This is a genomic window from Pseudomonas sp. UBA6753 (assembly GCF_002453565.1).
GTDB classification, from domain to species: domain Bacteria; phylum Pseudomonadota; class Gammaproteobacteria; order Pseudomonadales; family Pseudomonadaceae; genus Aquipseudomonas; species Aquipseudomonas putida_Z.
The window spans coordinates 57241-114911 of sequence record NZ_DKHD01000043.1 but is presented as its reverse complement, the minus strand read 5'-3'; the positions used below and the strand labels follow the sequence as shown (position 1 = coordinate 114911).

General features: G+C 65.5%; 42 protein-coding genes (2 of these 42 only partly in view). 28 read left to right on the top strand and 14 right to left on the bottom strand.

Features of this window, described 5'->3' with window-relative positions:
* Nucleotides 1-1063 carry the 3' portion of a MacB family efflux pump subunit gene (locus B2790_RS17225; RefSeq protein WP_274120804.1) on the top strand. It extends 902 nt beyond the left edge of the window, so only the last 1063 of its 1965 coding nucleotides appear in the window; the start codon falls outside the window, past its left edge; it ends in the stop codon at nt 1061-1063.
* A 3-nt stretch (nt 1064-1066) separates the two neighbouring features.
* A complete protein-coding gene (locus B2790_RS17220) occupies nt 1067-2470 on the top strand; it encodes an efflux transporter outer membrane subunit (RefSeq protein ID WP_286919302.1) in 1404 nt (467 codons plus the stop codon).
* Between the two features lie 122 nt (nt 2471-2592).
* On the opposite strand, the gene B2790_RS17215 is transcribed toward B2790_RS17220, so the two are convergent.
* Complete coding sequence (locus B2790_RS17215; RefSeq protein WP_286919301.1) at nt 2593-4203, bottom strand: PvdJ/PvdD/PvdP-like protein; 1611 nt, start codon at nt 4201-4203, stop codon at nt 2593-2595.
* 312 nt (nt 4204-4515) lie between these two features.
* On the opposite strand from B2790_RS17215, the gene pvdM reads away from it, so the two are divergent.
* Nucleotides 4516-5862 (top strand): pyoverdine-tailoring dipeptidase-like protein PvdM, encoded by a 1347-nt coding sequence (gene pvdM / locus B2790_RS17210; protein ID WP_075045856.1) that lies wholly within the window; start codon nt 4516-4518, stop codon nt 5860-5862.
* A gap of 17 nt (nt 5863-5879) precedes the next feature.
* On the top strand, nt 5880-7166 hold the full coding sequence (locus B2790_RS17205; protein WP_286919300.1) for an aminotransferase class V-fold PLP-dependent enzyme: 1287 nt from the start codon (nt 5880-5882) through the stop codon (nt 7164-7166).
* A 135-nt stretch (nt 7167-7301) separates the two neighbouring features.
* Here B2790_RS17205 and B2790_RS17200 read toward each other — a convergent pair whose 3' ends face one another.
* A complete protein-coding gene (locus B2790_RS17200) occupies nt 7302-8270 on the bottom strand; it encodes an alpha/beta hydrolase (protein WP_286919299.1) in 969 nt (322 codons plus the stop codon).
* 142 nt (nt 8271-8412) lie between these two features.
* Here B2790_RS17200 and B2790_RS17195 point away from each other — a divergent pair, with 142 nt between their 5' ends.
* On the top strand, nt 8413-9534 hold the full coding sequence (locus B2790_RS17195) for a cupin-like domain-containing protein (protein ID WP_085592795.1): 1122 nt from the start codon (nt 8413-8415) through the stop codon (nt 9532-9534).
* 201 nt (nt 9535-9735) lie between these two features.
* Here B2790_RS17195 and B2790_RS17190 read toward each other — a convergent pair whose 3' ends face one another.
* The 8 genes from B2790_RS17190 to B2790_RS17155 all read right to left on the bottom strand — a co-directional run bounded on the left by B2790_RS17190 (nt 9736) and on the right by B2790_RS17155 (nt 19578).
* Nucleotides 9736-11127: an aspartate aminotransferase family protein gene (locus tag B2790_RS17190; protein WP_286919298.1), complete on the bottom strand. Its 1392-nt coding sequence runs from the start codon at nt 11125-11127 to the stop codon at nt 9736-9738.
* 218 nt (nt 11128-11345) lie between these two features.
* Complete coding sequence (locus B2790_RS17185) at nt 11346-12668, bottom strand: ATP-binding protein (protein WP_286919297.1); 1323 nt, start codon at nt 12666-12668, stop codon at nt 11346-11348.
* Nucleotides 12665-13348 carry a response regulator gene (locus tag B2790_RS17180; protein ID WP_025339994.1) on the bottom strand — a complete coding sequence of 228 codons (684 nt, stop codon included), beginning with the start codon at nt 13346-13348 and terminating at the stop codon, nt 12665-12667. The genes B2790_RS17185 and B2790_RS17180 overlap by 4 nt, the downstream gene beginning before the upstream one ends.
* A gap of 120 nt (nt 13349-13468) precedes the next feature.
* Nucleotides 13469-14032 carry a nucleotidyltransferase family protein gene (locus B2790_RS17175; protein WP_286919296.1) on the bottom strand — a complete coding sequence of 188 codons (564 nt, stop codon included), beginning with the start codon at nt 14030-14032 and terminating at the stop codon, nt 13469-13471.
* A complete protein-coding gene (locus tag B2790_RS17170) occupies nt 14029-15000 on the bottom strand; it encodes an XdhC family protein (protein ID WP_274120800.1) in 972 nt (323 codons plus the stop codon). Before B2790_RS17170 ends, B2790_RS17175 begins: the two co-directional genes overlap by 4 nt.
* 3 nt (nt 15001-15003) lie before the next feature.
* A complete protein-coding gene (locus B2790_RS17165; RefSeq protein WP_286919295.1) occupies nt 15004-16215 on the bottom strand; it encodes a cytochrome c in 1212 nt (403 codons plus the stop codon).
* 2 nt (nt 16216-16217) lie between these two features.
* Nucleotides 16218-16754 (bottom strand): (2Fe-2S)-binding protein, encoded by a 537-nt coding sequence (locus B2790_RS17160; RefSeq protein ID WP_025339998.1) that lies wholly within the window; start codon nt 16752-16754, stop codon nt 16218-16220.
* Nucleotides 16747-19578, bottom strand: a complete 2832-nt coding sequence (locus B2790_RS17155; RefSeq protein ID WP_075045864.1) for a xanthine dehydrogenase family protein molybdopterin-binding subunit — start codon at nt 19576-19578, stop codon at nt 16747-16749. Before B2790_RS17155 ends, B2790_RS17160 begins: the two co-directional genes overlap by 8 nt.
* Nucleotides 19579-19902: 324 nt before the next feature.
* Between B2790_RS17155 and dsbD the strand changes: the two genes are divergently transcribed.
* The 5 genes from dsbD to B2790_RS17130 all read left to right on the top strand — a co-directional run bounded on the left by dsbD (nt 19903) and on the right by B2790_RS17130 (nt 25297).
* On the top strand, nt 19903-21618 hold the full coding sequence (dsbD, locus tag B2790_RS17150) for a protein-disulfide reductase DsbD (RefSeq protein ID WP_286919293.1): 1716 nt from the start codon (nt 19903-19905) through the stop codon (nt 21616-21618).
* Nucleotides 21618-22454, top strand: coding sequence for a TlpA disulfide reductase family protein (locus B2790_RS17145; RefSeq protein ID WP_025340001.1), 837 nt, complete (start codon nt 21618-21620; stop codon nt 22452-22454). The genes dsbD and B2790_RS17145 overlap by 1 nt, the downstream gene beginning before the upstream one ends.
* A gap of 1 nt (nt 22455) precedes the next feature.
* The gene (gene dsbG / locus B2790_RS17140; RefSeq protein ID WP_286919292.1) at nt 22456-23214 is read left to right on the top strand and encodes a thiol:disulfide interchange protein DsbG; all 759 of its coding nucleotides are present in this window, start codon (nt 22456-22458) and stop codon (nt 23212-23214) included.
* A 600-nt stretch (nt 23215-23814) separates the two neighbouring features.
* Nucleotides 23815-24567 carry a hypothetical protein gene (locus tag B2790_RS17135; RefSeq protein WP_286919291.1) on the top strand — a complete coding sequence of 251 codons (753 nt, stop codon included), beginning with the start codon at nt 23815-23817 and terminating at the stop codon, nt 24565-24567.
* A 1-nt stretch (nt 24568) separates the two neighbouring features.
* A complete protein-coding gene (locus B2790_RS17130; RefSeq protein WP_286919290.1) occupies nt 24569-25297 on the top strand; it encodes an ATP-binding cassette domain-containing protein in 729 nt (242 codons plus the stop codon).
* Between the two features lie 216 nt (nt 25298-25513).
* Here B2790_RS17130 and B2790_RS17125 read toward each other — a convergent pair whose 3' ends face one another.
* Nucleotides 25514-38467, bottom strand: a complete 12954-nt coding sequence (locus tag B2790_RS17125; RefSeq protein WP_286919289.1) for a non-ribosomal peptide synthetase — start codon at nt 38465-38467, stop codon at nt 25514-25516.
* Nucleotides 38468-38784: 317 nt separating this feature from the next.
* Between B2790_RS17125 and B2790_RS17120 the strand changes: the two genes are divergently transcribed.
* Complete coding sequence (locus B2790_RS17120) at nt 38785-39315, top strand: RNA polymerase factor sigma-70 (RefSeq protein WP_015271130.1); 531 nt, start codon at nt 38785-38787, stop codon at nt 39313-39315.
* A 115-nt stretch (nt 39316-39430) separates the two neighbouring features.
* Here B2790_RS17120 and B2790_RS17115 read toward each other — a convergent pair whose 3' ends face one another.
* Together B2790_RS17115 and B2790_RS17110 are read right to left on the bottom strand one after the other, a co-directional pair.
* Nucleotides 39431-40444 carry a GNAT family N-acetyltransferase gene (locus tag B2790_RS17115; RefSeq protein ID WP_286919288.1) on the bottom strand — a complete coding sequence of 338 codons (1014 nt, stop codon included), beginning with the start codon at nt 40442-40444 and terminating at the stop codon, nt 39431-39433.
* A gap of 63 nt (nt 40445-40507) precedes the next feature.
* Nucleotides 40508-41308 (bottom strand): substrate-binding periplasmic protein, encoded by an 801-nt coding sequence (locus B2790_RS17110; protein WP_137164482.1) that lies wholly within the window; start codon nt 41306-41308, stop codon nt 40508-40510.
* A 172-nt stretch (nt 41309-41480) separates the two neighbouring features.
* On the opposite strand from B2790_RS17110, the gene B2790_RS17105 reads away from it, so the two are divergent.
* Nucleotides 41481-42032, top strand: a complete 552-nt coding sequence (locus B2790_RS17105; protein WP_075045871.1) for an exonuclease domain-containing protein — start codon at nt 41481-41483, stop codon at nt 42030-42032.
* Between the two features lie 74 nt (nt 42033-42106).
* A complete protein-coding gene (locus B2790_RS17100) occupies nt 42107-42391 on the top strand; it encodes a pyrimidine/purine nucleoside phosphorylase (protein WP_012315400.1) in 285 nt (94 codons plus the stop codon).
* Between the two features lie 113 nt (nt 42392-42504).
* On the opposite strand, the gene B2790_RS17095 is transcribed toward B2790_RS17100, so the two are convergent.
* Nucleotides 42505-43197 (bottom strand): alpha/beta family hydrolase, encoded by a 693-nt coding sequence (locus tag B2790_RS17095; RefSeq protein WP_286919287.1) that lies wholly within the window; start codon nt 43195-43197, stop codon nt 42505-42507.
* Between the two features lie 50 nt (nt 43198-43247).
* Between B2790_RS17095 and ccoN (B2790_RS17090) the strand changes: the two genes are divergently transcribed.
* The 15 genes from ccoN (B2790_RS17090) to fnrA form a co-directional block, all read left to right on the top strand.
* A complete protein-coding gene (gene ccoN, locus B2790_RS17090; protein WP_013973491.1) occupies nt 43248-44672 on the top strand; it encodes a cytochrome-c oxidase, cbb3-type subunit I in 1425 nt (474 codons plus the stop codon).
* A 13-nt stretch (nt 44673-44685) separates the two neighbouring features.
* Entirely contained in the window at nt 44686-45294 is a 609-nt protein-coding gene (ccoO, locus tag B2790_RS17085; RefSeq protein ID WP_013973492.1) for a cytochrome-c oxidase, cbb3-type subunit II, read from the top strand.
* 5 nt (nt 45295-45299) lie between these two features.
* Nucleotides 45300-45494 carry a cbb3-type cytochrome oxidase subunit 3 gene (locus B2790_RS17080; protein WP_025340008.1) on the top strand — a complete coding sequence of 65 codons (195 nt, stop codon included), beginning with the start codon at nt 45300-45302 and terminating at the stop codon, nt 45492-45494.
* Nucleotides 45491-46432, top strand: coding sequence for a cytochrome-c oxidase, cbb3-type subunit III (ccoP, locus tag B2790_RS17075; protein WP_286919286.1), 942 nt, complete (start codon nt 45491-45493; stop codon nt 46430-46432). The genes B2790_RS17080 and ccoP (B2790_RS17075) overlap by 4 nt, the downstream gene beginning before the upstream one ends.
* Nucleotides 46433-46874: 442 nt before the next feature.
* Nucleotides 46875-48317 carry a cytochrome-c oxidase, cbb3-type subunit I gene (gene ccoN, locus B2790_RS17070; protein WP_015271137.1) on the top strand — a complete coding sequence of 481 codons (1443 nt, stop codon included), beginning with the start codon at nt 46875-46877 and terminating at the stop codon, nt 48315-48317.
* Complete coding sequence (ccoO, locus tag B2790_RS17065; protein ID WP_013973496.1) at nt 48317-48925, top strand: cytochrome-c oxidase, cbb3-type subunit II; 609 nt, start codon at nt 48317-48319, stop codon at nt 48923-48925. Before ccoN (B2790_RS17070) ends, ccoO (B2790_RS17065) begins: the two co-directional genes overlap by 1 nt.
* A 5-nt stretch (nt 48926-48930) precedes the next feature.
* Entirely contained in the window at nt 48931-49122 is a 192-nt protein-coding gene (locus B2790_RS17060) for a CcoQ/FixQ family Cbb3-type cytochrome c oxidase assembly chaperone (RefSeq protein ID WP_003259925.1), read from the top strand.
* The gene (gene ccoP, locus B2790_RS17055) at nt 49119-50096 is read left to right on the top strand and encodes a cytochrome-c oxidase, cbb3-type subunit III (RefSeq protein WP_046615057.1); all 978 of its coding nucleotides are present in this window, start codon (nt 49119-49121) and stop codon (nt 50094-50096) included. Before B2790_RS17060 ends, ccoP (B2790_RS17055) begins: the two co-directional genes overlap by 4 nt.
* Before the next feature lie 321 nt (nt 50097-50417).
* Complete coding sequence (gene ccoG, locus B2790_RS17050) at nt 50418-51833, top strand: cytochrome c oxidase accessory protein CcoG (RefSeq protein WP_286919285.1); 1416 nt, start codon at nt 50418-50420, stop codon at nt 51831-51833.
* 15 nt (nt 51834-51848) lie between these two features.
* On the top strand, nt 51849-52376 hold the full coding sequence (locus B2790_RS17045) for a FixH family protein (RefSeq protein WP_085592831.1): 528 nt from the start codon (nt 51849-51851) through the stop codon (nt 52374-52376).
* Nucleotides 52377-52514: 138 nt separating this feature from the next.
* Nucleotides 52515-54989, top strand: a complete 2475-nt coding sequence (locus B2790_RS17040) for a heavy metal translocating P-type ATPase (RefSeq protein WP_286919284.1) — start codon at nt 52515-52517, stop codon at nt 54987-54989.
* Nucleotides 54968-55183, top strand: coding sequence for a cbb3-type cytochrome oxidase assembly protein CcoS (gene ccoS / locus B2790_RS17035; protein WP_025340014.1), 216 nt, complete (start codon nt 54968-54970; stop codon nt 55181-55183). Before B2790_RS17040 ends, ccoS begins: the two co-directional genes overlap by 22 nt.
* Nucleotides 55176-55859, top strand: a complete 684-nt coding sequence (locus tag B2790_RS17030) for a sulfite exporter TauE/SafE family protein (protein WP_025340015.1) — start codon at nt 55176-55178, stop codon at nt 55857-55859. Before ccoS ends, B2790_RS17030 begins: the two co-directional genes overlap by 8 nt.
* A gap of 186 nt (nt 55860-56045) precedes the next feature.
* Nucleotides 56046-57428, top strand: a complete 1383-nt coding sequence (gene hemN, locus B2790_RS17025) for an oxygen-independent coproporphyrinogen III oxidase (protein ID WP_085691612.1) — start codon at nt 56046-56048, stop codon at nt 57426-57428.
* 184 nt (nt 57429-57612) lie between these two features.
* On the top strand, nt 57613-57671 hold the 5' end (the start) of the coding sequence (fnrA, locus tag B2790_RS17020; protein ID WP_015271145.1) for a Crp/Fnr family transcriptional regulator FnrA. The gene runs 676 nt beyond the window's last position; the window shows 59 of its 735 coding nt (coding positions 1-59); its start codon is at nt 57613-57615; the stop codon falls past the right edge of the window.

The window sequence follows — 57671 nt, the reverse complement described above, 5'->3', positions numbered from 1 at the left end:
GGGCGAAGGCAGCAAGCGCCAGGTCATGGCGCAGATGGCAGCCTTCGGCTCGAACATCCTCTACCTGAACGGCAAGCCGGCGAGCCTGGGCGAGCAGGCCGGCACCATCACCCTCGACGATGTCGCTGCCATCGGCCAACTGCCGCAGGTCAAGCACGTGATGCCGGTGATTGGCGAAAAGATGATGGTGCGCCACGGCAACAACAGCCAGCGGTTCTATGTGGGTGGCAACAACACCGGGTTCCCCGAGATTTTCAACTGGCCGGCGGTGCAAGGCAGCTTCTACACCGAGGCCGATGAAGCCAACGCTGCCGCGGTGGCGGTGATCGGCCAGAAAGTGCGGGAAAAGATGCTCGACCCTGGGCGCGACCCGCTGGGGCAGTACCTGCTGATCGGCAATGTGCCGTTCCAGGTGGTCGGCATCCTGGCCGGCAAGGGCGCCAGCTCTGGCGACCAGGACAGCGACGGGCGCATCGTGGTGCCCTACTCCGCCGCAGCCATCCGCCTGTTCGGCCAGCGCGACCCGGACTACATCGCCGTTGCCGCCCTGGACTCCACGCGGGTCAACGAGGCCGAAGCGGCCATCGACAAGCTGCTGCGCCAGCGACACAACGGCCGCCAGGACTTCGAGCTGACCAATGACGCGGCGCTGATCCAGGCCGAGGCGCGCACGCAGAACAGCCTGTCGCTGATGCTGGGGGCGATCGCCGCGATCTCGCTGCTGGTGGGCGGCATCGGCGTGATGAACATCATGTTGATGACGGTGCGCGAGCGCACCCGTGAAATCGGCATCCGCATGGCCACTGGTGCGCGCCAGCGCGACATCCTGCGGCAATTCCTCAGCGAGGCGGTGATGCTGTCGATGGTCGGCGGCCTGGCCGGCATCGTCCTGGCCCTGGCCATCGGTGGCGGCCTGATGCTGGCCGAAGTGGCGGTGGCCTTTGCCCTGCCCGCCATGCTCGGCGCCTTCGCCTGCGCCGTCGTCACCGGCATCGTGTTCGGCTTCATGCCAGCGCGCAAGGCCGCCCGCCTCGACCCGGTCAAAGCCCTTACCAGCGAATAACCCATGACTCTGCCCAGCCGCATCAGCCTGTTGACCTTATGCGTATGCCTCGCCGCCTGCAGCACGCCGCCAACACCCGCCAGCGGCATCGCCGCGCCATCCGCCTGGCAAGGCGAGGCCGCATCACCCTCGGTACAACTGCCAACGACACAGTGGTGGCATGCCTTCGCCAGCAGCGAGCTCGACCGCCTGGTACAGCACGCCCTGCACAATGCCCATGACCTGGCTGCCGCCACTGCGCGGGTACGCCAGGCCCAGGCCCGCGCGGTCATTGCCGGCGCGCCGCTGTTGCCGGAGCTGAAGCTGGGCCTGGACGGCAGCCGCCAACGCCTGCTGCACGGTGACGGCTATGACCAGCTGGATGTCAGCCGCAGCGAGCCCACCAGCACCTCGTTCGACATGCAGCTCAGCGCCAGCTACGAAATCGACTTCTGGGGCGGCCTGCGGGCGACCCGTGACAGCGCCCTGCGCAGCCTGGATGCCAGCCGCTTCGACCGCCAGACCGTGGCGCTGACCCTGGTCAGCGCGGTGGCCGACAGTTACCTGCAGGGCCTGGCTTTGCAGGAACAGTTGCGCATTGCCCGCCTCAACCTGCGCAATGCCCAGGACGTGCTGGGCCTGGTCGAGGCACGCCAGCGCAGCGGGTCCGCCACGCGCCTGGAACTGGCCCAGCAGCGCAGCCTGGTGGCCGCGCAGCAACGCCAGCTGCCGTTACTGGAACAGAAGTGGCAAGACAGCCGGGTCACCCTGGCGACCCTGCTCGGCGACCCGGTGCAGTCGCTACCCACCAGCCAGGACGCGATCAACACCCTGCAATGGCCCGCCATTGGCAGCGGTGTGCCCAGCGAGCTGCTCACCCGCCGCCCGGACATTGCCGCGGCAGAAGCACGGCTTGCCGCCGCCAGCGCCAACGTGCAGGTCGCCCGCGCCGCCATGCTGCCCAAACTCACCCTCGGGGCCAACCTGGGGGCTGGCGCCAATACCTTTGCCCATTTGTTCGACAGCTCCTACTACACCCTCACCAGCGGCCTGGTCGCGCCGATCTTCAACAACGGCCGGCTGCGTGCCGCGCGTGAACTGGCCGAGGCTGAACAGATGGAGTTGCTGGAGACCTACCGCAGCAGCATCCTGGCCGCTTTTGCCGATGTCGAGAAAGCGCTCAATGCGATCCAGGGCGTGGACCGCCAGCGGCAGTGGCAGGATGAAGAGGTGGTGCAGGCGCGGTTGGCGTTCGATCTGGCGCAGCAGCGTTATGGCGCGGGAGCGGAGACGCTGTTGAGCGTGCTGGAGACCCAGCGCACCTTGTATGTGGCGCAGGACCAGCAGGCACAACTGCGCCTGGCCCGGTTGCAGGGTAGCGTGGCGTTGTACAAGGCATTGGGGGGTGGCTGGGTGGTCAGCCAGTAGGGCCCGCCTGTACCGACCCTATCGCCGGCAAGCCAGCTCCCACAGGGTCTGCGCCGGGCTCAAGACATGCGCCGTACCTGTGGGAGCCGGCTTGCCGGCGATAGGGCCGGCACAGGCAGCGACTAGTTCCGCACCTTCAGGTTGCGCGCATACCACGGCCGCTGCGGTACCTTGGGCCGCAGCTTGTCGAGCAGGTCGTCATCGCTGTAGATGATGCGCAACGCCAGCTTCATGGTCTCCGGGTCCATTTCTACACTGCGGCCGGGCCGCAAACCCGGCACCGTCGAGCAGCCATGGGTATCCGGCCCCAGCCACGGGTCGGCCACCTCCACCCAGCGCCCTGGCGCAAACCATGGCACGCCATTGACTTCCAGGCGCCGTACCTCACCCGGGTGCAGCCGCTCATGAGCGTGGAACCAGTCCTCGATGCGGTCGTCGATCCAGCCATGAAAGTGCCAGAACACCGGGTTCACATGGGATGAAAACGGGTCACCGAGAAAATCGTTCTGTTCGGCGAACCAGCGTTCGGCAAAATCATCCGGCGTGCGCGCCGTCGGCACCGGCATGCCGTTGGAGGGGTCGCGCGGCACCGATGCCCAGCGCATGTGCAGCCAGTCGTGCAGGCCCAGCTCCACTTCCGAACCGAACTGGCCCAGGGTCAAGGTGCTCAGGTACTCCGGGTCGGTGTAGCGTGACTCCCAGACCAGGAAGTTGCCATGGAAGGTATCCGGCGTCTTGATGTCGCGCACCCACTGGGTGTATTCCGCATCACCGCTGGTCAGCCAGGTGGGCGGCAGGGCATTGCCGTCATGGTTGTCGAAGTAGCGGGCGAATCCGGCCCGGTCGCGCTCCAGTTCCGGCTGCGGCAGCGGGAAGCGCGTCCATGACGGCAAGTCCTGCAAGGCACGCGCCCTGCCAAGCATGTGCCGGTGCATGAAGAAAAAGTCTTCGCCCGAGCCGTTGCGGTCCTTGTGCCGGCCCCGCGCATCACGCTCGCGATCACGGGGCCCGGGCTGCCAGCCCAGGCCACGCAGGGCGCCCTGCTTGTCCTTGCCCAGTTTGTGCCATTTGTCCCGCGACGAGTGCCACAGCTGGTGGAACAGGCGATGCTCCGGGGTGGACAGCCAGGCCAGCAGTTGCGGGTTCAGCGGGATACGCTCGCGCGCCTCGGGGAAGGTGCGCTTCAAGGCCAGGAACTGGTTGTCCTCCACGGGCAATGTCAGCACGCGGTCCAGGCGTGCAATGCGCCCGTTGAGGGTGGCCGGCCCGGCGTTGCCGAACCGGCCCCAGACCTCGTCGAGCACGATATGGCATTCATAGCGGGCCTGGGTCGAAAACAGGCGCCAGCGCAGGGTACCCGGCTTGTCCGCCAACAGGTCGCCTACCACGCGGTAGCGCGGCTCTTCCTGCCCTCGCAGGCGCTCGGGGGTATCCAGGTAGCCGCGCAGGGCACGCCCGCTGGTTGCAACATCCAGGAACAGCTCCAGTTCACCCGTGGGCAGGCCGTCCAGGCCCGCATCCTTGCCCTGCAGGGTCCAGCGCCAGATGCCGCGCAGGGTATCGCCTAACTGCTGCAGGCGGGTATCGGCCAACTCGACGACGGCCTCGCCAGGGGTTTCCGGGAACTCCTCGGCGGCACGCTGGCGCTGCACATACAGCGCCCCGAGCGCACCGGGCACCACCACACCCGTCAATGCCACACCGGCGATGAAACCGCGTCGGGAAATCGTCATTGCATACCTGTGCATTCATTGCGGCCATGGAGCACGGCCAGTCCAAGGCTAGAACGTTGCACGGCAGGCGAAATTTAGCGGCGCTCCGGCTGCATCCGGGGCTGCTGCGCAGCCCAATCGCCGGCAAGCCGGCTCCCACAGGGATTGCACATGGCTTGAGGCCAATGCGCTCGAGGTGGGAGCTGGCTTGCCGGCGATTGGGCCGCATGGCGGCCCCCGACAGGCGCTAAATTTCCCGGGTGCGAGCTCGTTCACTGCAGGTAGCGGCGGCCTCTGTGCCCATCCCTCGACGGTGAACCTACTGAGACCAAGATGACGACTCCACGCTGGAAGAAAGCCCTGTTTATCAGCCTGGCCGCGGCAGTTGCCGCTGGCGCCGGGTTTGCCGCCTGGCATTACTTCGCCACACCCGCCGGCTATTCCAGGGAGGTGACCCGCCAGGCCAACGACCTGCAGGAACGCATCATCTCGTTCGACAGCCATGTCACCCTGCCGCTGACCTTCGGCACCGAAGGCAGCGAGGCCGACAAGGATGGCAATGGCCGCTTCGACCTGGCCAAGGCCGCACGCGGGCGTTTGTCTGGCGCGGCCCTGACCATCTTCGCCTGGCCGGAGTCCTGGACCGGTGACGGTGGCCCGCACCGCCCTACCCCAGGCTTCGTCGAAGCCGCCCGCCACACCCAGGAAGTACGCTACAACGCCATCACCGCCATGGTCCGCGACTTCCCGCAGCAGGTGGGTATTGCCTATACCCCGCAAGACATGCGGCGCCTGCACGGCGAAGGCAAGTTCGCGGTGTTCCTCAGCATGCTCAACGCCTATGCGCTGGGCGATGACATCGACCAGCTCGACCGTTGGGCCGCGCGCGGCGTGCGCATGTTCGGCTTCAGCTACGTGGGCAACAACAGTTGGGCCGACTCTTCGCGCCCGCTGCCGTTCTTCAATGACACCGCCGATGCCCTGGACGGCCTGTCGCCGCTCGGCAAGCGCGCCGTGCAGCGGCTGAACGACTTGGGCGTGATCATCGATGTGTCGCAAATGTCCAGCAAGGCGCTGGCCCAGGCCGTTGCCCTCAGCCGCGCGCCGGTGGTGGCCTCGCACTCGGCGCCGCGGGCGATGGTCGACATCAGGCGCAACCTCTCCGACAAGGAGCTGCAGCTGATCAAGGACAGCGGCGGCGTGGTCCAGCTGGTGGCCTTCTCCACCTACCTCAAGCCCTTGAGCAGCAAGACCCAGGACAAACTCAACGCCCTGCGCGCCCGCTACGACCTGCCGCCACTGGCCAACCTCGACTACGCACTGATGCCCGGTGACCCGGTGATCGCCGGCTGGCCCGAGCAGAAGGTCGGCCAGTACGCCAACGCGCTGTACGGCATTCTCGAGGAGGAACCGCCGGCCACGCTCAAGGACTATGGCGACGCCATCGACTACACCGTGCGCAAGGTCGGCATCGACCATGTCGGCCTGAGTTCGGACTTCAACGAAGGCGGCGGCATCGACGGTTGGCAGAACGCCAGTGAAGCACGCAACGTCACCGCCGAACTGATCAGCCGCGGCTACTCCGAAGCGGATATCGCCAAGCTCTGGGGCGGCAACTTCCTGCGGGTGTGGGAGCAGGTGCAGCGCGCCGCGCAACCTGTCGCCACCTCATCCCCCTGACCCTTGCGAGCCTTTTGATGAACGATCGTCGCACCTTTCTCAAGCAGGCCGGCCTGCTTGCGGCCGCCCTGCCCCTCACAAGCCCGCTGCTACCTGCCGCCCGAGCGGCGGCTGCGCAGCCTGCCACCGCCAGCGACTGGGCCGGGTTTCGCAACCTGTTCGAGCTGGACCCGGCCTACGCGCACTTTGCCAACTTCCTGATCACCTCGCACCCACGGCCCGTGCGCGAAGCCATCGAGGCGCTGCGCGCCCGCTTCGACCGCCACCCGGCCCGCATGGTCGACTGGGACAGCCAGTCGGAGTGGAAGCACGAAGCCGCCGTGCGTGAATGGGCGGCCCGCTACCTCGAAGTGACGCCCCGGCAAATCGCCCTGACCGGCAGCACCACCGAAGGCCTGGGGCTGATCTATGGCGGGCTGAAGATTGCCCCAGGGCAGGAAATTCTCACCACCGTGCACGAGCATTCGGCCGCCCGCCATACCATGGGCTTTCGCACCACGCGCGATGGCACACCGGTGCACCGGTTGCGCCTGTTCGACGACCCCGCCAAGGTCAACAGCGACCAGGTACTGGCCACCATCGCGGCGGCCATCGGGCCGAAAACACGGGTACTGGGCATGACCTGGGTGCACTCGGGCAGTGGCGTGAAACTGCCCGTGGGCGAGATCGGCGCGCTGGTACGCGAGGTCAATCGCCAGCGTGACGAGCAGGACCAGATCATCTACGTGATCGACGGTGTGCATGGCTTCGGCGTCGAAGACATGCGCTTTGCCGATCTCAACTGCGACTACTTCATCGCCGGCACGCACAAGTGGATGTTCGGGCCGCGAGGTACCGGGATCATCTGCGCGGCGTCCACCGAACTGAAGCAGCTGAACCCGACCATTGCCACGTTTTCCGAGAACGAGGACTTTGCCACGGTGATGACGCCCGGCGGTTACCACGCCTTCGAGCACCGCTGGGCATTGGGCAAGGCGTTCGAGCTGCACCTGCAGTTGGGCAAGGCGGCGGTGCAGGCGCGGATTCATGGGCTTAATGGCTATCTCAGGCAGCGGCTTGAGGCGCTGCCGGGGGTCGAGCTGGTGACACCGCGCAGCACGCAGTATTCGGCGGGGTTCACCTTCTTCCGGGTCACGGGGCAGGATGCTGACGAGGTGGCCCGGTATCTCAACAGCCAGCGCATTGTGGTCGATGCGGTGTCGCGGGATGTCGGGCCGGTGGTGCGGACGGCGCCTGGGCTGTTGAATACCGAGGCGGAGATCGAGCGATTGGTGGATGTTCTGAAGCGCTACCTGCGCGCTTGAGGGTTTCCTGTACCGGCCCTATCGCCGGCAAGCCGGCTCCCACAGGTACTGCACATGGCTTGAAGTTGGTGCGGTCAGGGTGGGAGCTGGCTTGCCGGCGATAGGGGCGCAACGCACCCCCCCGGCGAGCTCAAGTCAGGATTGGCCATCGACCCGCTTCAACCACTCCCCGACATCCCGGTAAATCCCCTCCACCTGCCCCACGATCCCCGACATGCGCAAGAAGTCATGGGTCAACCCCTCCACCCGGGCAAAGGTCACCGCCGTCCCACCCGCCTCCAGCCAGTCACGATAGGCCATGCCCTCATCATGCAACGGGTCATACTCGGCCACGAACAGGCAAGCCGGCGCCAATGGCTCGCGCAGCGTCGACAGCAACGGCGATACCCGCCAGTCCAGGCGCTGCTCGCGCTGCGGCGCATAGTGCCGGTAGAACCACTCCAGGGTAGGCGTCTCCAGCAGGTAACCCTCGGCATGCTGGCGATGGGACTCACGCCAGCAGGAGATATCGGTCACCGGGTAGAACAGCAACTGTGCCAACGGCTTGAACGCCAGCGCCTCGGGCTGCTCCACCGCCGTAATGGTCAACACCGCCGCCAGGCTGGCGCCCACACTGTCCCCTGCCAGCACCACCCGGCGGTTGTCCAGGCCCAGCGAGGGCGCCTGCTCTGCCAGCCAGTTGGCGGCGTCCAGCACATCGTGCAGGGCTTTCGGGAACTGCTGCTCCGGTGCCAGCCGGTAGTCCGCCGCCAGCACCGCGAACTCGCCCAGGGCCGCCAGGCGACGGCACACCGAGTCATGCGAATCGAGGCTGCCGACCACATAGCCGCCGCCATGCAGGTACAGGATCACTGGCTGCAAGGCAGCACCAGCATCGCCCTGGCGGTACAGGCGAGCAGCCAGGCGGGCACCGTCGCGCGCGGTAATCTGCAACTCGCTGGCCGTGACGTTGCCGGGCGGGCTCGGGTCGAGTACCTGCGAGCTGCCTTCGAACTCGGCACGGGCCTGGGCCACGTCCATCGCGTGCATGGGCAGGCTCCTGCCCGTCAGCCGGCCAAATTCGACCAGTTCCAGAAATGCCGCCAGATCAGGGTGCAATGCCATGTGGGTTCCTTGGGTGAACAATGTGTCTCGAGCCTCCCTACGGGACGTAGCAGCACACCGAAAAATTACCCGCCCACACGGCTAAATCGTTGGTGCAGGCACTCGTTATCCCAGCACAACGAAAGACCGCCAGAGGCATACCGTGGACCTTCAGAGCATCCTCAGCAAACTGTTCGCCAACGCCCATGCCGTCGGCATCGAAGGCGTTTTCCAGTTCGTCTTCGGCCAGGACCGGGCCTTCTGGTCGGAGGTGCGCGACAGCAGCCGCACCGGTGCCGGCCGGCACAGCGCCCCGGACGTCACCATCGAGGTGGCCGAGCGTGACTTCCTCGGCATCATGGGCGGCACCGCCAACGTCGAAGAACTGTTCGCCAGCGCCCGCCTGAAGATCAGCGGCAACATGGGTTTGGCCACCCTGCTGCCGCAGATCATCAGCAACGCCCGGCGCGGCGCGCCGGCGACCAAGGTGTCGATGAACCAACGCTACCCGACACCGGCACGCCTCAGCGAACGGGTGTCGGCCGCGCAACCGGTGCAGCGCGAGGTGGCACGCATTGCCCGCGCCGACATGCCGCTGGCGCGCTTCCAGGGCGAATACCTGGCGCACGGCACGCCGGTGGTCATCAGCGATGCCCTGCAGGACTGGCCGCTGTTCACCATGGGCCGCGAAGCTTCGCTGGAGCATTTCGCCGAACTGCAGGGCATCACCCGGCACGGCGACTATGTGAAGAAGACCTTCTCCACCGACCGCGACTTCCGTTCCACTTCCATGGCCGACTTCATCGCCTCGCTGGACACCCCTGCCAAACCCGGCGAAACCCCGGCCTACATGGGCAACAACATCGTGCCGGAAAAGCTGCTGACGCTGATTCGCTACCCGCAGTACTTCGCCCGCGAGAAGTTCATTGCGCCGCGCATCTGGATCGGCCCCAAGGGCACACTGACGCCACTGCACCGCGACGACACCGACAACCTGTTCGCACAGGTATGGGGGCAGAAGTCGTTCATCCTTGCCGCGCCGCACCATCGCCCGGCACTGGGTACCTGGTCGACCAGCCCCAAGGGCGGCCTGGACGGCTGCGACTTCAACCCCGACGCCCCGGATTACCAGCGCTTCCCGGCGGCGCGCGAGGTGCCGTTCCTACGCGTGGTACTGCAGGCCGGTGACCTGTTGTTCCTGCCCGAAGGGTGGTTCCACCAGGTGGAGTCTGTGACCACCTCGCTGTCGGTGAACTTCTGGGTGAATTCCGGGCGCGGCTGGTAGCCGGGATTACCAGGGGGGGCGCTTTGCGCCCCTATCGCCGGCAAGCCAGCTCCCACAGGGACTGCGCCGACCGGAAGGCTTGCCTGTCCCTATGGGAGCCGGCTTGCCGGCGATAGGGACTGCGCCGACCGGAAGGCTTGCGCTGTACCTGTGGGAGCTGGCTTGCCTGCGATAGGGCCGCGCAGCGGCCCCGGCAATCGATCAGACCGCCGCGATCAGCGCCTCGGCAAAGCGCTGCGCGACCTCATCGATCTGCTCGCCACTGATGATCAACGGCGGCAGGAAGCGCACCACCGCCCCATGCCGCCCACCGAGCTCCAGGATCAGCCCGCGCCTGAGGCACTCGCGCTGCACCTTCGCCGCCAACTCACGGTTGGCCGCCGGATGCCCAAGCGCATCTCGCTGGCCTTGCGGGTCCACCAGCTCCACCCCAAGCATCAGGCCACGCCCGCGAATATCACCCAACTGCGGATAATCCCGCTGCAACTGCTGCAGGTGCTGGCGCAGGCGCTGGCCCATGGCCTCGGCATGCTCTGCCAGGCGATGCTCGACCAGGTAATCGATCACCGCCGAACCCGCTGCCATGGCCATCTGGTTACCACGGAAAGTGCCGGCGTGGGCGCCTGGCTTCCAGGTGTCCAGCCAGTCGCGGTACACCACCACCGCCAGCGGCAGGCTGCCGCCAATGGCCTTGGACAAGGTGACCACATCCGGGATGATGCCGGCATGCTCGAAGGCGAACATGCTCCCGGTACGGGCGAAACCGCTCTGGATCTCATCGACGATCAACGCCACGCCGGCCTGCTCGGTGATACGGCGTACCCCCTTGAGCCACTCGATATCGGCCGGAATCACCCCGCCCTCGCCCTGCACCACCTCGAGGATCACCGCCGCCGGCAGCGGCACGCCGCTTTCCGGGTCGAGCAGCAGGGTTTCCAGGTAATGCAGGTTGGCCCTGACCCCGGCTTCGCCGCCCAAGCCGAACGGGCAACGGTAGTCGTAGGGGTACGGCATGAACTGCACACCGTTGCCGAGCAAGGCACCCAGCGGCTGCTTCGGGCCATGGCTGCCCATCAGGCTCAGCGCACCCTGGCTCATGCCATGGTAGGCGCCATGGAAGGCCAGCACAGTGCTGCGGCCGGTGGCGCTGCGCACCAGTTTCAGCGCTGCTTCCACCGCATCGGTACCGGTCGGGCCGCAGAACTGGACCTTGGCCTCACGGCGCAACGCCTCGGGCAGCACGCCGAACAGGTCCTGGACGAAGCGGTCCTTGACCGGCGTGGTCAGGTCCAGGGTGTGCAACGGCAGCTCATCGGCCAGTACCCGCTGGATCGCCTCGACCACCACCGGGTGGTTGTGGCCCAGCGCCAGGGTGCCGGCGCCGGCCAGGCAGTCGATGAACTGGCGGCCTTCGACATCCTCCACATGGATGCCACGGGCGCGCTTGAGCGCCAGCGGGATGCGCCGCGGGTAGCTGCGGGCGTTGGACTCCTGTTGTTGCTGGCGTTGCAGCAAGGGTGAATCGGTGAACTCGTACAAGGCACGCGGCGCGCTGGCCGGCGGGACCTGGGCAAGGCAGGAAGCGGTGGACATGGGTGAATCCTCGCAAGCAAGCGAAAGTGCGGGTGTTCGTCGCTTGGGAAACGCTTGAGTGCGGGGAGGATTTAGCGGTTGTTACTGTATTTTACTCTGCCTGTGCCGGCCCTTTCGCGGGCTTGCCCGCTCCCACAGGTACTGCACAGGGTCTGAGATGCATGCGATCTCTGTGGGAGCGGGCAAGCCCGCGAAAGGGCCGGCACAGACAGCGAAGATCAGCTGGCCGAGCGCGCCGGCACTTGCAACAACACCCGCAACCCATCACTGCGGCTGTCGAACTTCAGGCTACCGGCACAACGCTGCACGATCGCCTGCACGATCGCCAGCCCCAGCCCGCATCCACCACTCTGCCCGTTACGCCAGAAGCGCTCGGTCAGGTGTTCCATGTCCGCCTCGGCAATCCCCGGCCCATGGTCCCGCACCATGAAGCCCACCTGGCCGTCAGCCATCTGCACCTCAAGCTCCACCGCCTCGTCGCCGCCATGGCGCAAGGCGTTGTCCAGCAGGTTGCGCAGCGCCGCCACCGCCAACGGCGCAGGCATGCCCAGGTAGATCTGCGTAGCGGCTTCAGGCAAGCGCAGCACGATGCGCCGGTTGTCACCGCCGCCGGCATCCTGCACCGCCTGCCGGGCCACCTGCTCGGCGCTGCACTGCACGCCATCCTCGAACGACAGGCTGCCCTCCACCCGCGCCAGCATCAACAACTGCTCCAGCGTACGGTGCATGCGGTCGGCGCCCTGCTCGGCATGTTCCAGCGCCTGCTCACGCACGGCGCCATCGGTCATCCGTGCCACCTGCAGGTGGGTCTTGATCGCCGTCAGCGGGCTGCGCAGTTCATGCGCGGCATCGTCGGTCAGGCGCCGCTCACGCTCGATGGTCTGGGCAATGCGCAGGAACAGCTGGTTCTGGGTTTCCAGCAACGGTTGCAGTTCGCTGGGCATGCCCGCCACCTGCAGCGGCTCGACGCTGTCCGCGCGCCGGCGGCGCAGGGCATCGCGCATGCGATTGAGCGGCTCCAGGCCCTTGCCCAGGCCGATCCACAACAACCCCAGGCTGCCAAGCAGGGCCATCAGCACTGGCGCCGAGGCTGCCAGCAGGATCGACTGGTTCAGCGCCTCGCGCTCCATGTGCCGGTCGGCGGTGGTGATACGCACATCGCCATGGTTGTAGGTGAAGGTGCGCCACAGCGCGTCGTCGATGGTCTGGTCACGGAAACCGCTACGTTCATCGTCCATGACGCCATCGTGCTTGTGGTTGCTGGCGAGAATCTCGCCACGCAGCGAGCTGACCTGGCAGGCCATGCCGTCCGGCACGCTGAACTGGTCGGCGGAAAAGTGCGCCTCCCCGCCCTTGGCGGTCAGCGGCTGCGGCAGCTGGTCGATCAGCCCGGCAACCATGCGCGCCGAAGCCACCAGCCGCTGGTCGAGGGAGAACATCATCTGCTGGCGCAGGTCGCGCAGCATCCACGCGGCGGCCAGCGCCCAGATGATCACGAAGGCGCTGCCCAGGATCAGGCTCAGGCGTACCCGCAGGCTCATGATGCGGCCTCCTCCGGCGCCTGCGCCGGGCCCAGCCGGTAGCCCAGGCCGCGCACGGTCTCGACGATGCCGTTGCCCAGCTTGCGCCGCAGATGGTGGATATGCACGTTCAGGGCATTGCTCTCGACTTCGTCGCTGAAGCCGTACACGCAGTCTTTGAGCTGCTCGCCGGACAGCACCCGCCCGGGGTTCTGCAGCAGCGCCTGGAGCAATGCCTGTTCACGCCGGGACAGGTCGACCGGCTGGCCGGCCAGGGTTGCCTCGCAACTGCTCGGGTCGTAGCGCAGCGGGCCGTGTTCGATCACATTCACCGCCCGCCCGGCCACCCGTCGCAGCAGGGTGTGCAGGCGAGCAGCCAGCTCGCGCAGGTCGAACGGCTTGAGCAGGTAATCGTCGGCGCCGGCCTGCAGGCCATCGACCCGGTCGGTGACCGCATCACGGGCGGTGAGCACCAGCACTGGCAGCGTCTCGCCTTTCTCGCGCAGGCGGCGCAACAGCTTCAGGCCGTCTTCGTCGGGCAGGCCAAGGTCGAGGATCATCACGTCGAACTGCGCGGCCTGCAGCATCGCCCGTGCATCGGCGGCGTTGCCCACACGGTCCACGGTCAGGCCCTGGGCGGTAAGGCCGGCGCAGATGCCGGCGGCGATCAGGTCGTCGTCCTCACAGAGCAGAACGTGCATGGCGGGGCTCCCGGAATGGTGTGGCAGGCATTGCACCTTGGGCAGATTAAGGGGGGATTATGGACCTTTTGTGGGATGGATTGGGGTGTTCGTCTTGGGTGCGATGGCCAACATCTGGGCCTAAATCAACCCCTGCGGCGTATCTACATCCAGCAACACCCCAGCATCCTCCACTTCAACCACCACGCAACGATCCCGATGCGCTTGCACCACCGACCGGGCCCCTTCATCCCCGCCAAGCTGCCCCAGCGCCGGCCAGAAGTCGCGGCCGAAGACCACCGGGTGCCCCTGCTGCCCCGCATGGCGCGGCAACACGATGGTCGAGGCGGTGGCCGCCTCGGCCAACCGACGCAAGGTTACCGATTCGATCCAAGGCATATCACCCAGCAAGATCGCCACCGCCTGCGCCTGGCTGTCACCCAACGACCTGGCGCCGGCAGCCAGGCTATGCCCCATCCCCGAAGCCGCATCCGGGCTGGCGATAACCCGGCAATCGGCAGGCAAGGCAAAATCCTCGCTCCACTCGCCCGCGCGCAACACCACGCGCACATCATCGAACACCGCTTGGGCCCGTTCCACACTATGCGCCAGCAGGCTGCGACCATCAGCCAAGGTCGCCCGGCGCTTGTCTGAACCGAAACGCGTGCCGCGGCCTGCCGCCAGCACCAGCGCAACCACGCTCACAGCGCGCCCCGCTCGATGCCGTTGCGCACCCGCAGAATGTCGGCGAGCACCGCCAAAGCGATCTCGGCCGGGGTCTTGCTGCCCAGGTTGAGGCCGATCGGGGCGTGGATGCGGCCCAGTTCGACCTCGCCCAGGCCACCGATCCGCCGCAGGCGTTCGCGGCGCTTGTCGGAGGTCACCCGGGAGCCCATCACACCGATATAGAACGCCTCGGTGCGCACCGCTTCGAGCATCGCCAGGTCATCGATCTTCGGGTCGTGGGTCAGCGCCACCACCGCAGTGTCGGCATGGCAACCGCCATGAGCGATGAACTCCGATGGCAGCTCGCGGCGCACTTCGATGCCATCCAGCCGCACGCCGTCGAGCACTTCGTCACGCGGCTCGCAAAGGATGACTTCGAAGCCCATGCCCTTGCCGAACTCGGCACAGAAATGCGCGACGCTGGAGTACCCGGCCAACAGCAGACGCTGGGCGGCCCCTACACGCAAGCGTACACAGGCACTTTCACGCTGCACACGCGGCCCCTGGCTGTGGTCATCGGCAAGCAGGCGCATACCCTCGGGCAGGCTCACTTCACGCAGCACGCGGCGCTGGCCCTGCAATGCGCTTTCCAGCTCACGCAGGTGCGCCTGCACCTCGCATTCGGCCGGCAGGTTCTCCACCAGCACTTCCAGCACGCCGCCACAGGGCAGGCGGATGCTCGAGCGCGAGTCGCTGCCATCGCCATAACGCACGATGGCCACTGGCTCGGGAAACTCCCCCCGGCCCACGCGCTCGAGAAAGTCGTCTTCCACGCAGCCACCAGACAGCGAACCCAGCCACTGCCCGCTGGCGTTCACCGCCAACAGCGAGCCCGGTGCACGGGGCGCCGAGCCATAGGTGGCGAGCACCGTGCACAACCACACCCGCTGGCCGCCGCACGACCACTGCAACGCCTGGCGGACCACCTGTAGATCGAGATGCTGCACCCTTTACTCCGCCTTCAGCTCGGCGAGCTGCTGTACGCTCAGGTCACCGGGCAATCCACCCCAGGCCTGGCGCAGGTAGTTGACCATATCCGCCACCTGCTGGTCATCGAGCTTGTCGGCAAAGCCCGGCATCGGCTGCATGCGCTCGAAGCCGGTGAACTGCTGCTCACGGATGCCTTCGAGGACCACCTTGACCAGGTTGCGCGAGTCGGCCTGGCGCAGCACCGTGTTGCCGCGCATGGCCACGGCGATGTGCGGCTTGCCCTCGCCGTCCACCCCATGGCAGCCCGCGCAGACATTCAGGTATTGCTGGCGGCCGCGCCTGGCGCTGTCGCTCATCTGCTCCAGCGCCACCGCCTGGATAGCCTTGGCCGGCGGTGGCTGGTCGCCCAGCAGGTAGGTGGCCATGGCCGCCAGGTCGGCATCCTCCAGGTGCTGGGTGCTGTGGTGCACCACCGGGAACATTTCGTTGAACATGCTGCCCTGGGCGCTGATGCCGTGCTTGAGGAAGGTGGTCAGGTCCGGCTGGGTCCAGCCGCGCTCGGCCAGGTCCTGGGCCAGCAGGCTCGGGGCCAGGTAGCCACCCAGCAGGCCGCCGCTCAGGCGCTGGTCCTGCTGCAACGCACCGATCGGGTTGCGCGGGGTATGGCACTCGCCGCAATGGCCCATGACTTCGACCATGTACTGCCCACGCTGCCAGGCCGGGCTTTTGCCCTCGGTCGGCTGCAGCTGCACGCTTTTACCGTACAGCATGTTCCAGCCGCTCAGCCCCTGGCGCACGTTGAACGGAAAGCGCAACGCAGTCTGCGGTGCCGGGCGGTTGATTGGCGGCACGGTCATCAGGTAGGCGAGGATCGCGTCCGAATCTTCGCGCTTGATCAGGTGGTACGAGGTGTACGGCATCGCCGGGTAGAGGTTGGCGCCGTCCTTGCGCTTGCCCTCGGTTAGCGCCGCGAAGAATTCGTCGGCGCTGTAGTTGCCGATGCCGTACTGCTTGTCCGGGGTGATGTTGCTGCCGTAAATGGTGCCGAACGGCGAATGGATCGGCAGGCCGCCGGCGTACGGCGCGCCGCCTTCAGCGGTGTGGCAGGCCATGCAGTCGGCCGCGCGGGCCAGGTATTCACCGCGCTTGACCTGCGCCTGGTCGGCTGCCTGGGCAAGCGAGGTAAAGGCAAGGCCGAGAGCCAGCGCCAGTGCGCTACGAACAAGACCCATGCTCAACCCTCCTTGACCAGGCCGAGGTCGTTGAGCACCGTGCGGGTGGCGTCGTAGTAACGCACGTAGCCGGTGCAACGGCAGATGTGGTGGCCCAGGCTCGCCTCGATGCGGTCTTCCACCTCGCTTTTCTTCAACGGCTGGCGCTGGGCGGTTTCCACCAGCACCGTGGCGGCATTGACGAAGCCCGGCGCGCAGTAGCTGCACTGGAAGGCGAACAGGTCGACGAACTTCTGCTGGATCGGGTTCAGCGTGAGGTTGCCAGCCTCGTCCTGTCTGGCATGGCCCTCGATGGTGCGGACCTTCTTGCCCTCGAAGTAATGCGCGCCGGTAATGCAGGTGCGCACCTCCTCGCTGGTGCCGTCGGGGTTGTCGACGATCACCACGCAGGCGTGGCAGATGCCCTGGCCGCAGCCCAGGCGCGAGCCGGTGAGGTTCTGGTGTTCGTGCAGGTAGTCGATCATCGCCAGGTCGTCGGGGACCTCGACCGGGCCGACCGGTTGACCGTTGAGGGTCAGTTGCAGTGGACGGTTAGCCATTGAGGGCCTCCTTGATACGGGCTGGGGTGATGGGGAGATCGCGAACGCGCTTGCCGATGGCATGCGCGACGGCATTGCCGATGGCACCGACGACCGGGATCATCACCACTTCGGCGATGCCCTTGGACGGGTCGGTCGGTGACAGCGGCGGGAGGATTTCGCTGGTCTGCTGCCACACCGCCACGTCGCGCGCGTGCGGCAGGCGGTAGCGGTTGAAGTTCCAGTCGCCCTCCCCGGGCCCGCCCTCGTACAACGGCATTTCTTCGGTCAAGGCATGGCCGATGCCCATGGCGATACCGCCTTCGAGCTGGCCCTTGACCAGTTCCGGCACCAGCACCCGGCCGCACTCGACCCAGCTGTGGTGGTTGAGCACCTGCACTTCGTGAGTGCCCTTGTTCACCTTGACTTCGACAATGGTCGCCACCGGGCTGTAGTAGGTGACCATGGCGTTGTTCAGCTGGGTGTCGGGATAGGCGGCGTTCTGCCGGTCGAGCAGGTGGTAGCCGTGGCTGCTCATCTGCGCCTTCTTGGCGTTCACCGCGCCATCGCCGTACTTCACCGCCACCGCGTCGAGCGGGAAGCGTTCGCGCACGCCGTCGATCACGAAGTCGGCCTCGGCCCAGCTCCAGCGGTTGAAACCGTGCACGCTGACGCCAGTGACCAGGCCCATGTCATGGGCCTTTTGTGCCAGCTGGGCGAACGGGATCGGTGACAGGCCGTTGCCGGTCAGCTCGCCGTTGACCCATACCGCATTCTCGCGGCGCACCACCAGCGGGTTGGCCTGGCCGCCGTACGGGCCCTGGCGCCAGATGGCCATGGCCGCCGGCCACAGACCGTGGTTGAACAGCACGCGCGCCGCTTCGCGGGTGGCATGGCTGAAGTAGAAGGCCGAGTTGGTCGCCGACGACGGCGAAGCAAGCTTGCCGACCCAGCGCGGGTTGCGCAGCGCGGCGTCCTGCTCGGGCTGGCTGATCAGGTACGGGTTGCCGCTGGTGGTCAGCTGCAGCTCCGGCCATTCGGTGACCGCGGTCTTCACCTCGTCGGCCGAGCGGCCGAGGAAATCGCTGACCACCAGTGCCTGGGAGGTGGACATGCCGGTACCCAGCTCGGTGCCGATGTGGCGCAGGCTGATGCGCCCGTCGCGGCTGAATTCGATGCTGGCCATGGGGGCTTCGGAGCCGGTGCCGAAGTCTTTCTGGCAGATGGCAAAGCCCACGCCATACCAGTGGTCCGGGTCCTTGGCGTCCATCTGCTGCTTGCGCGCGTCGCGGTTGCGCCACCAGTCGTGCACGGCCGCCTTGTCGAGAATCTCGTACAGGCGCAGGGCGCCGGCCGGGACCGCGCCCTGGGTGTTCTTCATGCCCGACTTCAGCGCGTTGGCGCGGCGCAGGTCGATGGCATCGACGCCCAGGCGCCCGGCGATCTCATCCACCATCATTTCGGTGGCGGCCATGGTCTGCAGCGTGCCGTAGCCGCGCATGGAGCCGGCCTCGACGCCACGGGAATGATAGGCAGTGACCGACAGGTCGTTCTGCGGCATGTAGTAGATCGACTGCGCCGCCGTGGCCCCCACCGCTGCCACCGACGGGCTGTAGTTGATACGCCCGCCGCCGTCGCAGCTCATGTCGGCGCGGAAGATCTTGAAGCTGTTGTCCTTCTTGTCCACCGCCAACTGGTAGCGGATATCGAAGGCATGGCGCTTGATGCCGCTCTGGAACTGCTCGTAGCGGTCGTTGGCCAGGCGGATCGGCACACCGGCGCCATACAGCGCGGCCACGGCGGCGTAGAAGACGAAGATGTTGTTGTCTTTCGAGCCGTAGCCCACGGTATAGCCCGGGTGCATGTTCAGCGTGTTCAGGGCGAAGCGCGACGGCTTGATCATGTGCACGCATTCCTGCGCCACTTCGAACGGGCACTGGGTCGCGACCACGAAGTGCAGCGTGCCGCTGGCCGGGTCGTACCAGCCGTTGCCGTTGTCCGGCTCCAGGGCGGCCGGCTCGATGGACGGCGTCTTGTAGCGCTCGTCGAACACCAGCCAGTCCTCGGGTGGGTTATCCAGCTGCTCGGCCATGCGCTTGGCGTAGAACAGGCCCTGCTCGGTCAGGTCGCCATGCTGGTTGGGCTGCTTCGACCACACCGGCTTGCGGTTGAGGATGGTGGGGAACAGCATGGAATTCTTCAGGCTGGAAAATTCATCGTCGTCGAACGGCGTGGCACCGCCCACGCGCACGAAGCGGAAGCTGCCGTAGGGGTCGCGCTGGTACAGCGGCGCCTGGGCGCCATAGCGGATCGCCTGGTCGTTGAACTGCAGCTTGCGCTTGGCCTGACGGAAGCGCTCGAAGTCGTGCCAGATCAGGATCGCCACCGGGTGGCCGATGAACATCGGCACCTTGCCGGGCGGCAGCAGCGGGTCGGGCGAGTGGGCCTCGGGCCAGGCGATGCCGTCCTTTTCCAGGTCGGCAGCGGTGACGATGCGGTCCGGCTGCAGGTCGGCGCCAAGCAGGCTGAGGTCATGGCCGGCATAGATACGGTCGGCCTTGGTCGCCTTGAGCAGCAGCGCATGCCCCTGCTGCGCGGGCCAGCCGGGCATGTCCTTGGCACGGATGTCGCGGGCGAACACCTTGTCGCCGCACACCTTGGACAAGGCGTCATTACGGAAACGCGCCTTGCCGTCATGGTTCATCCACTTCTGCGGCGAGGTGGTGACGCGTTCCTCCATCAGCGCGGCGAATGCCTGGCTGCCGAGCGGCGCCATGGTCACGCCGACACCAGCGATCAGGCCGCCTTGCAGGAAGGCGCGCCGGGAAATATCACGGTTGGACATGCTTGATCCTCTGGGCAGCAGGGGGACTGCCCTTTTTTTGATTCTGGTACTAGCCTGAAAAGCTGACCTGTACGTCAACTTTACAGCAATTGTGTTGGCGCAGGCAAAGTCAAGTCGACAATATGTCGCGACATGCCTGGGATCTGGGGCGGAATTTGTTCTGGGGCTGGTAGGTGTTTGTCTTAGGATCTCCCAGGCGCAGACCATCCCATGGCATACACCTCCAAGCCCTGATGCGCCCCCCTGACCAAAAACCAGAGTTAACCTTGGGTTAATCGACCCAAGCCAGCATGACCCCTTTCAACGTACTGCCAAGGCGAAGACATGCGCGTCCTCCTGCTCTTCCTGACACTGCTGCTGGCCGGCCCGTTGCAGGCCAACCCGTTCGATGTCAAACCGGACTTCCTGCCGGTCAACCAGGCCTTCGTGCTTACCCACGACCGCCAGGCCGACGGCCAGATGCGCCTGTTCTTCCAGATCCAGCCTGGCTACTACCTGTATCAGAAACGCCTGAAGTTCGACGGCCTGCCTGCCGAACAGCACCCGCAACTGCCGGCCGCTCTCAACCACCACGACGAGTTCTTCGGCGACAGTGCGGTGTACCGCGACCAGCTCGAACTGCTGCTACCGGCCGATGCCCGGGGCCAACTGCGCCTGGGCTGGCAGGGCTGTGCCGACGCCGGCCTGTGCTACCCGCCGCAAACCACGTTGGTCGACCTGGGTGGCAGTGTGGCGCCGGCAGCCGAACAAGCCAGTGACCAGGCCCTGGCCAGCGACCTGCAACAAGGCCACCTGGCCTGGAGCCTGCTGGCGTTCTTCGGCCTGGGCCTGTTGCTGGCCTTTACCCCCTGCTCGCTGCCGATGCTGCCGATCCTCGCCGGGCTGGTAATGGGCAATGGCGCCAGTGCCCGGCGCGGCTGGATACTGGCCGGGGTCTATGTACTGAGCATGGCCCTGGTGTATGCCGCCCTGGGCGTGGTCGCCGCGCTGCTGGGTGCCAGCCTGCAGGCCTGGCTGCAGCAACCCTGGCTGCTGGGCAGCCTGGCGGGGCTGTTCGTGCTGCTGGCCCTGCCGATGTTCGGCGCCTTCGAACTGCAACTGCCCGCCGCCGTGCGTGACCGCCTCGACCGCGCCGGGCAAGGCACCCGTGGTGGCAACCTGTATGGTGCGGCGCTGCTCGGCGCGCTGTCCGGCCTGCTGATGGGCCCGTGCATGACCGCGCCGTTGGCCGGCGCGCTGCTGTACATCGCCCAGAGCGGCGACGTGCTGCAGGGGGCGCTGGTGCTGTTCAGCCTCGGCCTGGGCATGGGTGTGCCGCTGCTGTTGCTGGTAACCCTCGGCAACCGCTTCCTGCCCCGCCCGGGTGCCTGGATGAACCGGGTCAAGGGCGTGTTCGGCTTCGTGTTCCTGGGCATGGCGCTATACACCTTGCGCAGCCTGCTGCCCGCAGCATTGCTGCTGGCCCTGAGCGGCGCCTTGCTGATCGCCCTGGCCTGGGCTGCCTGGCCGGCCCTGCAGCGGTTGCCGGCGTTGCGCGCGTTGCCGCTGCTGGGTGCCCTGTGGGGCGGCCTGCTGCTGGTGGGTGCGGCGGCCGGTGGCGACGACCTCTGGCAGCCGCTGCGCCCGTTCGCCGGTAGCGGCGCTGCGCCGGCTACCGGCCAGCACACCGAGGACGCCTTCGTCACCGTCAGCCGCCCCGAGGACCTGCAACGCGAACTGGATGCAGCCAAGGCCCGTGGCCAGTGGGTGATGCTCGACTACTATGCCGACTGGTGCGTGTCGTGCAAGGTCATGGAAAAACAGGTGTTCGCCCGCAGCGACGTGCAGGCCGGCCTGGCCGGTGTGCACCTGCTGCGCCTGGACGTGACCGCCGACACCCCGGCCAGCCAGGCCCTGCTGCAGCGCTACCAGGTACCTGGCCCGCCCAGCATCATCTGGGTCGGCCCGGAAGGCGACGAACGCCGCGCGCGGCGCATCACTGGTGAGGTGGATGCAGCCGCCTTCCTGCAACACTGGACCCAGACCAGGAGCCAAGGCTGATGCTGACCGTAACCCTCGGGCCACTGACCATGGCTCTCAACCACCTGCTGATGCTCACCGCCCTGGTGATCGCCAGCATGGTCGGCTGGTGGGTCGCCCGGCGTGGCGGCGAGAGCCCGGAATCGGCACTGTTCAACCTGTTCCTGATCGGCCTGCTGTGCGCACGCGCCGGCTTCGTGCTGGCCTATTGGCCGATGTACCAGGACGACCCCCTGCAGATCATCGATATCCGTGATGGCGGCTTCCTGTTCTGGTCGGGCCTTGCCGGCATCGTGCTCGGCGCCTTGTGGCAGGGCTGGCGCCATCCCGGCCTGCGCCGCCCGCTGGGCTGGGCGCTGTTCAGCGGCGCGCTGTTCTGGGGCCTGGCCAGCCTCGGTGGCCACCTGTACAGCAAGGGCACCGAACTGCCCGAGCTGAGCCTGCGCAAGGCCAACGGCCAATCCGTAGCGTTGCACAGCTACCGCGGCAAACCGCTGGTCATCAACATCTGGGCCACCTGGTGTCCACCCTGCCGACGCGAAATGCCGGTGCTGCAACAGGCGCAAAGCGCTTACCCGCACGTGACCTTCCTGTTCGTCAACCAGGGCGAGACCCCGGAAAACGTCAGCACCTTCCTCGCCACCACCGGCCTGAGCCTGACCCACGTGCTGTTCGACGGCACCGGTCTGCTGGCCCAGCGCGTCGGTTCCATGGCCCTGCCCACCACCCTGTTCTACGACGCCGACGGGCGCCTGGTCGGCAGCCATCTGGGCGAGCTGTCCCGGGCCAGCCTGCGCCACGCCCTGGAGCCTTTCGACCGGGCCACCGCGCCCGCCCCTGCCGCACAAGGAAACTGACATGCGACTGACTGCACTGCTGCCCCTGTCCCTGGCCCTGCTGGCTGCCCCTACCCTGCAGGCCGAAGAGTTGCCCAAGGCGATTGCGCAACTGCAAGCCAAGGGTGCCGTGATCAAAGGCAGCTTCGACGCCCCCAACGGCCTGCGCGGGTATGCCGCCGAGTACCAGAACAACGGCCTGGCGCTGTACCTCACCCCTGACGGCAAGCATGTACTGGTTGGCAGCCTGTTCGACGAACAGGGCAACGACCTCAGTGCCGAGCCGCTGAAAAAGCTGGTGTATGCGCCGATGAGCAAGGAAATCTGGGCGAAGATGGAGAAAACCTCCTGGATCGCCGACGGCAAGGACGATGCACCGCGCAAGGTGTACCTGTTCAGCGACCCCAACTGCCCGTACTGCAACATGTTCTGGGAACAGGCGCGGCCATGGGTGGAGTCGGGCAAGGTGCAGTTGCGCCATATCATGGTCGGCATCATCCGCGAGGACAGCCCGGGCAAGTCGGCGGCGCTGCTGGCGGCGAAAGACCCGGTCAAGGCACTGCACGAGCATGAAAAAGCGGGCAAGGCCAGCAATTTGAAGGCACTGGAGCAGGTGCCAGAGGCGGTGCAGCAGAAGCTGGCGGCGAACATGGCGCTGATGGAAGAAATGGGCTTGCAGGCGACCCCGGCGATCTTCTATCAGGATGACCAGGGTAACCTGCAGAGCCAGCAAGGTGCGCCGCGGCCGGAGTTGCTTGGGAAGATTCTCGGCAAGCGCTGATGTGAGATTGGCGGGGCTGCTTTGCAGCCCATTCGCAGCACAAGGCTGTGGCGGCCTTGTGGGAGCGGGCAAGCCCGGGAAGAAGTCAACGCGGTGTATGGCACCGGCTGCGCCGGTGTTCGCGGGCATGCCCGCTCCCACAGGTACAGCGCCAAACTTCGAAAACAACGCCGTATCTGTAGGAGCGGTGCAGGCCTCACTTGCTCTGGTCACCACCCCTCCAGCTCGTCCTTGAGCATATCGGCCCAGATGCCAGCCAATGGCCAACTTTACATTTGGCAACACTAAGTTATACCACCCAAGGCGACAAACACTTTTCCTAACCGATCATCGGGAAACAACGCCCGGCAATAAAACATATAACAATCCCACAACAACTTCAGATCCGCCCTACAAAAACAGAAGTATTTTTCACTCCCATGATCAGTGAACAGGTCTCGATCAGACATACCCCTCAGATAGATCCCACAATACCAACTGCAATTCAAACAACTAGATTACACCCCCGCCAATACATCGCCTCCATCAAACTTGACGTACATGCAGCATGAATATAAAACCTTACCCCCTGCATTCGCGAAGACACTAAAGGCGAGAAAAATGAACAAAAAGCCATACCCCATAACGCGAACAAAACAGATCCTCATGATCACCAAGGTGTTGATCCTGGAACACCTGCGAGAACCCACTGCGTTGCTGTGGACAGCGGCGGCGCCTTGCTTGATGTTCATACTACTGAGGCAAAGCCGTTACCTTGCAGCGCCACCAGACTCTCTCTATATATCCTCTGCTGCGTGGTTCTACGCCTACATCGCTGCAAACGTTGCCTTCTTCGGCCTCGGCTTTTATCTAGTCGGGCGACGAGAAAGTGGCTTTGTCCGGTCATTCATTTACCAACGCGAGGCAATTGCACTTTTCCTCACATCGCACGCCGTCAGCTACACATTGGTCAGTGTCGTGTACTCCAGCTTTTTCTACTTCGCCTCCAAGCCTCTATACGGATCCTACTCGCTATCAGAACTCCTGTACCTTACAGCCGCGTTCTATACGAGTTACCTGATATTCTCCTGCATCGGCTTGGCAATCGCAGCGATGCCCATCAAATTCAGTACAGCCGGGACGCTATTTTCGCTACTTTCATTCCTGATGTTACTTTCCGGTTATTTGGGCGCCACACAAGACGAACTGACCCACTGGTCAACGTTGATCAACCCCTTGCACCTGAGCACAAAAATAATTACCGGAGAGATACCACTTGCCATTAGCTTTCTGACAGCTTTTGCCATTTCAACAGCGGGACTCTATGCAACAGGAAAGCTATTCAGAATCCATCCCGCATGGAGCCGCTATTAAAATGCACCTGCTCACCATCAAAAACCTGGACTTTTCATACAACAGCAGCCCTCTACTACAGAACATCACGCTACAATTGAAAAAAGGAGAAGCCGTTGGCGTACTGGGCAGTAACGGAGCAGGAAAGACCACGCTTTTCGACCTGATCTGCAACATCAGAAAACCAAGCAACGGCACAATCATAAATTCATCCAGACAGCAGGCTTATCTGACTCAAGTACTGACACCACCGCCCTTGCTCAGGATGAGCGAAGTCTACCAACTGATTACACATTTAAATTCCAGGTCAGCACCGGATCACTGCGAGGTGCTTTCACGCCTCTCTGAATGGTCACCTTCCCTGTCGAAACGGTATGCTGAAATCTACAAGAAGAAGGCATCTACTTGCAGCTATGGCGAAGTCCGGAGTTTTGTCACATTGACGCTACTGCTCATGGGCAGCGATCTGATCATCCTCGACGAGCCTACTGCGGGGGTAGACCCAGAATTCAGACACCACATCTGGCTAGGTATAAAAAACGCGTGCAAAAACGGGGCTAGTGTTTTGATTTCATCTCACTATACCGAGGAAATTGCCACAAACTGCCATCGTTTCTACATGCTCGCTCATCAACACCTCGAGCCATTTGAGAATGCTCATGAGTTTCTCGCTCGCTACCATGCGAACTCTTATGATGAAGCATTCATCAATGCGTCGATGTCGCAGGAAAAAATCGGGGCCGCATCATGATGGCGAAGAACCATGGGAAAGGTGGGGTTGCAGGTATGGCACCGGCTGCGCCGGTGTTCGCGGGCATGCCCGCTCCCACAGGTGCAGCGCCAAGCCTCGAGAACAACGCCGTATCTGTAGGAGCGGCCTTGTGTCGCGAAAGGGCCGCATAGCGGCCCCAGCAATTTCAACTTTTGTGCACCAATCCAGGGGCGGTGCAGGCCTCACCCGCTCAGGTCACAACCCCTCCAGCTCGGCCATCAGGTCACTGAGCCGGTCGACCTTGTCGTCATCCAGCACACTGCCCTGCAGCCCCTGCACATACACCGCCAGCTCCTCCACCGTGCTGCACTCGAACATCGCCCGCAGCGGCACGTTCAGTTGCAGCTGCTTCTGCACCCGCGAGGCGATCTGGGTGGCCAGCAGCGAATGTCCGCCCAGCTCGAAGAAGTTGTCGTGCACCCCGACCCGCTCGGCCTTGAGCACATCCGCCCAGATACCGGCCAGTACCTCTTCCAGCTCATTGCGCGGCGCTTGGTAGGCCTGGCTGTGCTGGCCACCGATGTCGATGGCCGGCAGGGCCTTGCGGTCGAGCTTGCCGTTGGCGTTGTGCGGCAGGCTGTCGAACCAGCCCCAGTGCAGTGGGACCATGTACTCCGGCAACTCGGCACGCAGGCGCTGCTTGAGCTGTTCCAGCAACGCAGCGTCGGCTGCAACGCCCTGATGCGCCACCAGGTAACCCACCAGGTGCTTGCCATTGACGCCCTCCTGCACGCCAACGGCAGCGTCGCGGAGCTCCGGCTGTTCGTGCAGGCGGGCTTCGATTTCACCCAGTTCGATGCGGTAGCCGCGAATCTTCACCTGATGGTCGATGCGCCCGACATACTCCAGCACCCCGCCCGGGCGCTGCCGCGCCAGGTCGCCGGTGCGGTACAGGCGTTCGCCCGGCGCACCATATGGATGGGGAATGAACGCCAGCGCCGTGCGCACCGGGTCGCCGACATAGCCACGGCCCACGCCGGTGCCGGCCACGCACAGCTCACCTGTCGCACCCAGTGGCACCAGCGCCTGGTCCTCGCCGAACAGGTACAGGCGGTTGTTGTCGGTCGGCGTGCCGATCGGCAGGTAGCTGCCACGGGTCGAGGCGGCATCGACGCGGAAGAACGCCACGTCATCGGAGCACTCCGCCGGGCCGTAGGCATTGACCAGGCCGATGTGCGGGTAGCGCTGCAGCCACTGCGCCGCCAGCTCCGGTGGCATGGCTTCGCCGGTCGGCAGCATCCAGCGCAGGCCATCGAGGGCCTGGTGGTCGTTGGCCAGCATGCCCTGGATCAGCGACGGCACGCTCTCCAGCACGCTGATGCCGGTGGCCTGCACATGCGCCAGCAGGCCCTGCGGGTCATGGGCGATGGCGTTCGGCACGATCTCCACCCGGGCGCCGAACAGCGGCGCGGCAAGGAACTGCCACACCGAAATGTCGAAGCTCTGCGAGGCCGTCTGGGCGATCACGTCCTGCTCGCCGAGCGCTAGGTACGGCACCTTGCTCAGCTGGTTGTTGAGCATGCCGCGCTGCTCGACCATCACCCCCTTCGGCAAGCCGGTGGAGCCTGAGGTGTAGATCACATAGGCGAGGTTCTCCGGCCCGCTGTGAATGCCGGGGTTGTGGCTGGCCACCGGGCTGGCCTGGATGTCTTCCCAGACCAGCAGCTGCGGCCGCACCGCCGCCTCCAGCTCGCCCAGCAACTGCCGCCCTTGCCCGGCACAGGCCGCGCTGCACACCAGCACGGGTGTACGGCTGAGCTGGATGATGCTTTGCAGGCGCGCCGCCGGCAGGCCCGGGTCCAGTGGCAGGTAGCCGGCGCCTGCCTTGAAGCTGCCGACGATCATGCCCAGCAGCGGTAGCCCACGCTCGGCCAGCAGTGCCACCGGCTGGTCCACGTTCACACCCGCCGCGATCAAGGCATGGCCCAGGCGGTTGGCCGCCAGGTTCAAGCCGGCGTAGTCGTAGGACGCGTCCAGGCAGCGGGCCACGGTACGTTGCGGATGTGCGGCCACCTGCGCCTCGAACTGCGCGATGTAGCTCTGTTCCAGTGGATAGGCGCGCGCGGTACGGTTGCAGTCCTCCAGCAGGAAGCGCTGCTCTTCGGCGCCCAGCAACGGCAGTGCGCTCATCTCCCCTTCAAAGCCTTGCACCAGCGCCAGCAGCAGGCGCTTGAACTCGGCCAGCAGGCGCTCGACGGTCGGGTAGTCGAAGTAGCGCTGGTCGAACGACAGATGCAGGCCAAGGTCATCGCCCGGGTAGCACACCGCCGTCAGCGGGAAGTTGGTGTGGGTACGGCCCGAGTCGGAGCTGGCATTCAGGTGCTGGGCGTGGTCGAGCACGGCAGTTTCCACCGGCGCGTTCTCGAACACGAACAGGCTGTCGAACAGCGGCTGGCCCTTGGGCAGTTCGCTGCATTCCTGGATCGCCACCAGCGGCAGGTATTCATACTCGCGCAGCTCCATGTTGCGCTCCAGCAGGCCTTGCAACCACTGGCGCACACTGCAGCGCTCACCCGCCACCGGCAATTGCACGCGCAGGGCGACGCTGTTGATGAACAGGCCGACGGTACGCTGCATCTGCGGCATGCTCACCGGGCGCCCGGCCACGGTCACGCCAAAGGCCACGTCGCGGTCGCCACTGTAGCGCGCCAGTACCAGGGCCCAGGCCGCCTGGGCGAAGGTGTTGACGGTGAGCTGGTGGGCCTGGGCCAGCTCGCGCAGGCACACGCCGTCGCTCACCGCCAGGCGCGTATAGCAGTCGCCGACGATCATGCCGCTACCGGCATGGTCGTGGCGCAGCGGGCGGTCGCTGGGGATGGGGGTGGCACGTTCGAAGCCGGCCAGGTTGGCCTGCCACCAGGCTCGCGCGTCGTCCAGGCCCTGGCGTTGCAGCCAGCCGATGTAGTCGCGGTAGCGCGGTGGCACCGGCAAGCGGGCCTGGCGCCCCTCGCCGAGGGCCTGGTAGATCTCGAAGAAATCGTTCATCAACAGCGAACGGCACCAGGCATCGATGAGGATGTGGTGGTTGCTCATCATGAACCAGTAGCGCTCGTCGGCCACACGCACCAGGCGCAGGTGGAACGGCGCCTCGCTGAGCAGGGCGAAACCTGCCTCGCGCTCCTGCTTGTGCAGGGCCTGCAGGCGCTGCTCCTGGGCGTCGTCGTCGAGGCCACGCCAGTCCTGGTAGTCCACCGGCGTGTTGCCCGGCTTGTGGATGATCTGCAGCATCGCCTCGCCGGTGTTCCAGCTGAACGATGCGCGTAGCGCCTCGTGGCGCGCCACCACCGCCTGCCACGCCTGGGCGAAGCGTTCGGGGTCGAGCGCGCTGTTGATGCGGTAGCGGTCCTGCATGTAGTAGAGGCCAGTGCCTGGTTCCAGCAGGGTGTGCAGCAGCATGCCCTCCTGCATCGGCGTCAGCGGGTAGACGTCCTCGATCTGCGCTGCCGCTACCGGCAATGCGTCGATCTGCGCCTGAGTCAGGTGCGCCAGCGGGAAGTCCGATGGCGTGAAACTGCCGTTGCCATCAGCCAGGCAATGTTCGACCAGCGCCAGCAGCTCCTGGCGATAGGCTTCGGCCAGGCTGGCGATGGTCCGCTCGTCGTAGCGTTCGGTGCTGAAAGTCCAGCGCAGTTGCAGGGCGCCGCCATACACCTGGCCATCGACACTCAGCCAGTTGGGCAGCGGTGCATCGAGGTCGTGGGCCAGGCCGGCCGGGGCGTCCAGCGGCTGGAACAGGGCTGTGCTGTCGAACTGCTGGTCGAACTGGCCCAGGTAGTTGAAGGTGATGCGTGCCTGCGGCAAGGCCGCCATCTGCTCGCGCCCTGCCGTATCGGCCAAGTAGCGCAGCACGCCGTAGCCCAGCCCTTTGTGCGGCACCTGGCGCAACTGCTCCTTGATGCGCTTGATCGAGCCTGCCCGCGCCGCATCGTCCTCGCCTGGCAGCGGGCGCAGGCTCAGCGGGTAGGCGTTGGTGAACCAGCCGACGCTGCGGGTCAGGTCCATGTCTTCGAACAGCCCGTCACGGCCATGGCCTTCAAGCTGTACCAGCACTTCTTCATCGCCGCTCCAGCGGCACAGGGCACGCGCCAGCGCGGTCAGCAGCAGGTCGTTGACCTGAGTGTGATAGGCCGCCGGGGCCTGCTGCAGCAACTGCCGGGTCTGCGCCACATCCAGGCCGATGGCCAGGGTACGGGCGTGGCGGTGCAGGTTGCCGCCCTGCGGGTGATCGCATGGCAGTTCACGACGCACACCCCCCAACTGGCCTTGCCACCAGCCCAGCTCGTCGCGCAACGAATCGCTGCCGGCATAGCTGGCCAGGCGTGCGGCCCAGTCGCCGATGGCGTGGGTCTTGGCCGGCAGCGGTTGGCCACGGTACAGCGCTTGCAGGTCTTCCAGCAGCACACGCCACGACACGCCATCGACCACCAGGTGATGGATCGCCAGCAACAGGCGCTGGCCGCCCTGCCCGTCATTAACCAGCAAGGCGCGCAACAGTGGGCCCTGTTCCAGGTCGAGGCTGCGTTGCAGGTCGGTGTACAGCGGTTGGCAATCGGCGAAGTCGGCGACCGTGGCTGTCCACAGCAATTGCCCGGTGGCAGGCGAAGCATATTCGGCCTGCCAGCGGCCCTGGGCCATGCCAAAGCGCAGGCGCAGGCTGTCGTGGTGCTGCACCAGGGCGGCCAAGGCTCGCTCCAGTATCCCCTCATCCAGCGGCTTGCGCGCCTCCAGCAGAACAGCCTGGTTCCAGTGCTGCGGCTGTGGCACTTCACTGTCGAAGAACCAGTGCTGGATCGGCGTGAGGCCGGCCTGGCCCTGGCGCTGGCCCTGTTCGATGCTGCTGGCGGCTTCGCTGCGCTGAACGATGGCGGCCAGGGTCTGGATGGTCTGATGCTGGAACAGGTCGCGCGGGGTGAACTGCAAGCCGGCCTGACGAGCCCGGCTGACTACCTGGATAGACAGGATCGAGTCGCCGCCCAGTTCGAAGAAGTTGTCCTGCACGCCAACCCGGGCAACGTTGAGCACGTCGCGCCAGATCTGCGCCAGTTGCGCTTCCACCTCGTTGCCAGGCGCCTGGTACTGCTGGCGTGCCTGCTCCAGGTCCGGCAGCGGCAGCGCACGGCGGTCGAGCTTGCCGTTGCCCATCAGCGGCAGGCTGTCGAGCAGCACCAGGTGCGCCGGCACCATGTAGTCCGGCAGGTGCTGGCGGGCATCGGCTTTCACCGCGTCGCGCAGCAGGCCCTGGGCCTCGCTGTCGGCAGCGGCCTGCCCGCACACCAGGTAACCCACCAGTTGCTTGCCGCCCGGCAGGTCGAGGGCCAGCACCACAGCTTCGTCGACATCGGCATGCGCCTGCAGGCGGCTTTCGATTTCGCCCAGCTCGATACGGAAACCGCGAATCTTCACCTGCTGGTCGGCGCGGCCGACGTACTCGACCAGGCCATCGCTGCCCAGGCGCACCAGGTCACCGGTGCGATACAAGCGCCCGCCTTCGCTGCCGAACGGGTCGGCGACGAAGCGCTCGGCACTAAGGCCCGGGCGGTCGTGGTAACCCTGTGCCAGGCCGGCACCGCCGACATACAGCTCGCCAATGCCGCCTTGCGGCAACAGGGCAAGGTCTTCGTCGAGGATGTAGGCCGTGCGGCTACCGATGACGCGGCCGATCGGCACGCTGCCCAGTTCTGCCGGCAGTGTCTGTGGTGCCAGGCAGGCCAGCGGCATGACCACGGTTTCGGTCGGCCCGTAGGCGTTGAAGAACTGCTGTGGCGCGAAGGCCTGGCGGATGCGCTGCAGGTGTTCGCCGGTCAGCGCTTCACCACCGGTAATGACCAGGCGCACTGGCAACTGTTCGCCCTGCCCGGCCAGGTACTGCGCCAACTGGCTACCGTAGCTGGGCGTGAAGCCGAGGATGCTCACCTGCTGCTCGCGCACCAGCTGGCAGATGTCTTCGGCGCCCCACTGCCCCTGGGCGCGCAGCACCACGCGGGCGCCACACAGCAGCGGCACCCACAGGCGTTCGCTGGCGGCGTCGAAATTGATCGAATAGAAGTGCAGCTCGCAGTCATCGCTGCGCATGCCGAACGCGTCGATCACCGCCTGGCAATGCATGGCGAACTCGCCGTGGCTGACTACCACGCCCTTGGGCTTGCCGGTGGAACCGGAGGTGTAGATCAGGTAGGCCTGGTGCTGCGGCAGGTTGAGGTTGTCCAGCGGCGCATCGCTGTAGGCCGACAGGCTGGCGCTGTCGTCCTCCAGGCTCCAGCGCGCCACGCCTTCGGGCAACTGCCCCAGGGTTTGCAGCAGCGTGCGCTGGCTGAGCAGCAGGCCGATGCGGCTGTCTTCGATCATGTAGCGCAGGCGGTCGAGCGGGTATTCGGGGTCGAGCGGCACGTAGGCGCCACCGGCCTTGAGGATGGCCAGCAGGCCGACGACCATTTCCAGCGAACGCTCCAGCGCCAGGCCCACGCGCACCTGCGGGCCGACGCCACGCTCGCGCAGGGCGCGGGCCAGGCGGTTGGCCTGCTGGTCGAGTTCGGCATAGGTCATGTGCCGGCCAGCGAAGGTCAACGCGCCAGCGTGTGGCGTGCGCGCAGCCTGGGCGGCGAACAGGCCGTGCACGGTCTGGTCGAGTGCGAGATCCTGCTCGCCCTGCAACTGGCCCGCCAGCACCTGCTGCTCGGCGCTGCTCAGCATCGGCAGCTCGCACAGGCGCTGTTGCGGGTTGTCGAGCAGGCCGGCCAGCAATTGCTGCCAGTGCTCGGCCATGCGTGCGATGCGTGGTTCGTCGAACAGGTCACGGCTGTAGGTCAGGCAGCAACCCAGGCGGCCGTCGAGGTCGGTCACCTCCAGGTACAGGTCGAACTTGGTGGCGCTGGCGTCGTTGACCAGGTAATCCACCTGCATGCCGGCAAGCTGGCGGCTTTGCTGGAAGGCCCAGCGCTGCACGTTGCACATCACCTGGAACAGCGGGTTGTAGGCGCTGCTGCGCGGTGGCTGCAGGGCTTCCACCAGCTGGTCGAACGGCAGGTCCTGGTGCGACTGGCCTTCGATGGCAACCTGGCGTACCTGCTCCAGCAACTGTGCGGCACTCATCTGGCCGTCCAGCTCGCAACGCAGCACCTGGGTGTTGAGGAACGCGCCAATCAGCCCTTCGCTTTCCGGGCGGATGCGGTTGGCCACCGGCGCGCCAATGCGCAGGTCACGCTGGCCGCTGTAGCGGTGCAGCAAGGCGGCCAGGGTGGCAGTCATGGTCATGAACAGGGTCAGGCCGCGCTGGCTGTTGAAGGCATGCACGCGGGCGACCAGCGCCGGGTCGAGCTCGAAGCGGTACAGCTCGCCACGGTGGCTCTGCACTGCCGGGCGTGGGCGGTCGGCAGGCAGCGCCAGCACCGGGTGCTCATCGCCCAGGCGGGCCTGCCAGTAGGCCAGCTGGCGGGCGCCCTCGCCGCTTTCCAGCCATTGCCGTTGCCACACGCTGTAGTCCAGGTACTGCACCGGCAGCGGCGCCAGCGGCGATTCGCGGTCATCGACGAAGGCCTCGTACAGCTCGCCCAGTTCGCGGGCGAAGATGTCCATCGCCCAGCCTTCGGTGACGATATGGTGCAGGGTCAGCACGAAGAAATGCTCGCGCTCTTCGGCTTTGACCAGGCAGGCGCGCAGCAGCGGACCGCGCTCCAGGTCGAACGGCTGGTGCGCCTGGTCGTCGGCCAGTTGTTGCAGGCGTTGTTGGCGGGCATCGGCGGGCAAAGCGCTGAAGTCCTGCCAGTCGAGGTGCAGGCTGCTGTCTTCGGCCACACACTGATACGGCACGCCATCGATGCTGGGGAAGGTGGTGCGCAGGGTTTCGTGGCGCACCACCAGCGCCTGCAACGCACGCTCGAAGGCATCCACATGCAGGGTGCCGCGCAAGCGCGCCATGCCGCCAACGTTGTACGCCGGGCTGCCCGGCTCCATTTGCCAGAGGAACCACATGCGCTGCTGGGAGTACGACAGCGGTACCGCCTGGCGGCGGTCGACACGGGTGATTGCGCCTTGCAGGTTGCGCTCACCGGCAGCACGGATACGCGTGATCTCGGCACAGAAGGCGCCCAGCTCGCTGGCGTCGAACAGGGCCTTGAGCGGCAGCTCGACATCGCAGGCCTGACGCGTGCGCGAGACAATTTGAGTGGCCAGCAGCGAATGGCCGCCGAGGGCGAAGAAGTCATCCTGCAGGCCGATGCGCGGCAGGTTCAGCACTTCACGCCAGATGGCAGCGACCTGCTGCTGCAACTCGGTTTGCGGCTCGATGTGCTCCCGCTGCTGCCACACCGGGGCCGGCAACGCCTTGCGGTCGACCTTGCCGCTGGGGCCCAGCGGCATCTGCGCCAGCGGGATGAGTTGTGCAGGCACCATGTAGGCCGGTAGTTGTTCAGCCAGCACCGTCAGCAATGCATCAGGCTGGGCGCTGCCACTGTAGTAGCCGACCAGTTGCGCGCCTACGGCATCCTTGTGAATCAGCACCAGCGCCTGTTCGACCCCCGGCTGCGCCAGCAGGCAGGCCTGGACTTCCTCGGGTTCGACACGGAAGCCACGCACCTTGACCTGCTGGTCGAGGCGGCCAAGGTATTCCAGCGCCTCGGTCTGCACCTGCCAGCGGGCGCGGTCGCCACTGCGGTACAGGCGCTCGCCATTGCCGTCGGCCTGGGGCACGAAGCGCTCGGCGGTGAGGCCCGGGCGGCCCAGGTAGCCACGGGCCAGGCCTGCACCGCCAAGGTACAGCTCGCCCGGCACACCGGGGGCGGTCAGTTCCAGCTCGTCGTCCAGCACACGGCACAGCACATTGCCCAGCGGGCGGCCGATCGGCGAGCGTTCGCCATCGGTGGCCTGGCAGTGCCAGTGGGTGACGTTGATGGCGGTTTCGGTCGGGCCATAGCGGTTGTGCAACTGCACCTGCGGCAGCACCTGCAGCACGCGGTCACGCAGTACCGCGGACAGCGCTTCGCCACCGGAGAACAGCCGGCGCAGGCTGCTGCAGGCACCCGCCTGCGGCTCCTGGACGAACACCTGCAACAGCGGCGGCACGAAGTGCAGCGTGGTCACGCCATGGGCCTGCACCAACGCGGCGATGCGCTGCGGATCGCGGTGCTCGCCAGGGCCGGCGAGCACCAGCTTGCAACCGGTCACCAGTGGCCAGAAGCATTCCCACACCGAAACGTCGAAGCTGATCGGCGCCTTCTGCATCAGCACGTCGCTGTCGTCCAGCACATAGCTGGCCTGCATCCATTGCAGGCGCTCGGCCAGTGCCGCGTGGGTATTGCCCACGCCCTTGGGCTGGCCGGTGGAGCCGGAGGTGTAGATCACATAGGCCAGGTTGTCGCCATGCAGGTGCAACCCGGGGGCATGGCTTGGCCAGCTGTCCAGGTGCAGCTGGTCGAGGGCGATGGCGCTGACGCCGTCCACCTGTGGCAGCTTGCCCAGCAGGTTGCTGTGGCTCAGCAACAGGCCAGCGTTGCAGTCGGCGAGCATGTAGGCCAGGCGCTCGGCCGGGTAATCGACGTCCAGCGGCACATAGGCACCACCGGCCTTGAGAATGGCCAGCAGGCCCACCAGCAGCTGCGGCGAACGCTCGACGGCGATGGCCACGCAGGTGTCGGGGCCGACGCCTTTGTCACGCAGGTAGTGGGCCAGACGGTTGGCTTGCTGGTGCAACTCGGCGTAATCCAGGCTGCCACCGTCCCACACCAGGGCGGTGCGCTGCGGGGTCAGGCGTGCCTGCTCATTGAGCTGTTCGACCAGCAGGCGCTGCGGCGCCGCAGCGGGTGCCTCGCCCCAGCTCAGCAGTTGCGCGCGGCCAGGCTCGTCGAGCAATTGCACCTCGCTCAGCGCCCGCTGCGGCCCGGCACACACCTGCTCGAGCAGGGCCAGCAGGTGCTGGGCCAGGCGCTTGACGGTGCTGGCATCGAACAATTCGGCGGCATAGTCGAAGGCCAGGCTCAGGCGGCCCTGGTGGTCTTCTTCACTGTGCAGCTGCAAGTCGAACTTGGCTTCGCGACTGTGCCACGGCAGCTCTTCGGCCAGCAGGCCCGGCAGGCGGCGCAGGGCAGACAGGTCACGTTGCTGGTGGTTGAACATGACCTGGAACAGGCCTTGCTCGCGAGCCTCGGGCAAGGCTTCGAGCAGTTGCTCGAACGGCAGGTCCTGGTTGGACTGGGCATCCAGGGTGGCCCGGCGCACCTGGGCCAGCAACTGGTCGAACGGCAGGCGGCCATCGAGTTGCGCACGCAGTACTTGGGTGTTGATGAAGAAGCCGACCATGCCTTGGGTTTCCAGGCGCGGGCGGTTGGCGTTGGGCACGCCGACACGGATATCGGCCTGGCCACTGTAGCGGTGCAACAGCGCCTGCCAGCCGGCCAGCAGGACCATGAACAGGCTGGCCTGCTGTTCGCGGGCCAGGCCCTTGAGCGCTTCGGTGAGCCTGGCCGGTACCTTGAGGTTGAAGCGGGCGGCGCGGTGGTCGCGCTGGCTGGTGCGCGGGTGGTCGGTGCACAGGTCGAGCACCGGCAGTTCATCCCCCAGACGCGCCTGCCAGTACTGCAGCTGACGCTCGGCCTCGCCTGCGGCCAGCCACTGTCGCTGCCAGGTGCCGTAGTCGGCATAACCCAGGGTCAACGGTGCCAGGTTGGCTTCGAGGCCCTGGCAATGGGCGGCGTACAGTTTGGCGAATTCGTCGAGCAGGATGTTCAGCGACCAGCCGTCGGCGACGATATGGTGCAGGGTCACCCACAGTTGATGGTGTTCATCGTCCAGGCGCGCCAGGGTCACCCGCAGCAACGGCCCCCGGGTCAGGTCGAACGGCTGGCGAGCTTCGGCTTCACGCTGGGCGGCGACCTGTTCAGCGGCCTGGCCTTCGAGGTCCAGGCGGCGAAGGTCGAACGGCTGCTGCGCCTGGATGCGCTGCAGGGCCTGGCCGTTCTCTTCGGCAAACAGGGTACGCAGCGATTCATGGCGCGCCACCAGCGCCTGGAAGGCCGCTTCCAGTGCGTTTTCGTCCAGTTCGCCGCGCAACTGCAGGCCGGCCGGAATGTTGTAGGCCGCCGACTGCGGGTCCAACTGCCACAGCAACCACAGGCGGTTTTGCGCCAGCGACTGGGGCAGCGCCTGGGTGCGTTCCAGGGTAGCGATGGCGCCGACCCGGCCACCGCCTTCGGCGATGATCGCGGCCACGGCCTTGGCGTAGTCAGCCAGTATCGGCGCCTCGAACAGGGTGCGCAGGCCCAGCTCGATACCCAATTCATCGGCCAGGCGTGCGGTGGCGTGGGTGGCGGCGATGGAGTTGCCACCCAGCAGCAGGAAGTGGTCGTATGCCGCCACCGCCTCGACCTTGAGGATGTCGCGCCACACACCGGCGATGCGCGCCTGCAGCTCATCGCCAGCGGCATCCGTGGCAACGGGCTCGCTCACCTCAGGGAAGCGGGCGTAGCAGTCCAGGCTGCCATCGTCCATGCGCAGGCGGCAGGCAGAACGCTGCAGCTTGCCGCTGGAGGTCTTGGGCAGTGCGCCGGGGTTCAGCAGCAGGACCACGGCCGGGGCCTGGCGGCAGGCGTCGGCGATCACCTGACGCAGGGTCTTGATCAGCGCGTGGGGCTTGATCGACTTCTGCACGTTGCGGCTGATTTCCACCGCCACGCCAATGCCCTCCTCGCCTTGCTGCTCGACGGCGAACACTGCCACCCGGCCTTTGCGCAGCACATCCACTTCGCGCTCGAGGGTCTTTTCCAGGTCCTGCGGGTACAGGTTCTGCCCGCGCACGATCAGCATGTCCTTCAGGCGCCCGGTGACGAACACTTCCCCTTCGCGCATGAAGCCAAGGTCGCCGGTACGCAGCCAGGTCTGGCCGTCCATGTCGACGAAGGTGCGGGCGCTGGCCTCGGGGTTGCGCCAGTAGCCCAGGGCGATGCTCGGGCCGCCGGCCCAGATCTCGCCCACCTGGTTGTCCCCCAGCACCTGCAGGCGTTGTGGTTCGACAATGCGCACGGTATGCCCGGGCTGCGGGTAGCCACAGCTCATCAGCACACTGCCCTTGCCAGGTTCCGCACGGTTGTCGGCAAAGGCTTCGGCGTCCAGCTCCAGCGCGGTGATGCCCTGGCCACGGCGGCTGCCGCTGACGAACAGGGTCGCCTCGGCCAGCCCGTAGCTGGCGAAGAAGCTCTGCGGGTCGAAGCCGCAGGCCTGGAACTTGTCGGCAAAGGCCGCCAGGCTGTCCTGGCGGATTGGCTCGGAGCCGGAATAGGCCACCCGCCAGCGGCTGAGGTCGAGCCCGGCCAGGGAGGCCTCGCTGACCCGCTCGCTGCACAGCCGGTAGGCGAAGTCGGGGCCGCCGCTGATGGTGCCGCCGTACTCGCTGATGGCCTGCAACCAGCGCAGCGGCCGGGCCAGGAAGTAGCCCGGCGACATCAGCACACAGGGCACGCCGCTGAAGATCGGCTGTAGCAGGCCGCCGATCAGGCCCATGTCGTGGTACAGCGGCAGCCAGCTGACGATCACATCGTCGGGGTTGAGGTCGATGCCAAAGCCTTGGCGGATCAGCTGTTCGTTGGCCACCAGGTTGCCATGGCTGACCTGCACGCCCTTGGGCAGTGCGGTGGAGCCGGAGGTGTACTGCAGGAAGGCGATGTCATCACCCTTGAGCGCGGGCTCGCGCCAATTCGCAGCCAGTGCCGGGTCCAGGCTATCCACCATCAGCAGTTCGGGGGCGTTGGCCGCCGCCAGGGCATCCAGGCCTTGCAGGCTGTCGTGCAGGGCCGCGACGGTCAGCAGCAGGCGCGGCTCGGCGTCGTCGATGATCGACAGCAAGCGCTGCTGGTGGTGCTGGCGCGCGGACTCCGGCGGGTAGGCCGGCACCGCAATCACGCCGGCATACAGGCAGCCGAAAAACGCCGCTACATAGTCTGGCCCGCTGGGGAACAACAGCACCGCGCGGTCGCCGAAGCTGGCCCGGGTTTGCAAGGCAGCGGCGATGGTGCGCGCACGCTGATCGAGGTCCCGGTAGCTGAGCACGGCCTGCTCGCCGGGAGCGTCGGCCAGAAAGCGCAAGGCGACTTTGTCCGGGGTCTGTGCGGCGCGTTGCGCCAGGGCCTGGACCAGCGAGAGCGGGAGTTCGAAGGCGTCCGTCATGGGGTGTTCCTGCCAGTGTCTGTTTGGGGCGGGCCGGCTGCTGCGCGAACGTGGGCGCAGCGGCATGTGGCGGCCTGAGGTGTACACAGGGGAACGGATGGGCGGGGGGAGAAATTAGCGTGCCATGGCACCGGCAAGGGCATCACGCAGGCCCTTTCGCGGGCAAGCCCGGTGCCGCAGGCTTAGAACCGAAATGCACGGTTACCAATTACATTTCGCATTTGACAATCATTATCATTCTGAATAGCTTGTCGCCCGTCGTAGGAAGCTTCCCAAATTTGGGTGCGTCCTTTCCCCTCTGTGACAAGGTGATTTCCATGGCGGAACAACTATCCACAAGTAAGTGCGATTCACCATTACTGCAGGCCTTCGTCGACAACCGCAGCATCCTGGTCAAGATCGCTGCCCGCATCACCGGCTGCCGATCGCGCGCCGAAGATGTGGTGCAGGACGCCTTTTTCCGGCTCAGCGCCGCCCCGCAGATCACATCGTCGTTCAAGGCGCAGCTGAGCTACCTGTTCCAGATCGTGCGCAACCTGGCCATCGACCACTATCGCAAGCAGGCGATGGAGTTGAAGTACTCCGGCAGCGAGGAGGAAGGCCTGAACGTAGTCGTGCAGAACGCCTCCCCCGAAGCCACCCACATCAACCTTGCCGCGCTGGATGACATTGCCGAGGCGCTGAACGAACTGCCCCAGCGCACCCGCTATGCCTTCGAGATGTACCGCCTGCATGGCGTGCCGCAGAAGGACATTGCCAAGGAGCTGGGAGTGTCGCCGACACTGGTCAACTTCATGATCCGGGATGCGCTGGTACATTGCCGCAAGACGGCCAGTCGGCAGGCCTGATCAGGCAGAGTCTGCTTCTTCGCGGGCACGCCCGCTCCCACAGGAAAAGCACAGACCTCAAAGACTGAGGGGGACCTGAGGGAGCAGGCGCGCCCGCGAAGAAGCCACCTCGATATCAAGACAGTTTGCAGCGATCGAAAAACCGCTCCCGCCCCAGAATCATCAACGCCGCGCGCTTGTGCGGAAAGTCGAACTCCTTGTCGCAATGGAAGCACTGGTCGTGCATGTAGCCGATCATCTTGCCGTTGTCGGCACGCGGCTCGGCCACCACCCGCTGGGTGCGCGGGTCATCCAGGAACAGGTAGTGCACCAGCGCCGATAGCCAGCTGGCCACCTTGTGCGGCCCGCGATGGCTCTCCTCCCCTACCAGCATGTGGATGCCACGGTCGTAGTCATCGGCTGGGTAGAACGGCGCAATGCGGTCTTCCTTGGCCCAGTACGCCTCGAAGTAGGCAAACGGCTGGTCATCGAAGCAGCCGATCAGCGTCAGGGCATGCGGGTCGGCCTCGAGCTTGCCCAGGTATTCACGGTGCTGCGCCAGGGTGCCACCCTCCTGCCAGAACGCCTCCACCCGTGGGTTGTTCTGCCAGCGGTTGAAGCGCTCCAGGTCATGTTCGATTTCCAAAGTACGCAGTGACACCCAACTGCCCAGGCGCGTATCGAAGCGCCGGTACACCTCGCCACGAGGCTTGGGCGCGCGGCGTGGGTGGCGCTTGCCGTTGCTGATCTGCATTTGCTGCGGGTATGCCACGCTGACCGACTCGCCCAGCCACGGCTGTGGCAGCTGCCAGAACAACGCTCGCTCGCACAGGTATTGGCCAGGCTGCTCGCCGGCCAGCAGCAGGCCACTGGTCAATGCCTGGGGCAACGCCTCGGGCAGGTACCAGGCCAGGCGCTGGCAGGCGGTGTCGCGGGCCAGCAGCCAATAACAGGCGGCCCACAAGGCCTGATAGGGGCGCTCGGGGCACAGCCGCTCCAGGTGAACATGCAGGGTAGCGCCCACCTCCAGGCGCAACTGGATCAGCGGGCGGCCTTCGAGGGACAGGCTCAGCCAGCTGTCGCCCTCCTCGGCACTGAGGCTGCGCCAGCGTGGCGCTGACTGGGGCTGCGAAGCGGCATCGAACGGCATGGGCTTGACTCACGGCAATGAAGAAAAGGCTCACTGCTGAGAACGTTGCCGCACCACGGGAATTTAGTCGTGTGGGGCCGAAACCGTGATGCGGTAGGGCTCGAAGATGCGCGCCAGCTCGCCACTGTCGCGCAGGGCCCGCAGCAGCGCCGCGAACGACTGCTCGCCGATCGGCGCCCCCGGGCGCAGCAAGGCGTAGTGGTGGTAGACCTGGTCGATGCGCTGCGAGGACACCAACTGGTCCCGGCTGGCCGGGTTGCGCTCCAGGAAATCGCTGAGATAGGAACGCGTGACCAGGGCGATGTCGGCGCGGTCGGCCTGCACCATCAGCAGGTTGCTGTCGTGGGAATAGGTCAGGGTCGCTTTGTAGGCGGTGCGCAGGTAGTCCGGGTCGGAGTTGAAGCCGGCGAACGCATAGTGGTAGCCGTTGATCAGCGCCAGGCGCTTGCCGTGCAGGTCGTCGAAGTAATGCGGGTCACGGCCGTTGGCCTTGCGGGCGACGAACACCTCGGCATCTTCCAGGCCCAGGTCCACGCTCTGGTGGGCAATCTGCTGCCAGCCCCACGCCGGGTTCTCGAAAATGGCCATGTCGGTGCGGCCTTGCTGGAGGTCACCAAAACGCCGCTGGATGGAGGTGGGCACCACGACGAAGTGGTAGCGCTGCTGCGTGCGGTTTAGCGCGTCGACCAGCTGCGGCAGCAGGCCGCTGTCGGCACCCTGCTCGGGGCGTACCGTGTACGGTGGGAAATGCGCCGCGCCAATCCTCACTTCGACGGCATCGGCAGCCCATACCGGCGCCGCCAGCCAGAACACGGCCAGCAGCATCAGGGAAGACAGGGCCTTTAGGCCGGGCGCTGGAGTCAAGACGGATGCTCATCACGGTTCATGCCTGGGTCCACCTAAGCTAGGCGTTTTCCGGGCCGGACACAACTGCCGGTTAGTGGCCCTTTGTGCCAAAGCCGCAGGCAAATTGCCAGGGGGTGCCGGATGCCCTGAGTTTGGCTACGCTCTAGCAGGATCTGCAAGGGAGCCTGGTATGGGCCATTGGTTGGTGATCGACCTGGAAGCCACCACCGACGATGGTGGGTGGCCGGTCACAGAGATGGAAGTCATTGAAATCGGCGCAAGCCTGGTTACCCGCGAAGGCCGCGAGGTCGACCACTTCCAGCGCTTCGTGAAGCCCCGGCGGCGGCCGCAGCTGACCCCGTTCTGCCGTGAGCTGACCCACATCAGCCAGGCCAGCGTGGACAGTGCCGCACCGTTCCGCGAGGTATGGGCAAGCTTCGAGCGCTGGCTCGGGCACCACCGCGGGCAGCTTCAGGCCTGGGTCAGCTGGGGCGACTACGACCGCCAGCAGTTGCACCAGGAGTGGCAGCAGCATGGGCTGGACAGCCTGCTGCGGACCCTGCCGCACATCAACCTCAAGCAACGCTTCGCCAAGGCCCGCCACCTGCAGCGCCCCGCGGGGCTGAACGGTGCACTGCAGCTGGCCGGCATGCACTTTTGCGGGCAGCAGCACCGGGCCCTGGAAGATGCGCGCAATACCGCGCGGCTGCTGCCGTTGAGCCTGCCGGTGGACGCTACCTGAAAGCAGATGACGGGGCCCGTGGGCTTGGGCATACTGGCCAGCCCTTTTTCATCCCCCCTTTCAGGAGTCGCCCCATGTTCAAGGTCAACGAATACTTCGATGGTACTGTCAAGTCGATCGCCTTCGAAGGCACTGAAGGCCCGGCCACCGTCGGCGTCATGGCCCCGGGCGAGTACGAGTTCGGCACTGCCAAGCGCGAAATCATGCACGTGGTTTCCGGCGCCCTGACCGTGAAGCTGCCGGGTAGCGACAACTGGGAAACCTTCAACGCCGGTGACAAGTTCAATGTGGCCGCCGACAGCAAGTTCCAGCTGAAGGTGGCGGTGGATACTGCCTACCTGTGCGAGTACCGTGACTAAGCGGTAGCCTGTACCGGCCACTTCGCGGGCATGCCCGCTCCTACAGGTTCACTACAAGCTTGCGGGCCTGTGCAGTACCTGTGGGAGCGGGCAAGCCCGCGAAGAATCCAGCACTAATCTTTCAGGAAAGCTGCAACCTTCTCAGCCGCCGCCTGCAAGTGCTGCTCATGGCTGAACCCCGAGGCCTTCAGCGGCTTCAGGTCATGGTCTCCCGCCACCAGCCAGCTCACCTCGATCGCCGGCGATAACGCATACCCTGCCACCGCCTCGCGGTTACCCAGCGCATCCCGCTCGCCCTGCACGATCAACGTCGGCGTCTTCAATTCGGCCAGGTGCTCGACCCGTGGCTTCTCCGGCTTGCCCACCGCATAGAACGGATAGCCCAGGCACACCAGTGCATCCGCTTCCAGTTCATCGGCCAGCAGGCTGGCCATGCGCCCGCCCATGGACTTGCCACCCACCGCCAGCTTGCCCGCGACCAAAGGTCGCACCTGCCGGTACACCTCGCGCCAGCATTCCAGCAACACCTTCTGCGGGTTCGGCGGCCGCTTGCCGCCGGCAACCCTGCGCTCGGCCATGTACGGGAACTCGAAGCGCACTACCGCTACCCCAAGCGCCACAAGCCTTTGCGCCATTTCGTCCATGAACCCGCTGTCCATCGGCGCACCTGCGCCATGGGCCAGGATCAGGCAGCCCTTGTAGCCGTCCTTGCCCCGAACGTGCGGGGGATCGCAGCGCAAGCCTGGGACATTTCCGACCTTCGCCCATTGATCCCCGTCAATACCGGCACTTTGCCCATTAATCATGCTTGCCTCGCTGTAAAGCCTGCCAAATAACCGTGGATGGGAACCCATACATGAACACAACCAGCAGTACCGCCTATAACTACAAGGTGGTCCGCCAATTCGCCATCATGACGGTGGTGTGGGGAATCGTCGGGATGGGGCTCGGCGTCTTCATCGCCGCCCAGCTCGCCTGGCCTTCCCTCAACTTCGACCTCCCCTGGACCAGCTTCGGCCGCCTGCGCCCCCTGCATACCAATGCGGTGATCTTCGCCTTCGGCGGCTGTGCGCTGTTCGCCACCTCCTATTATTCGGTGCAACGCACCTGCCAGACCACCCTGTTCGCACCGGGCCTGGCCGCGTTCACCTTCTGGGGCTGGCAACTGGTGATCCTGCTGGCGGCCATCAGCCTGCCGCTGGGCTACACCAGCTCCAAGGAATACGCCGAACTGGAATGGCCGATCGACATCCTGATCACCATCGTCTGGGTGAGCTACGCCATCGTGTTCTTCGGCACGCTGATGAAGCGCAACACCAAGCACATCTACGTCGGTAACTGGTTCTTCGGCGGCTTCATCCTCACCGTGGCGATGCTGCACGTCGTCAACAACCTGGAACTGCCAGTCAGCCTGACCAAGTCCTACTCGGTGTATGCCGGCGCCACCGATGCCATGGTGCAGTGGTGGTACGGCCACAACGCCGTGGGCTTCTTCCTGACCGCGGGCTTCCTGGGGATGATGTACTACTACGTGCCCAAGCAGGCCGAACGCCCGGTGTATTCCTATCGCCTGTCGATCGTGCACTTCTGGGCGCTGATCACCCTGTACATCTGGGCCGGCCCGCACCACCTGCACTACACCGCCCTGCCCGACTGGGCACAGTCGCTGGGCATGGTGATGTCGCTGATCCTGCTGGCACCAAGCTGGGGCGGCATGATCAACGGCATGATGACCCTGTCCGGCGCCTGGCACAAACTGCGCAGCGACCCGATCCTGCGCTTCCTGGTGGTGTCGCTGGCGTTCTACGGCATGTCCACCTTCGAAGGCCCGATGATGGCCATCAAGACAGTCAACGCCCTGTCCCACTACACCGACTGGACCATCGGCCACGTGCACGCCGGCGCCCTCGGCTGGGTGGCGATGATCTCGATCGGCGCGCTGTACCACACCATCCCGAAAGTGTTCGGCAAAGAGCGCATGTACAGCATCGGCCTGATCAACGCGCACTTCTGGCTGGCCACCATCGGCACCGTGCTGTACATCGCCTCGATGTGGGTCAACGGCATCGCCCAGGGCCTGATGTGGCGCGCGGTCAACAGCGACGGCACGCTCACCTACTCGTTCGTGGAAACCCTGGTGGCCAGCCACCCAGGCTTCATCGTGCGCTTCGTCGGCGGTGCGATCTTCCTCAGCGGCATGTTCCTGATGGCCTGGAACACCTGGCGCACCGTGCGTTCGCCGGCGCTCGATGTCGCCCCTGCGAACGCCCAGCTGGCTTGAGGAGACCTGCCTGATGAAACATGAAGTCATCGAGAAAAACGTCGGCCTACTGGCCCTGCTGATGGTGTTTGCCGTCAGCATCGGCGGCCTGACCCAGATCGTCCCGTTGTTCTTCCAGGACGTCACCAACAAGCCGGTGGAAGGCATGAAGCCCTACACCGCGCTGCAGCTGGAAGGCCGCGATATCTACATCCGCGAAGGCTGCGTGGGCTGCCACTCGCAGATGATCCGCCCGTTCCGCGCCGAAACCGAGCGCTATGGCCACTACTCGGTGGCTGGTGAAAGCGTGTGGGACCACCCGTTCCTGTGGGGTTCCAAGCGCACCGGGCCGGACCTGGCCCGGGTTGGTGGCCGCTACTCGGACGACTGGCACCGTGCGCACCTGTACAACCCGCGCAACGTGGTACCGGAGTCGAAGATGCCGTCGTACCCATGGCTGGTCGCCCAGCAGGTCGACAACAGCCATACCGACACCAAGATGCGCACCCTGCGCACCCTGGGCGTGCCGTACACCGACGATGACATCGCCGGGGCCCGCGACGCGGTCAAGGGCAAGACCGAGATGGACGCCCTGGTCGCCTACCTGCAGGTGCTCGGCACCGCGATCAAGAACAAGAGGTGAATGCGATGGGAATGGACATCGGCATGATCCGCGGCCTGGGCACCCTGGTGGTGATGATCGCCTTCATCGGCCTCACCCTGTGGGTATTCAACCGCCGCCGCGACCGTGATTTCGCCGAAGCGCGCCTGCTGCCCTTCGTCGACGACCGCCTGCCCTCTGCCGGACAGGCACCTGCTGCAAAAAGGAGTAACGGGCAATGACCACCTTCTGGAGTACGTACATCTGCGTACTGACCATCGGTAGCCTGATTGGCCTGACCTGGCTGCTGCTCGCCACCCGCAAGGGCCAGAGCAACAACACCACCGACCAGACCATGGGCCACAGCTTCGACGGCATCGAGGAATACGACAACCCGCTGCCCAAGTGGTGGTTCTGGCTGTTCGTCGGCACCCTGGTGTTCTCGGTGGGTTACCTGATCCTCTACCCGGGCCTGGGCAACTGGAAGGGTATCCTGCCGGGCTATGAAAATGGCTGGACCGGCGCCAACGAATGGCAGAAGGAAATGGACAAGGCCGATGCAAAATTCGGTCCGATCTTCGCCAAGTATGCTGCCATGCCCGTGGAAGAAGTGGCCAAGGACCCGCAGGCACTGAAAATGGGCAGCCGCCTGTTCGCCTCGAACTGCTCGGTGTGCCATGGCTCGGACGCCAAGGGTGCCTATGGCTTCCCCAACCTCACCGACAAGGACTGGCGCTGGGGCGGCGAGCCGGAAACCATCAAGGCGTCGATCATGAACGGTCGCCACGGCGTGATGCCGGCCTGGGCCGAAGTGATCGGCGAGCAGGGCGTGGCGGATGTGGCCGCGTTCGTGCTCACCAACCTCGATGGCCGCAGCCTGCCGGAAGGGGTCAAGGCCGACGCCGCCAAGGGCAAGGAAATCTTCGCCGGCAACTGCGTGGCCTGCCACGGGCCTGAAGGCAAAGGCACCCCGGCCATGGGCGCGCCAGACCTGACCCACCCGCAGGCGTTCATCTACGGTTCGAGCTTTGCCCAGCTGCAGCAGACCATTCGCTATGGTCGCCAGGGTCAGATGCCGGCGCAGGCGGAGATCCAGGGCAACGACAAGGTGCACCTGCTGGCGGCATACGTGTATAGCCTGTCGCAGGATCAAGCTTCGCCAGACCTGACTGCCAAGTAACACCCATTCGCGGGCTCGCCCGCTCCCACAGGTTAACCACAGATTTCAAGCATTGTGGTGAACCTGTGGGAGCGGGCAAGCCCGCGAAGGGCTGCAAAGCAGCCCCCTCCCCGCTCTACCCCTCCTTGCACCCCCTCCGAACACAACTAAGCTTGTTGCCTCAGTGGGCCTCGCTCCGAAAGGAGCGAAGCAGACGCGGCGCGTAGCCTGTCGCCGTCCCGATAAAAAGCTTGACCGATCGATCAGAAAAAGGCGAAAAACGGTACACATTACAAATATTTATTTGTGTACAATCGTCCAGGCCCGATCGCTGCGGGACATCAGTGAACGGGCTCGGGCACGGGTCGGCGTACCAAAGTTGCGTTGCGGTAACCCTGGTGGTTATCAATACTGGCGCCGATTTTTCGACCAACAAGAACATCAAAACCGTGGAACCTTAGCAATGAGCACAGCAATCAGTCCGACTGCTTATAACTATAAGGTCGTCCGCCAGTTCGCCATCATGACGGTGGTCTGGGGGATCCTTGGCATGGGCCTCGGCGTCTTCATCGCCTCGCAGCTGGTATGGCCGCAACTGAACCTGGACCTGCCCTGGACCAGCTTCGGCCGCCTGCGCCCGCTGCACACCAACCTGGTGATCTTCGCCTTCGGGGGCTGTGCGCTGTTCGGCACCAGCTACTACGTGGTGCAGCGCACCTGCCAGACCCGGCTGATCTCCGACAGCATGGCCGCCTTCACCTTCTGGGGTTGGCAGGCGGTGATCGTCGGGGCGCTGATCACCCTGCCGATGGGCTACACCACCACCAAGGAATACGCCGAGCTCGAGTGGCCGCTGGCGATCCTGCTGGCCATTGTGTGGGTCACCTACGGGCTGGTGTTCTTCGGCACCATCGTCAAGCGCAAGACCAAGCACATCTATGTCGGCAACTGGTTCTACGGCGCCTTCATCGTGGTTACCGCGATGCTGCACATCGTCAACCACATCTCGCTGCCGGTAAGCCTGTTCAAATCGTACTCGGCCTACTCCGGTGCCACCGACGCGATGATCCAGTGGTGGTACGGCCACAACGCCGTGGGTTTCTTCCTCACCACCGGCTTCCTGGGGATGATGTACTACTTCGTACCCAAGCAGGCCGAACGCCCGATCTACTCGTATCGCCTGTCGATCGTGCACTTCTGGGCACTGATCACCCTGTACATCTGGGCCGGCCCGCACCACCTGCACTACACCGCCCTGCCTGACTGGGCACAGTCGCTGGGCATGGTCATGTCGATCATCCTGCTGGCGCCAAGCTGGGGCGGCATGATCAACGGCATGATGACCCTGTCCGGTGCCTGGCACAAACTGCGCACCGACCCGATCCTGCGCTTCCTGGTGGTGTCGCTGGCGTTCTACGGCATGTCCACCTTCGAAGGCCCGATGATGGCCATCAAGACCGTGAACTCGCTGTCGCACTACACCGACTGGACCATCGGCCACGTCCACGCCGGCGCCCTCGGCTGGGTGGCGATGATCTCGATCGGCGCCGTGTACCACATGATCCCGCGCCTGTATGGCCGCGAGCAGATGCACAGCGTCGGCCTGATCAACGCGCACTTCTGGCTGGCTACCATCGGTACCGTGCTGTACATCGCCTCGATGTGGGTAAACGGCATCACCCAGGGCCTGATGTGGCGCGCCATCAACGATGACGGCACCCTCACCTACTCCTTCGTCGAAGCCCTGCAGGCCAGCCACCCTGGCTATATCGTCCGCGCCCTGGGCGGTGCGTTCTTCGCCACCGGCATGCTGCTGATGGCCTACAACGTGTTCCGTACCGTACGTGCCGCCAACCCGGCACAGGCTGAGGAAGCCGCCAAGATCGTCGTCGTGGGAGCGCACTGATGAAGCATGAAGCCGTCGAGAAGAACATAGGCCTGCTGGCCTTCTTCATGGTCATCGCCGTGAGCGTCGGTGGCCTGACCCAGATCGTCCCGCTGTTTTTCCAGGACGTCACCAACAAACCCGTGGAAGGCATGAAGCCGCGCACCGCGCTGGAACTTGAAGGCCGCGATATCTACATCCGCGAAGGCTGCGTGGGCTGCCACTCGCAGATGATCCGCCCGTTCCGTGCCGAAACCGAACGCTACGGCCATTACTCGGTGGCCGGCGAGAGCGTGTGGGACCACCCGTTCCTGTGGGGCTCCAAGCGTACCGGGCCGGACCTGGCGCGGGTCGGTGGCCGCTACTCCGATGACTGGCACCGTGCGCACCTGTACAACCCGCGCAACGTGGTACCGGAATCGAAGATGCCGTCGTACCCGTGGCTGGTCGAGCACAAGCTCGACGGCAAGGACACCGCGAAGAAGATGGAAGTGCTGCGCACCCTCGGCGTGCCGTACACCGACGCCGACATCGCCGGGGCCCGCGACGCGGTCAAGGGCAAGACCGAAATGGACGCCATCGTCGCGTACCTGCAGGGTCTTGGCACCATCATCAAGAGCAAACGGTGACGCTGATGGATATCGGGATGATTCGCGGCCTGGGCACCGTCGTGGTGATGGTGGCCTTCGTGGGCCTGGCGCTGTGGGTGTTCAACCCACGGCGCAAGAAGGACTTCGACGAAGCGACCCAACTGCCCTTCGCGGATGACCCCGAAGCCAGCCGGCACGTCGAGCAAGCAAAAGCTTCTGGGAGCAAAAAACAATGACAACCTTCTGGAGTCTGTACGTTACCGTCCTGACCCTGGGCACCATCTTCTCGTTGACCTGGCTGCTGCTGTCGACCCGCAAGGGCCAGCGCGAAGAGGTCACCGACGAAACCGTCGGGCATGCCTTCGATGGCATCGAGGAGTACGACAACCCGCTGCCGAAATGGTGGTTCTGGCTGTTCGTCGGCACAATCGTCTTCGCCCTCGGCTACCTGGTGCTGTACCCGGGCCTGGGCAACTGGAAAGGCGTCCTGCCGGGCTACTCGTATCTGGATAACGACAAGCAGACCGAGTTTTCCAACGGTCAGCCGGGCTGGACCGGCGTGCACGAGTGGGAAAAGGAAATGGCCAAGGCTGACGCCCGCTTCGGGCCGATCTTCGCCAAGTTCGCCGCCATGCCCATCACCGAGGTGGCCAAGGACCCGCAGGCTCTGAAGATGGGCGCGCGGCTGTTCGCTTCCAACTGCTCGGTGTGCCACGGCTCCGACGCCAAGGGTGCCTTCGGCTTCCCTAACCTCACCGACAACGACTGGCGCTGGGGCGGCGAGCCAGACACCATCAAGACCACCATCATGGGCGGTCGCCACGGCGTGATGCCGGCCTGGGCCGAGGTGATCGGTGACCAGGGCGTGGCCGATGTGGCCGCGTTCGTGGTCAGCAAGCTCGATGGCCGCACCCTGCCAGAGGGCGTGAAGGCCGATGCCGAGAACGGGCAGAAGATCTTCGCCGCCAACTGCGTGGCCTGCCACGGGCCGGAGGGCAAGGGTACGCCAGCCATGGGCGCGCCGAACCTGACCCATCCGCAGGCGTTCATCTACGGTTCGAGCTTTGCCCAGTTGCAACAGACCATCCGCTACGGTCGCCAGGGGCAGATGCCGGCCCAGGAGCAGTTGCAAGGGAATGACAAGGTGCACTTGCTGGCGGCTTATGTGTACAGCCTGTCGCAGCAGGCCGAACCGGCCAAGGCCGAGTAAGGCAGGCCTGGCCTCTTCGCGGGCTTGCCCGCTCCCACAGGTTCGCCACCAGTCTTGAGGTTGGTGTTGTCCCTGTGGGAGCGGGCAAGCCCGCGAAGGGGCCGGTAAAGGCACAGCATTTCTTGCAGGCTGATGACCTGGATCAATTGACACCTGCCATAACACGATTCATACCACGAACCCAACGCGACTAAAGGTCGCAGTGCAGCCCCATACTGCCATCAGCGGCGTATCATGGGCCGCAGAGCGCTAGCAGATTGCGCGAGACTGCGGCCGGCACGCACTGGCTGCGGCGTTTCTCCACTGCCGTGGGACTTGATGATGAGCAAGCAAATTCCGGTACATGACGTCACCCCGCCTGCCAACAAAGGGAAGGATTCCGTCGACCTCTACGCCTCCCGGGAAAAGATCTACACCCGTGCCTTCACCGGCCTGTTCCGACGCCTGCGCATGGTCGGCGGGGCTGTGCTGTTCCTGCTGTACTTCGGCACCGTGTGGCTGAACTGGGGTGGCCACCAGGCCGTGTGGTGGAACCTGCCCGAGCGCAAGTTCTACATCTTCGGCGCCACCATCTGGCCGCAAGACTTCATCTTGCTTTCGGGCATCCTCATCGTGGCCGCCTTCGGCCTGTTCTTCATCACCGTGTTCGCCGGCCGGGTGTGGTGCGGCTACACCTGCCCGCAAAGCGTGTGGACCTGGATTTTCATGTGGTGCGAAAAGGTCACCGAGGGCGACCGCAACCAGCGCATGAAGCTCGACAGAGCCCCCATGAGCGGCAACAAGTTCCTGCGCAAGTTCGCCAAGCACAGCCTGTGGCTGCTGATCGGTTTCGTCACCGGCATGACCTTCGTCGGCTATTTCTCGCCGATCCGTGAACTGGCCACCGAATTCTTTACCGGCCAGGCCGACGGCTGGGCCTACTTCTGGGTCGGCTTCTTCACCCTCGCCACCTACGGCAACGCCGGCTGGCTGCGCGAGCAGGTGTGCGTGTACATGTGCCCCTACGCGCGCTTCCAGAGCGTGATGTTCGACAAGGACACGCTGATCGTTTCCTACGACCCGCGCCGTGGCGAAACCCGCGGCCCGCGCAAAAAAGACCTGGACTACAAGGCCGCGGGCCTGGGCGACTGCATCGACTGCACCATGTGCGTGCAGGTCTGCCCCACCGGCATCGACATCCGTGACGGCTTGCAGATCGAGTGCATCGGCTGCGCCGCGTGCATCGACGCCTGCGACAACATCATGGACAAGATGAACTACCCCAGGGGGCTGATCAGCTACACCACCGAACACAACCTGTCCGGGCAGAAGACCCACATGCTGCGCCCGCGCCTGATCGGCTATGCCGTGGTCCTGCTGGTGATGATGGTCGGCCTGGCCACCGCCTTCGCCACCCGTTCGCTGGTCGGTTTCGACGTGAGCAAGGACCGCGTGCTGTACCGCGAGAACGCCCAGGGCCGGATCGAGAACGTGTACAGCCTGAAAGTGATGAACAAGGACCAGCGTGACCACGTCTACGTGCTGGACGCCACCGGCCTGCCGGACCTGAAGCTTGAAGGCCAGCGCGAGATCCGCGTGGACGCTGGTGATATCGTCAGCCTGCCGGTGCAGCTGTCGATCGCACCCGAGAAACTGCCATCGACCACCAACGAAATCACCTTCATCCTCAAGAGCGCCGATGACAGCGACGCCCAGGTTGAAGCCAAGAGCCGCTTCATCGGCCCACAGATCCGCTGAGAGAGATAACCCACAATGCCTGCCACCGCCGCCAGCCCCTGGTACAAGCACCTCTGGCCCTGGATCATCATCGGCATCCTCGCCACCTCGGTGTGCCTGAGCCTGACCATGGTCAGCATCGCCGTGCACAACCCGGACAACCTGGTGAACGACAACTACTACGAGGCTGGCAAGGGCATCAACCGCTCGCTGGACCGAGAACTGCTGGCTCAGACGCTGGGCCTGAAGGCCGGCGTGCACCTGGACGAGCTGACCGGCGAAGTGGATGTGCGCCTGGCCGGCAACAGCGACCCGCAGAGCCTGGAGCTGAACCTGATTTCGCCAACCCAGCCGGAGAAAGACCGCAAAGTGCTGCTGAGCCGGGTCGAGGCTGGGCGCTATGTGGGGCAGCTGGAGGACAAGGTTGACGGGCGGCGCTTCGTTGAGCTGCTGGGTAGCGAAGGTGGCCAGGTTTGGCGCTTGTTCGAGGAAGAAAAAGTGGAGCATGGTGTGACCTTGCAGCTGGGTGATGAAGCCTTGCAAGGTGCCGAGCACCAGCAGTAGCAACACGCTAATCCCTGTGGGAGCGGGCATGCCCGCGAATGCGATAGCCCAGGCAACGGTGTTTTCAGGCCTGCCGCTTTCGCGGGCATGCCCGCTCCCACAGGGTTTCATATCTGCCTGACCAGTCGTGCCTTCCTTATGACCCAGCCCACCCCCTGCTACCACTGCGCCCTGCCCGTCCCCGCCGGCAGCCGCTTCACCGCCGTGGTCCTCGGCCAGCCCCGGCAGTTCTGCTGCCCCGGCTGCCAGGCGGTGGCCGAGTCGATCGTCGCCGGTGGCCTGGAGCACTACTACCAGCACCGCAGCGACAACAGCGCCAACCCCGAGGCCCTGCCCAAGCAGCTACAGGACGAACTGGCCCTCTACGACCGCAGCGACGTCCAGCAAACCTTCGTTCGCCATGCTGGCGACCTGGCCGAAACCACCCTGCTGGTCGAAGGCATCAGCTGCGCCGCCTGCGGCTGGCTGATCGAAAAGCACCTGCGCAACCTGCCCGGCGTCACCGAGGCGCGCCTGAACCTGTCCAACCACCGCCTGCTGCTGAACTGGCATGACCAGCAACTGCCGCTCTCGCGCCTGCTCGCCGAGCTGCGCCAGATCGGCTACGCCGCCCACCCCTATCAGCCCGACCAGGCCGCCGAGCAACTGGCCCGCGAGAACCGCAGCGCCCTGCGCCGCCTGGGCGTGGCCGGGCTGCTGTGGTTCCAGGCGATGATGGCAACCATGGCCACCTGGCCGGAATTCAACATCGACCTGTCGCCCGAACTGCACACCATCCTGCGCTGGGTGGCGCTGTTCCTCACCATCCCCATCGTGTTCTACAGCTGCGCACCGTTCTTCAAGGGCGCGGCACGCGACCTGCGTACCCGCCACCTGACCATGGACGTTTCGGTGTCGCTGGCCATTGGCCTGGCCTTCGGCGCCGGCATCTGGACCGCCATCACCGGCAGCGGCGAGCTGTATTTCGACACCGTGGGCATGTTCGCGCTGTTCCTGCTCACCGGCCGCTACCTGGAGCGCCGCGCCCGCGAACGTACCGCCGCGGCCACTGCGCAGCTGGTCAACCTGCTGCCGGCCTCGTGCCTGCGCCTGGACGCCGTCGGCCGCAGCGAGCGCATCCTGCTCAGCGAACTGCAGCGCGGTGACACGGTGCAGGTGCTGCCAGGCTCAGTAATCCCCGCCGACGGGCGCATCGTCGAAGGCCGCTCCAGCGTCGATGAATCGTTGCTGACCGGTGAATACCTGCCGCAACCACGGCGGGCCGGCGAGCGGGTCACCGGCGGTACCCTGAACGTCGAAAGCACCCTGAACGTGGAAGTCGAAGCCCTCGGCCACGACTCGCGGTTGTCGGCAATCGTCCGCCTGCTGGAACGCGCCCAGACCGAAAAACCACGCCTGGCCGAAGTCGCCGACCGGGCCTCGCAGTGGTTCCTGCTGTTCTCGCTGCTGGCCGCCGTGGCCATCGGCCTGTGGTGGTGGCACCTGGACCCGGCGCGGGCGTTCTGGATCGTGCTGGCCATGCTGGTAGCGACCTGCCCTTGCGCGCTGTCCCTGGCCACGCCAACGGCGCTTACTGCGGCCACCGGCACCTTGCACAAGCTCGGCCTGCTGGTCACCCGCGGCCATGTGCTGGAAGGCCTGAACCAGATCGACACGGTGATTTTCGACAAGACCGGCACGCTGACCGAGGGCCGCCTGACCTTGCGCAGCATTCGCCCGCTCGGCAGCCTGCCCGCCGACCGCTGCCTGGCCCTGGCCGCAGCGCTGGAGAACCGCTCCGAACACCCCATCGCCCGTGCCTTCGGCCGCACCGCCACGCCTGCTGACGACGTGCAGACCGTGCCGGGCCTGGGCCTGGAAGGGCTGGTCGAAGGCCAGCGCCTGCGCATTGGCCAGGCCACCTTCGTCTGCGCCCTGAGCGGCGCGGAAATCCCCGGTGTACCAGAACCGCGCGGCCAGTGGCTGCTGCTGGGCGACCGCCAGGGCCCGCTGGCCTGGTTCGGCCTGGACGACCGCCTGCGCGACGATGCCCCTGCTCTGCTGGCGGCCTGCAAGGCCCGTGGCTGGCGCACGCTGCTGCTGTCGGGCGACAGCTCGCCGATGGTTGCCGAAGTGGCCGCGCAGCTTGGCATCGACCAGGCCATCGGCGGCCTGCGCCCGGACGACAAACTGGACCGGCTGAAGGCGCTGCAGGCGGCCGGGCGCAAGGTGCTGATGCTGGGTGACGGGGTCAACGACGTGCCGGTACTGGCCGCCGCCGACATCAGCATCGCCATGGGCAGCGCCACCGACCTGGCCAAGACCAGCGCCGACGCCGTGCTGCTGTCCAACCGCCTGCAGGCGCTGGTACAGGCCTTCGAGCTGGCCCGACGCACCCGCCGCAACATCCTCGAGAACCTGCTGTGGGCGACCTTGTATAATGGCCTGATGTTACCGTTCGCCGCGCTTGGCTGGATCACCCCGGTTTGGGCAGCCATCGGCATGTCGGGCAGTTCACTGATCGTGGTACTCAACGCCCTGCGCCTGACCCGCCTGCCCCTGGCATCGGGCCTGCCAGCGAACGAAGCGCCCTTGCCCGGGAGGAAGTCGTCATGCCCGCACTCTATGTCATGATCCCCGCAGCCCTGCTGCTGGTCGGCGTGGCCGTGTACATCTTCTTCTGGGCGGTGGACAGCGGCCAGTACGACGACCTGGAAAGCCCTGCCCACAGCATCCTGTTCGACGACCAGGACCCGCGCCACCAGGCGGCGGTGAAGCCTGACGACAACCAGGCCGACACCGACAAGGAACCCCCACCCCGTGCCTGACCTGCTGCCCCTGCTGGGCTCGGCGTTGGTCCTCGGCCTGCTCGGCGGCGGCCACTGCCTGGGCATGTGCGGCGGCCTGATGGGCGCACTGACCCTTGCCATACCACCCGAACAACGTGGCCGGCGCTTGCGCCTGCTGCTGGCGTACAACCTTGGGCGCATTCTCAGTTATGCCTGTGCCGGCCTGCTGCTGGGCCTGGCCGGCTGGGCTGTGGCCAGCAGCCCGGCGGCGCTGGCACTGCGGGTGGTGGCGGCGCTGCTGTTGATCGCCATGGGGTTGTACCTGGCCGGCTGGTGGAGCGGGCTGACCCGCATCGAGGCGCTGGGCCGGGGGCTGTGGCGGCATATCCAGCCGGTGGCGTCGCGCTTGCTGCCGGTGTCCAGCGTGCCTCGGGCGTTGTTGCTGGGGGCCTTGTGGGGGTGGTTGCCGTGCGGGTTGGTGTACAGCACCTTGCTGTGGGCGGCCAGCCAAGGCAATGCCGGGTACAGCGCGGCGCTGATGCTGGCTTTCGGCGTGGGGACCTGGCCGGTATTGCTGGCTACCGGATTAGCCGCAGAGCGGGTAAACATTTTGTTGAAAAGACGCAGTGTGCGGGTGGCTGGCGGGGTACTGGTGATGCTGTTTGGTATCTGGACCATGCCTGGACCGCACCAGCATTGGTTGATGGGGCATTGATGGGGGCCGCTTTGCGACCCTTCGCGGGCATGCCCGCTCCCACAGGATCATGTGTACCCCTGTGGGAGCGGGCATGCCCGCGAAGGGCTGCAGAGCAGCCCCAATGCCCTTGATACAAATCAACACAGATTCCTACAGACGGCCATAGACTCCGGGGCACTGCTGCTCTTTCCGGGGACCGCCCTCATGCTCGACGACCTTCGTTGGGATACCGACCTGATCCGCCGTTACGACCTGGCCGGACCACGCTACACCTCTTACCCGACCGCCGTGCAACTGCACAGCGAAGTGGGCTCGTTCGACCTGCTCCACGCCCTGCGCGAAAGCCGTCGGGCCGCGCGCCCGCTGTCGCTGTACGTGCATGTGCCGTTCTGCGCCAACATCTGCTACTACTGCGCCTGCAACAAGGTCATCACCAAGGACCGCGGCCGCGCCGCGCCCTACCTGCAGCGCCTGGAGCAGGAAATCCAGCTGATCGCCTGCCACCTCGACCCTAAACAGCGTGTCGAGCAACTGCATTTCGGCGGCGGCACGCCAACTTTCCTCAGCCATGTGGAACTGCGCCAGCTGATGGCCACCCTGCGCCAGCACTTCCACCTGCTGGACGACGACTCCGGCGACTACGGCATCGAGATCGACCCGCGCGAAGCCGACTGGTCGACCATGGGCCTGCTCCGCGAACTGGGCTTCAACCGCGTCAGCCTGGGCGTGCAGGACCTCGACCCGGCCGTGCAGCGCGCGGTAAACCGCCTGCAGAGCCTGGAGCAGACCCGCACCCTGATCGAAGCCGCGCGCACCCTGCAGTTCCGCTCGATCAACCTCGACCTGATCTACGGCCTGCCCAAGCAAACCCCGGAAGGCTTTGCCCGCACCGTCGAAGAAGTGATCCGCCTGCAACCCGACCGCCTGTCGGTGTTCAACTACGCCCACCTGCCCGAGCGCTTCATGCCGCAACGGCGCATCGACAGCAATGACCTGCCCAGCGCGGCCGCCAAGCTGGAGATGCTGCACGCCACCATCGACCAGCTGACCGCCGCCGGCTACCGCTACATCGGCATGGACCACTTCGCCCTGCCCGACGACGAGCTGGCCGTCGCCCAGGAAGAAGGCACCCTGCAGCGCAACTTCCAGGGTTACACCACCCATGGGCACTGCGACCTGATCGGCCTGGGCGTGTCGGCCATCAGCCAGATCGGCGACCTGTACTGCCAGAACAGCAGCGACCTCAACACCTACCAGGACAGCCTGTCCAACGCCCAACTGGCCACCCAGCGCGGTCTGCTGTGCAACCACGACGACCGCATCCGCCGGGCAGTGATCCAGCAACTGATCTGCCATTTCGAGCTGGATTTCGAGCCGATCGAACAAGCCTTCACCATCGATTTTCGCGGCTACTTCAACGACCTCTGGCCAGAACTGCTGACCTTGCAGCGCGACGGCCTGATCCGCCTGGACGACAAAGGCATCCGCATCCTGCCGGCCGGCCGCCTGCTGGCGCGCTCGGTGTGCATGGTGTTCGACGCCTACCTGGCGATGCACAACCGCCAGCGCTTCTCGCGGGTGATCTGAACCGAGTCGTTCAACCGCATGGACAAAGCTCCTTGCCAGGCACACCATGGGCACAGCGAAGGCCCCGGCGCACACCCGCCGGGGCCCGGCCAGCTCGCACCACAACAGCGCACGCTGGCCTACAACCTACGCCGTGAGTTACCCTTACGTCTTATGTGTGCTTTCCCACAAGGATCGAATGAAAATGTCCGAGCCAGTCAAACTGCGCCCACACAACCAGGCCCATTGCAAGGACTGCAGCCT

Bases quoted from the DNA above. Each gene is read 5' to 3' on its own strand.
- B2790_RS17080 (WP_025340008.1), top strand. From the start codon at position 45,300: ATGGGAATGGACATCGGCATGATCCGCGGCCTGGGCACCCTGGTGGTG.
- B2790_RS17145 (WP_025340001.1), top strand. From the start codon at position 21,618: ATGCTGACCGTAACCCTCGGGCCACTGACCATGGCTCTCAACCACCTG.
- B2790_RS17180 (WP_025339994.1), bottom strand. From the start codon at position 13,348: ATGCACGTTCTGCTCTGTGAGGACGACGACCTGATCGCCGCCGGCATC.
- B2790_RS17190 (WP_286919298.1), bottom strand. From the start codon at position 11,127: ATGTCCACCGCTTCCTGCCTTGCCCAGGTCCCGCCGGCCAGCGCGCCG.
- B2790_RS17120 (WP_015271130.1), top strand. From the start codon at position 38,785: ATGGCGGAACAACTATCCACAAGTAAGTGCGATTCACCATTACTGCAG.
- ccoO (WP_013973492.1), top strand. From the start codon at position 44,686: ATGAAACATGAAGTCATCGAGAAAAACGTCGGCCTACTGGCCCTGCTG.
- B2790_RS17135 (WP_286919291.1), top strand. From the start codon at position 23,815: ATGAACAAAAAGCCATACCCCATAACGCGAACAAAACAGATCCTCATG.
- B2790_RS17160 (WP_025339998.1), bottom strand. From the start codon at position 16,754: ATGGCTAACCGTCCACTGCAACTGACCCTCAACGGTCAACCGGTCGGC.
- ccoN (WP_013973491.1), top strand. From the start codon at position 43,248: ATGAACACAACCAGCAGTACCGCCTATAACTACAAGGTGGTCCGCCAA.
- B2790_RS17215 (WP_286919301.1), bottom strand. From the start codon at position 4,203: ATGACGATTTCCCGACGCGGTTTCATCGCCGGTGTGGCATTGACGGGT.
- dsbG (WP_286919292.1), top strand. From the start codon at position 22,456: ATGCGACTGACTGCACTGCTGCCCCTGTCCCTGGCCCTGCTGGCTGCC.
- B2790_RS17205 (WP_286919300.1), top strand. From the start codon at position 5,880: ATGAACGATCGTCGCACCTTTCTCAAGCAGGCCGGCCTGCTTGCGGCC.
- B2790_RS17185 (WP_286919297.1), bottom strand. From the start codon at position 12,668: ATGAGCCTGCGGGTACGCCTGAGCCTGATCCTGGGCAGCGCCTTCGTG.
- B2790_RS17115 (WP_286919288.1), bottom strand. From the start codon at position 40,444: ATGCCGTTCGATGCCGCTTCGCAGCCCCAGTCAGCGCCACGCTGGCGC.
- ccoN (WP_015271137.1), top strand. From the start codon at position 46,875: ATGAGCACAGCAATCAGTCCGACTGCTTATAACTATAAGGTCGTCCGC.
- ccoO (WP_013973496.1), top strand. From the start codon at position 48,317: ATGAAGCATGAAGCCGTCGAGAAGAACATAGGCCTGCTGGCCTTCTTC.
- B2790_RS17095 (WP_286919287.1), bottom strand. From the start codon at position 43,197: ATGATTAATGGGCAAAGTGCCGGTATTGACGGGGATCAATGGGCGAAG.
- hemN (WP_085691612.1), top strand. From the start codon at position 56,046: ATGCTCGACGACCTTCGTTGGGATACCGACCTGATCCGCCGTTACGAC.
- ccoP (WP_046615057.1), top strand. From the start codon at position 49,119: ATGACAACCTTCTGGAGTCTGTACGTTACCGTCCTGACCCTGGGCACC.
- B2790_RS17100 (WP_012315400.1), top strand. From the start codon at position 42,107: ATGTTCAAGGTCAACGAATACTTCGATGGTACTGTCAAGTCGATCGCC.
- B2790_RS17130 (WP_286919290.1), top strand. From the start codon at position 24,569: ATGCACCTGCTCACCATCAAAAACCTGGACTTTTCATACAACAGCAGC.
- ccoG (WP_286919285.1), top strand. From the start codon at position 50,418: ATGAGCAAGCAAATTCCGGTACATGACGTCACCCCGCCTGCCAACAAA.
- dsbD (WP_286919293.1), top strand. From the start codon at position 19,903: ATGCGCGTCCTCCTGCTCTTCCTGACACTGCTGCTGGCCGGCCCGTTG.
- B2790_RS17155 (WP_075045864.1), bottom strand. From the start codon at position 19,578: ATGTCCAACCGTGATATTTCCCGGCGCGCCTTCCTGCAAGGCGGCCTG.
- B2790_RS17125 (WP_286919289.1), bottom strand. From the start codon at position 38,467: ATGACGGACGCCTTCGAACTCCCGCTCTCGCTGGTCCAGGCCCTGGCG.
- B2790_RS17060 (WP_003259925.1), top strand. From the start codon at position 48,931: ATGGATATCGGGATGATTCGCGGCCTGGGCACCGTCGTGGTGATGGTG.
- pvdM (WP_075045856.1), top strand. From the start codon at position 4,516: ATGACGACTCCACGCTGGAAGAAAGCCCTGTTTATCAGCCTGGCCGCG.
- B2790_RS17200 (WP_286919299.1), bottom strand. From the start codon at position 8,270: ATGGCATTGCACCCTGATCTGGCGGCATTTCTGGAACTGGTCGAATTT.
- B2790_RS17040 (WP_286919284.1), top strand. From the start codon at position 52,515: ATGACCCAGCCCACCCCCTGCTACCACTGCGCCCTGCCCGTCCCCGCC.
- ccoS (WP_025340014.1), top strand. From the start codon at position 54,968: ATGCCCGCACTCTATGTCATGATCCCCGCAGCCCTGCTGCTGGTCGGC.
- B2790_RS17165 (WP_286919295.1), bottom strand. From the start codon at position 16,215: ATGGGTCTTGTTCGTAGCGCACTGGCGCTGGCTCTCGGCCTTGCCTTT.
- B2790_RS17220 (WP_286919302.1), top strand. From the start codon at position 1,067: ATGACTCTGCCCAGCCGCATCAGCCTGTTGACCTTATGCGTATGCCTC.
- ccoP (WP_286919286.1), top strand. From the start codon at position 45,491: ATGACCACCTTCTGGAGTACGTACATCTGCGTACTGACCATCGGTAGC.
- B2790_RS17045 (WP_085592831.1), top strand. From the start codon at position 51,849: ATGCCTGCCACCGCCGCCAGCCCCTGGTACAAGCACCTCTGGCCCTGG.
- B2790_RS17105 (WP_075045871.1), top strand. From the start codon at position 41,481: ATGGGCCATTGGTTGGTGATCGACCTGGAAGCCACCACCGACGATGGT.